Source organism: Nocardia sp. NPDC059177, from assembly GCF_042755165.1.
Taxonomy (GTDB): Bacteria; Actinomycetota; Actinomycetes; order Mycobacteriales; family Mycobacteriaceae; genus Nocardia.
This window is the reverse complement of sequence record NZ_JBHZBX010000003.1, coordinates 57672-115342: the sequence shown is the minus strand read 5'-3', so window position 1 is coordinate 115342 and position 57671 is coordinate 57672. Positions and strand designations below refer to the sequence as shown.

Here is a 57671-nt window from a genome sequence, read left to right as displayed (position 1 = left end):
GTTCAACCGTTCGGTCGCCGAGAACATCCGTATCGGCAACCCCGACGCCACCGAAGACGAGCTGACCCGCGCCGCCCAGGCGGCCCGGGTCGACGAGATCGTCGACCGCCTGCCCGAAGGCTTCGACACGCAGGTCGGTGAGGGTGGCGCGTCGCTGTCCGGCGGTGAACGGCAACGGGTCTCGATCGCCCGCGCCCTGCTCAAGGACGCCCCCATCGTGCTCCTCGACGAGGCGACCAGTGCCCTGGACCCGCACAGTGAAGCGGTGGTCGTGCGCGGCATCCACGAGTTGACCAGGAACAAGACGGTGCTGGTCGTCGCCCACCGCCTCGCCACCATCGCCCACGCCGACCAGATCCTGTTCCTCGACGGCGGCCGCATCGCCGAACGCGGCACCCACGCCGAGCTCCTGGCCGCGAACGGCCGCTACGCCACCTTCTGGAACGAACGCGAACGCGCCACCGGCTGGCGCCTCGAACCAACCCCCGCCTAACCCACCCCCACAGCGGCCCTCCGGATCCCGATCCCCAGGGCCGCTGCCGTTTTCAAGATCACCAGGCCTTCAGGGATTTTCCTTCTCGGCCGATGTCTCCCTGGTGGCCTGGTGATCAATTGTCCAGGCAATTCAGGTGCACCCGGTAGGTTGGTCGGCGCTGGGAACTTCGTTGCGCGGGCGGCGAATTGCGGATCCAGCCGGAGGTGAAGTGTGTATCTGGAGACCGATTTCGCGACGGTGTCCGAGGACGCGACCCGAGACGATGTGATCGACCTGATCGAATCGCTCGGCGACGGAAAGCATTCGATGGCGATTCTCGGCACCGAGGACGAGGTCTACATCCAGACCTCGTACCTGCCAGGGACCGATGAGTTCGGGATCGACTATCGAGACGGCGACGCCGCACACCACTACGCGGTGACGGTCCCGACGAACGAGCTGGTACTGGCCACATTCCTGAGCTATCTGGCGGGCAACGACCGCTGGCGCACCATGGTCGACTGGGAGCACGACACCCACTACGAACAGGCCTGAGGCCGGCACCCTACACGGCGCTATTTCCAGTAGGCGCGGGCCTTGATCGCGGTCTTCGGGAGGGCGTGGGTGGTGCGGAAGGTCTTCACGATCGAGCGGGTGGTCGCGCCGTCGCAGGCCACCCAGGCGTGTGTTCCTGGGGCGCAGGTGATTTCCTGGGCCTTCTCGCGCATGAGCCGGCCGTCGTCGACGCGCGGCAGCCAGGTCACCTCGTGGTTGGCATTGCTGTGGACCGGCAGGGTGGGGTCGGAGTCGAATTGCGATTCGAGCCAGACGCGGGCGGTGGCGTCGGGGATGGCGTCGAGCAGCGCGTTGACCGCGGGGAGCGAGGCGGTGTCGCCGAAGATGACGTACTCGCTCTGGCCGGTGTCGGGATGCGAGGCGTCGGTGCCGAGCAGGCTCGCCTCCAGCTTGTCGCCGACCGCGGCGCGTGCGGCCCATTGACTGGCGGGGCCGCCGTGCAGGGCGAATTCGATGTCGAAGCGGTCGTTCTCGGGATCCTGATTGATCAGGGTGTAGCCGCGATGATGCAGCTTGTCGCTGTCGGGTTCGGGAATCCAGATGCGGATGAACTGGGTGGGATAGGCGGGGTGGTCGGCGAGCAGGCCGTTGCCTTCGAAGCCGATGCGCACGTACTTGTCGGTGACCGATTCGACCGAGGTCACGCGCAGCTGGTAGTCGTTGGCGCGCCAGACCTTCATGATCAGGCCATTGGTTCCTTTACCCATATTGATAAGGCTAACCTAACCACCCCGGTTTGTCGCGACCCGGGCGCCGGAAAATACCGGCGGCCCGGCACCCCGTGAATCTCGGGGTGCCGGGCCGGGTGAGCTGGCCTCAGCAGGACAGCGACGCGTAGTACGCGATGGTGCACTGCGATTCGGTGGTGAGCTTCCAGGTGCCGTCGATGTCGACCCAGTCGATGGCGATCGGCGGGAAGGTGCCGAAGCCGGGCACGGTGACCAGCAGGTTCGCGTAGGTGCTCGCGCCCTCGGTCCAGGCGCCGGAGACGGTCCAGGCGAAGCCGGGGACCGCCGCCATCACGCCGCCGAGCTGATCCATCAGCGCCAGACCGGCTTCGCCGTTCTCCAGCTCGTTGGCGCGCGCGGCGCGGCTGGCGCCGGTGTTGAGCACGAGGTGCAGCTTGGACTGGAGCTGGCCGTCGCTGGGGGCGGCGGTGGTGTGGACGATCGACGGTGCGGCCAGTGCCGGTGCGGCGGTCGCGAGGGTGCCTGCGGTGCCGAGGATCGCGGCGGCGGTGAGGGCGAACGCGGCCGTGGTGGCACGCACCTTGTGCTTGATCATCTGTCGGGTCCAATCGTTGCGGGGCGGATGCTGCTCGTCTGTGATTTCACCACGGTGACTGGCATCAGTGCCCAATATAAGGTAAGCCTATGCAAATATGTAAGAGTGCCCCCGGTATCGGGCGCTCGAACTGTTGAAAGTGGGAGAACTCGGTGGACAGACTTCTGGTGGTCGGTGCGGGCCCCAAGGCCATGGCGGTCGCGGCCAAGGCGCACGTGCTGCGGCAACTGGGTCTGCCCGCGCCCGAGGTCGTCATCATCGAATCCCATGCGGTGGGCGGTAATTGGCTGCCCAGTGGTGGGTGGACCGATGGGCAGCACCGCCTGGGCACCAGCCCGGAGAAGGACGTGGGTTTCCCGTATCACTCGTCCTGGGCGCGCGGCCACAACCGCGCGATCAACGAGGCGATGATGGGCTTCAGCTGGACCTCGTTCCTGGTCGAGCGTGGCGGTTACGCGGAGTGGGTCGACCGCGGCAGGCCGAGCCCGCATCACCACGTATGGGCCAAGTATCTGCAGTGGGTCGCGCGCAAGTCCGGTGTCGAGGTGGTGCATGCCACCGTGCGCACCGTGTCCGCCGCCGCGCAGGGCTGGGAGGTGCTGGCGGTCGAAGCCGACGGCACCGAACGCAGGCTGCAGTCCGACGCGCTGATGATCACCGGCCCCGGCAACAGCGCTCGCGCGCTGGCCGAGCACCCGAAGATGCTCTCGATCGCCGAGTTCTGGGACCTGATCGGGCGCCGCGAACTGCCCTCGACCTCGCGCGCCGCGGTCATCGGCGGTGGCGAGACCGCCGGTTCGGCCATGGACGAACTCGTGCGCCACGACGTGCTCACCGTCTCGGTGATCTCCCCGGCAGCCACCATCTACACCCGCGGCGAGAGCTATTTCGAGAACTCCCTCTACAGCGACCCGGGCAAATGGCGCGCGCTGAGCATCGACGAGCGCCGGGATGTGGTGCGCCGCACCGACCGTGGCGTGTTCTCGGTGCGGGTGCAGGAGAACCTGCTCGGCGACAGCCGGGTGCATCATCTGCAGGGCCGGGTGGTCCGGGTCGGCGGCGACGGTGACGGCATCGAGCTGACCTTGCGCAACGACCGGCGTCCCGACGCCACGCACACGTTCGACCTGGTGGTCGACGCGACCGGCGGGCAGCCGCTGTGGTTCCTGGAGATGTTCGACTCCGATGCCTCGGATCTGGTCGAGCTCGCCATCGGCGGCCCGATCGACAAGCCGCGGCTGGAGGCGGCGATCGGTCACGACCTCGCGGTGACGGGGATGGAGGCCAAGCTCTTCCTGCCGAACATGGCGGGCATGGCGCAGGGTCCCGGTTTCCCGAACCTCAGCTGCCTGGGCGAACTGTCCGACCGGGTGCTCGCCGAGTCCTCGGTGCGATCCGGGATGGCGCGTAGGGCCGCATCCGGCCTCCATAGAGCACTAGGATAGGCTAGCCTTACTAGTCTAGTAGATGAGGTTCGGTTCATGCGTATCGTGTCGTTCGGTTTCCAGACCTGGGGCCGCAAAACCCTTCAGGCTCTGATCGATTCGGAGCACGAGGTTGTGCTCGCGGTGAGCCATCCGGCCAGCGAGGATTCCTACAAGGGGATCTGGTCGGACTCGGTCGAGGAGCTGGCCCGCGAACACGGTATCCCGGTCCATCTGACCGAGTCCGCCGACGCCGAGACCATCGATCTGGTCAAGCGCGCCGAGCCCGATGTGATCGTGGTCAACAGCTGGTACACCTGGATGCCCGCCGAGCTGTACAACATGCCCCGCTACGGCACGCTGAACCTGCACGACTCGCTGCTGCCCAAGTTCACCGGCTTCTCGCCGGTGCTGTGGGCCCTGATCAGCGGTGAGTCGGAATTCGGCCTCACCGTGCACCGGATGGACGAGCAACTCGACACCGGCGACATCCTGGTCCAGCACCGCCTGCCCATCGGTCCCACCGCCACCGGCACCGAGCTGGTGCTCGCGGGCATGGAGCTCATCCCCGGCGCGGTCGCCGAGGGCCTGGCCGCGCTCGAGTCCGGCACCGCGCAGTGGCGCCCGCAGGACAAGGCCGAGCGCACCTACTTCCACAAGCGTTCCGACCGCGACAGCCGCATCGACTGGAGCTGGGACGCGGCCGACCTGGAGCGTTTCGTGCGCGCGCTGTCCGAGCCGTACCCGCGCGCGTTCAGCTACTACCGCGGCGAGCGCGTCGAGGTGCTGGCCGCGAAGATCTCCGAGGCCTGCTACGGCGGCACCAATGGTCGGGTGATCGTGCAGGAGGACGGCGGCGCCGTGGTCAGCGGGCCCGACGCGGTGCGCGGACGCAACCGTGGCCTGGTCATCACCCGCGTGCGCACCGCCGACGGCGTCGAGCACGACGGCGCCGAATTCTTCCGGCGCGGCGGCTACCTCACCGACTCCGCGGAGTAGTTCAGTTCAACCGGGTCGGAAGGAAGTTCATGACGACCGTCGCCAAAGCCGCAGGCCGGGTGCCTACCGTGGAGATCGCGGCCGGGTCCCGGCCGGGACGCGCCCCGCTCTCGCCGGGGCAGCGGCGGGCCTGGTTCCTGCAGACCCGGGATCTCGACGACGCCTCGCTCAATGTCGCGGTGAGCTACCGGCTCACCGGTTCGCTGGATGCGCGACGGTTACGCTCGGCCCTGGCGGCGGTGGTCGACCGGCACCGAATCCTGTGCACCACTTACGGTCTCGGTGTCGACGGTGAGCCGTACCAGGTGGTCGACACCACGCAGACGCCGAGCTGGGCCGAACACGATCTGTCCGAGCTGCCCGCGCGCAGCCGGGAGCGTCGCGTCGCGGTGCTGCTGCGCCGGGCGGTCGGCGCACCATTCGACCTGACCGGGGCAGCGCCACTGCGTGTCACCCTGATCCGCACCGGCACAAGCGAATTCGTGTTCTCGGTGGTGGCGCACACCATCGCCTGGGACGAGGAGTCGGCATCGATCTTCGCCACCGCGCTGTCGGCGGCATACCTCGGTGTACCCGTGCCACCGCGCACCGGCATCACAAGTGCCGGGTTCGGCGACGTGCGGGCGGACGCACCCGCACCGACCACACCGGACGACGCCCACGCCCCGGACCGTTCCGGTGTCACCGGCCGATCGGCACGGCTCGACACGGAGGTCATCGGTGTTCGGGCCGGCAGCGGGTTCGTGGCCTCGGGTCCGGGGGACCGGGCGGCTGTCGGGATACCGCGGGCGGCGGCGCTGGGACGAGACGGCACTGCGATCGAGTCCGCGTTGGATTACTGGCGGCGCGCGCTCGACCCGCTGCCTGACGCGCTCGAACTTCCGGGTCGACCCGTGTTCGATCAGGCCGAGGCGGGGCGTGGGCGACGGGCTACTGCTGAACTGTCCGCCGAATTGCTCACCGGCGTAGCCGAATTCGCCGCCGCGCACGATGCCTCGCCGTTCGCGGTGCTGTTCGCCGCCTGGCAGGCCGTGGTGTGGCGCTACAGTGGCGCGCCGGAATTCCTGGTCGCGGTGCCGGTCACCACCAGGGCCGCCGGTGCGGAGGAACTCATCGGCTACTACGGCAATGTCGTGCTGCTGCGCGGAATCTGTTCGGGCACCGACAGTTTCGCCGACCTGGTCGCTGCGACCGAGGCCACCTGCGCCGACGCGTTCGTGCACGGCGGAGTCGGGATCGACGAGGTGGTGCGGGCCGCCAACCCGAGCCGGACCGGCGGACGCGACGGGCTGGAAGTGCTCACCCAGCTGGGTTTCGCCGTCCGCGCCGAGTCCGCGCCGCTGCGTCTGGACGGCGTCGAGGCGACCCGACTCGACGACGAAGGCGATCGCGCGCGCCTGCCGCTGCGCCTGACCGTCGCCGTCGGCGCCACGGGCGCGCGCCTGGAAGCCGAATACACCACCGGGCGCCCGGAACCCGCCCTGGTCGACCGGCTGCTGCGCCACTACCGCCACCTGCTCACCCAGGCACTGGCCGCCCCGGCCACCTGCCTCGGCGACCTCGAACTCTTCGACGCCGACGAACGCCACCGCCTCATCGACCTCTCCCGTGGCGAACTGGTACCCACTCCGCCCACCACCCTGGTACGGCTGTTCGAGGACCAGGTCCGCACCCGCCCCGACGCGCCCGCGCTGCTGGCCCCCGGCCGCGATCGCCGCACCGACCGGACGCTGACCTACCGCGAACTCGACGTGCGCGCGAATCGCTTGGCGCACTGGCTGATCGGGCACGGGATCGGCACCGAGGACATCGTCGGCCTGCGGTCGAGCACCTCGGTGGAGTTCATCGTCGCGGTGCTGGCGGTGCTGAAAGCCGGCGGCGCGTACCTGCCGATCGACCCGGCCTACCCCGACGAGCGCATCGCCTTCCTCGACGCCGACGCGGGAGCGCGCCTGGTCCTCGGACCGGTGGAATTGGCCGCGGCCGAGGAATCCGCGCGCACGCTGCCCGAACACCCGCCGGTCGATGCCGAGCGGGCGCGTCCGCTGCGGCCGGGCAACCTGGCCTATCTCGTCTACACCTCGGGCTCGACCGGCAAACCCAAGGGTGTGCCGGTGCCGCACGCGGCGATCGCCGAGCACCTGATCGGCTTCTGCGCGCAGTGGGATCTCACCGCCGAGGACCGGGTGCTGCAGTCGTCGTCGGTGAGCTTCGACGCCTCGCTGCTCGACATCTTCGTCACCCTCACCGTCGGCGCCTGCCTGGTGGTGCCCAAGCCCGACGCCTTCCGCGATATCGCGCACGTGGCCGAACTCATCTCGCGCTGCGCGATCACCGTGCTGCACATGGTGCCCTCGACGCTGAGCACCTTCCTGCTGCTGCCGGAAGTGAGCGAATGGGGTGCGCTGCGCCATGTTCCGGTGGGCGGTGAGGCGCTGACCGGCGAGGTCGCCGACCGGTTCGCCGGGGTGTTCGACGCCGAACTGCGCAATCACTACGGGCCGACCGAAGCCGTCGTCTGCGCGACCCACATGCCCGTCGTCGGACCGCAGGGGCCGGGAACGGTGCCGATCGGGGTACCCAACCGCAATGTCTACGCCTATGTGCTCGACGAACGGCTCGGGCTGGTACCCGACGGCGTGGTCGGCGAGATCTACCTGGGCGGTGCGCAATTGGCGCGCGGCTACCACGAGCGGCCGATGCTCACCGCGCAGCGTTTCGTCGCCGACCCGTTCCTGCCCGGGTCGCGCCTCTACCGCACCGGTGATCTGGCGCGCCGAAACGACGCGGGCGCACTGGAATTCGTCGGCCGCGCCGACGATCAGGTGAAGGTGCGCGGCTTCCGGATCGAACCGGCCGAGGTGCAGGCCGCGCTGGCGAGTCATCCGGCGGTCGGGCAGTGCGTGGTGCTCGCTTCGACCGATCCCGCGCTCGGCACGGTGCTGGCGGCATACCTGGTGCCCGTGGCCGGCCGTCCGCTCGACCTCACTGGGTTGCGCGCGCACGTCGCGGCCGCGCTGCCCGAGTACATGGTGCCCGCGGAATTCGTTGTGCTGGACGCGCTCCCGCTCACCGAACACGGCAAACTCGACCGCAACGCGCTGCCCTCGATTCGTGCCGGGGCGGGCGAGTACCGCGCCCCGGCGACCGCCACCGAGATCCGCCTGGCCGCGCTGTTCGCCCAGCTCTTCAGCCGCACCGAGATCGGCGCGCAGGATTCCTTCTTCGAACTCGGCGGCCATTCGCTGCTCGCCGCCGGCCTGGTCGCCCGGATCAGGGCCGAATTCGGGGTCGATATCGATGTGCGCGTGCCGTTCGACACCCCCACTGTCGCCGGGCTGGCCGCCCTGATCGAATCCCGGCCACCGGCCCGGATCCCCTTGCCGCCGTTGACCAGACATCCGCGCGTCGATCCGGCCCCCCTCTCACGGGCCCAGCGGGCGAGCTGGGACCGGCTGCGCGCGGGGAATTTCGGCGCCGGCAGCGCCGACACCGCGGCGCGCGGTGTGGGCAACGTGTCGCTCACGGTGCGGCTGGACGGTCGCCTCGATCTCGAGATGCTGCGGTCGGCCGTGGCCGAAGCCGCAGGTAGACACGAGATCCTGCGAACGGTCTTCGCCGAGGTCGACGGTGAGCCGGTGCCGTCGCGATCGGCCGAGCCGGTCACCGTCACCGTGCAGCCGACGCCCGGACCCACCCAGCTCGCGGCGGCCACAGCGGCCGCCGTCCGGCAACCCTTCGATCCGCGAGTGGCACCGCCCTTGGATGTCCGGATCCTGGTGGAAGGCAAGCGATCCCATGTCATCGTCCTCACCGCGCACGAACTGATCGCCGACCACCGCTCACTGCACGTGCTGCTCGCCGAGACCGCGGTCGCCTACCGCGCCCGCCTCGCCGACGCCGAACCCCTCTGGCCACCACCCGAATTCGACTTCGCCGATATCGCCCGCTGGGAACACGAGGCCGCCGACGCGCTCGCCGCCCAACGCGACTACTGGCGCACGGCTCTGGCCGGCGCGCCGGTAGCGAGCGGACCCGCTGCGGACCTGCCGGGTGCGCCGGTGGCGAGTGGACCTGCTGTGGAGCCGTCGGGTGCGAGGGTGGCGAGTGGACCCGTTGCGGACCTGTCCGGTGCGCCGGTGGCGGTGCGTCAGGAGTCCGGCAGTCCCGGTGTCACCGGCCATATCGCGCGCTTCCCGGTGCCCGCGCAGTTGCGGAACCAGTTGCGGATACTCGCCGAATCCGCGGGCGCTTCGGAATTCATGCTCTACCAGGCCGCCGTTCTGGCTTTGCTGCACAAGCTCGGCGCCGGGACCGACATCGTGGTGGGTGCCGCGGTGGGTGGGCGTGGCGACGCGATGGCGGCCGGGGTCGTCGGTCCGCTGACCGGTGTGGTCGCGTTGCGGACCGATCTGCGGGGGAATCCGTCGCTGCGGACCGTCCTGGATCGCGCGCGGGCGACCGCGCTGGCGGGCTACGGCCATCAGGATGTGGCGCGGGACGCGGTCGACGGCGCCGGCACCTACGCGACGATCCTGCACTTCGACGAGCGCGATCGCTCGGCCGCCCCGCACTTCGGCGCGGGTCTCACGGCCACGGTGCTGCCGCCCGAATTCGACGGCGCGCTGCGCGATGTGGGTTTCGGTTTCACCGCGGTGCGCGACGGTGGTTTCGCCGCGACGGTCACGCTCAACGCCGATCGCTACCACCGCGACACCGCGCACCTGTTCGCCCGGCGCATGCTGCGGGTACTCGGCGCCTTCGCCGAGACCCCCGATCTGGCGCTGGCCGATCTCGACGTGATGCCCGCCGAGGAACGCAGGCGGGTGCTGGGCGAATGGTCTTGCGGCGTCGAGGTTCTCGGTGTTCCCGGGATCGCCGAGCTGCTGGCCCGCTCGCTGACCTACCCGTCGGTCCGGCCCGCGCTGCGCTGCGGCGCCGACGTCGTCGACTACGGCACCGTCTGCGATCGGCTGCTCGCCGCCGCCCGTGACCAGCGCCCGGGCCGGCCCGAGGACTCCCCGCTGGGTGTCCTGCTGGCCGCCCTCGAACAGGTGGTCGTGGCCGAGGCGACCAATACGCGGTTCACGCTGTCCGACGAGCTGTCCTTCGAACCTGCCGCGCTGGCCGCCGCGGTCGCCGACCGGCGCGGGGTGGCGGCCTGCCGCGATGTCGCCCGTCCCGATCCGGCACGCTCCACGGCCCAGTGCCGGGTGATCGGCGCCGACGCGGGGCCGGTCGGGCTGTTGGTCGAAACCTTCGCGGCGCTGGCCGACGGCGCCCTGGTGGAGCTGGCGCCCGAGGGTGTCGCCGCGGTGGTGACCGAGCGGACGACTCATGTCGTGGCCGGCGTCGCCGCCCTGCCCACCGATGCGGCCGAGGCTGGGACCCGGCGCTGGGATGTGGTGATCGGCAAGGGTTTACGGGCCACCGCGCCGCGCGGGGTACTCGGCATGGCCGGCTACGTGGTGCCCGGTTACGCGGGACCGGTGGCGAGGGGGCCGCTCGACGGCACCGGCCGGGTGCGGCCCGTCCCCGGTGCGCGGGTGCTGGTCCTCGACGCGGCGGGCAACCCGGTGCCGCCCGGCGTGTGTGGACAGGTGTGGATCGGCGGCATCGCGCAGGCCGGACCCGAGGGCGGCGAGCTCCTGGCGACAGGTGATCGTGCGCACTGGACCACCGATGGCTGGCTCAAATTCGCTTAGCCTAACCTACTATCGACGAAGGCCTGGTGAACGATCCGCGGCCGAGAATACAAGGAGCTTGTCGATGACACTGCGGCGAAACAACGAGGCGCCGCGCAGGCGTGCCGCCGGTCGTGCGGGCCTGGTGCTGCTGGTACTCGGGCTGGTCTCCGGCCTGGTCGCCTGTGGTTCCGGCGAGGACACCGAGACGGGCGCCGGTGTGACGATCACGCACAACTTCGGTGAGACCACCGTCTCCGGCACGCCCGAACGGATCGTCACCCTGGGCAGCCAGTGGCTCGACGCCACCCAGGCCATGGGCGTGACCCCGGTCGCCTACGCCGACAGCGTCGCCATGGGCGGCAAGTCCCAGCTGCCGTGGACCCCGCCGGAACTGGAGCAGGCCACCGTCCTGAAGATGGGCGGCGACATGGCCGAGCAGATCGCCACGATGGAACCCGATCTGATCCTGGTGCCCAGCTTCCTGGTCGACCAGCCGATGTACGAGAAGCTCTCGCAGCTCGCCCCGACCATCGGCGCGGTGACCGCGAACGCCCAGGTCGACAAGTGGTCCGACCAGCTCACCACCCTCGGCAAGGTGCTGCACCGCGAGGACAAGGCGACCGAGGTGATCGCCGGCGTCAACGCGAAGATCGACGCGGTCGCCCAGAAGTACCCGAACCTGAAGGGCAAGACCTTCCTCACCTGCATGCTGACCGGTCCGGCCCAGCTGATGGTGCTGGCCGACCCCAACGACGGTTCCGCGGAGATGTTCACCCGGCTCGGCATGAGCATCCCGGCCAATATCAGCGCCCAGGCCAACACCGGTGGACGGCTCGCGCTGTCCCCGGAGCGGCTCAACGAGCTGACCTCCGATGCGCTGATCTGCGGTGCGATGCCGCAGTTCGAAGCCAAGTTCAAGGAACTGCCCGGCTACAACGAGCTGCCCGCGGTGCGTTCGGGCGGCATCGCCTTCGTCGACACCAAGACCATCAGCGCGATCAACACCCCCACCCCGCTGTCGATCCCGTTCCTGCTCGAGACCCTGGACCCGACCTTCGCGGCGGTCGGGCGATGAGTACCGCGCGCCCCGTTCCGCTCTCGCCCGCGCAGCAGGCCGCCCTGCTGCCCGAGCGGCTGCGGGACACCCCCGCGAGCAATCTGTTTCTCGCGCTCGAGCTCGTCGGCGAGGTCGACGCCGAGGCGCTCGAGCGCGCGGCGGCCGGGGTGCTCGACGCGCACACCGCGTTGCGCACGGTCTTCCCCGCGGATCGGCGCGTGCCGTATCAGCGGGTCGTCGAGGTGCCCGAGACGGTCGTGGCGACCGTGTCGCTCGGCGAAGCCGACCTGGCCGGTGCCCTGCGCGCCGACGCCGCGCACCGCTTCGACCTGGTCGAGCAGATCCCGGTGCGGATCCGCCGGTTCGTCCTGGCGGATCGTTCGGTCCTCGCGCTGACCGTGCACCCGGTCGCCGCCGACGACCTCGCCCTCGATCTGCTGGTCGCGGCGCTGTGCACGGCCTACGACACCGGTGCCCTCGCCCCGGCACCGGCGCAGTTCGCCGGTTTCGTCGCGCGTCAGCTCAAGAGCCTGACCACCACGCCCGCCGACGACCCGTCGCTGAGCTACTGGCTCGAGCGGCTGGCCGGGCTGCCGGAGCGGGCCGAGCTCGTAGCGGGCGCGCCGATCGATACGCCGGTGCGCCGGTTCCGCGTGGAGCCGGAAGTCCTGGCCGATTTCACCGCCGGACACGACCGTGCGGCGGCCTTCGCCGTCCTGCTCGCCCGGTCGCTGAGCGAGGCGGGCCTGGGCAGCGATCCGGCGATCGGCATTGTCGAACCGGGCCGCGACGCCGACGGTGCCGCGGAGACCATCGGCCCGTTCGCCAATCACCTTGTGCTGCGGCTCGATACGAGTTCCGTGGCGGCGCCGCGCGATCAGGTCGCCGCGGCCGCCGGACTCGTCGCGACCGCGCGCACGCACGCGAGCACCCGGGTCGAACGGCTGACCCATCAGCTCAACGGCGCCTCCGGTGGCCTGTTCCAGGTGCTGGTCGGGGTCAGGGCCGCGGCGCGGACCGCGCACTTGCGTGGCTGCGCTGTGCGGGAACTCGAGCGCACCTTCGCCCAGCCGCACGGCGTCGACCTGGTCGTTGATGTCGCCGGTGACGACGATGGCGTCGTGGTGACAGTGCAGGGCGCGCTGCCCGCGCTCGACGCGTTGACCACGCACCTGGAGCGCCGCTGCCATGCCTGGGCCGCGGGTGCCGACGAGGCGTGCGCGCTGACGCTGTTCGCCGCGCCCGCACCGCAATTCGACTTCGGCCTGCCCGGTCAGGGCGGGCCAGGCCGGACCGATACCGAGCGCGCGGTGATCGAGGCGATCCGGCGCGTCCTGGAATTCGACGAAGACGACGAGATCGGCCGCGAGGACACCTTCTTCTCCCTCGGCGGTGACTCCATCGCGGCCCTGCGCCTGGTCACCGACCTGGCCGAGGACGGCTACACCTTCGATGTGCAGCAGGTCTTCGGCTCGCCCGCCATCCACGAGTTGGCCGCGCTGATCGACGAGACGGCCGCCCAGCCCGCACCCGCGCCCGCCCCGGCGCCCGCCGAGGTCGCGCCGCTGAGTGCCTCGGGGCTCGATCCGGCCATGCTCGCGGCGCTGGGAAAGAAGCTCGGGCAGTGAGTGCGCAGATCCTCGACGTCGTCGCGCTGTCGCCGTTGCAGCGCGGGCTCTACTCGGTCAGCACCACCTCCGGCGAGGTCGATCCGTACCTGGTGACCTTCGCCGTGCGGGTCGAGGGGCTGGCCGATCTGTCGACGCTGCGCAAGGCCTTCGACCAAGTGCTGCAACGGTATCCGCACCTGGGCGGCTCGGTGGTCACCGACGGCCTGCCGCATCCGGTGCTGCTCACCACCACCGCCGGGCGCATCGGCTGGACCGAGGTGGATCTGCGCGGCGCCGCCGTTCCCGAAGCCGCCGCCCGGCAGCGCTACTGGGACGAGGGCCGGATCCGGATCGATCTGGACAACGGACCGCTGTTCCGGGTCACCGCCGCGCGCGTCGGCGAGCAGGACTACGACTTGATCTGCACCGCGCACCACATCGTGGTCGACGGCTGGTCGATCCCGCTGTTGTTCGCCGATCTGCTGGCACTGCATCGCGGCGAAGGCGCGGCCCTGCCACCCGCCCCGCCGCTGCGCGAGCATGCCGCATGGCTGGCGTCACGTGACACGGCCGCCTCCATCGCGGCCTGGACGACCGCGCTCGCGGATCTGGCCCCGATGCCGATGATCGCCGGACCCGCGCCGGCCGATATCCCCGTGCTCGGCGAGGCGCGCTTCTCGCAGGCCGAGACCGAGACGGTCACCCGCTGGGCCAGGGCCAACGGCCTGACCCTCAACACCGTGCTCCAAATGGCTTGGGCGCGTGTGCTGTCCAGCCTCACCGGCCGCGACGACGTGGTGTTCGGTCAGACCACCTCCGGGCGCGACGCCTCGCTGCCGAATGCGGATCGCCTGGTCGGCGCGCTGGTCACCACCATTCCGGTGCGCGTCCGCATGGACGACCGCACCCCCGCGGCGCTCGGCGCCGAACTGCAACGCGACGTCGCCGCCCTGCGCGCCCACGAGTACCTCGGCATTGCCGAGATCACCAAGCAGGCCGGCGTCGGCCAGCTCTTCGACACCCTGCTGGTCTTCGAGAACACCCCGATGGGATCGATCACCGCCCGGATGCCGCTGGCCGACGGCGCCACCCTGGCCCCGCGCCGCATCGACTCGCCCAGCCACTACCCGATCGCGGTCGTCCCCGTGGTCGAGGACAACCAGCTGATCACCCGCGTGGAGATCCGCCCCGACCTGGTCGCCCGCTTCGAGCCCGACCGCCTCGCCCGGCGCCTGCTCGCGGTCGTGCGCAGCATCGTCGACGCCGACCGGGGCTGCACGGTCCCGGTCCTGCTCGATGACGAACCCGCTTCTCTCGCAGTCGCTCCCGCGCACCCGGTGCCGTTCACGAACGTGCCCCAAGCGCTACTCGCCGCCGCCGAGACCGCCGGTCCACGTGTCGCCGTCGTGGACGAGATCGGCGCGCACACCTTCACCGAATTCGGCAGTGCCGTCACCACACTGGCCGCCGGCCTGCGCGCGCACGGTGTCACCACCGGCACCGCTGTCGCCGTGGTCCTGCCCCGCGACCGCCGAGTCCTGCACGCCCCCTTCGCCATTGCCGAAGCCGGTGGCCTGTGCGTACATGTCGACCCGGCCACTCCGGCGGACCGGCTCGCCTACATGTTCGAGACGGCGGGCGTGCGTATCGTCCTCGCCGACGAATCGCTGGCCGGACTGCTGGCCGACGTGCGTTCGGAGGGGCGGGAATTCGCGCACCTGTTGCCGGACAACGCCGGTGCCGTCCGTCGGGTGGACGACGCGGTAGCTCATGCCGCGATGCTGGACAACGAGGTCGAGGTGAGCGAGGCCCGCGCCGCTGGACAGTCGGCCGGCGTGATGGACACGGTCGCCTTCGGTGCGGCCGGAACCCGAGCCGGTGCGGGGGATGCGGCTCCGGTAGACGAGACACCGGACAGTAACGCCGCCGGCGCAGGCCTCGATCCGGCACGCGCGGAAGCATCAGGCGCGCACCGTGTTCCGGATGAGCGCACCCCCTTCTATGTCATCTTCACCTCCGGCACCACCGGCCGCCCGAAGGGTGTCGTCGTCCCGCACGGCGCGCTGCTGAATCACTGGTCCAATCACGAGCACCGGATCTTCGCACCCGCCGCCGCGCGGGCCGGGCGGCAGTTGCGGATCGGGCACGGCTGGTCGACCGGGTTCGACGCCGCCTGGCAGCCGACCGTCGCGCTGCTCAGCGGGCACGCGGTGGTGCTGCTCGGGGACAAGGTGCGCACCGATGCCGACGGGATCGTCGCCGCGATCCGCACCGAAGGCATCGACATCTTCGACACCTCCCCGTCCATGCTCGCCCGGCTCATCGAGGCTGGCCTGTTCGAGACCCGCGACGGACGCGAACACTGCCCGTTGACCGTGCTCGCCCTCGGCGGCGAGGCCATCAGCCAGGACACCTGGCAGCGGTTGCAGGGCCTGCCGACCACCCGGGTGATCAACTTCTACGGCCCCACCGAGACCACGGTCGAGGCGCTGATGGCCGATGTGCACGACCATCTCGCCCCGACCATCGGCCGGACCTTCGACGGCATGACCGCCGAGGTGCTCGACCATCGGCTGCGGCCGGTGCCGCCCGGCGGGCAGGGCGAACTGTATCTGTCCGGCGGGCAGCTGGCCCTCGGCTATCTGGGCCGACCGGCCACCACGGCGGCGGCCTTCGTCGCCGGCGCGGCCGGGCGCCGGTACCGCACCGGCGATCTGGTGCGCCGCGCCACCGACGGCACCGTGATCTACGAGGGCCGCATCGACAGCCAGGTCAAGATCAACGGGTATCGCGTCGAACCGGACGAGGCGACGGTGGTGCTGCGCGAGATCGAGGGCGTGCAGCACGCCGCCGCCCTGGCGTTCACCGACAACGGGCGCACCCGGCTGGGCGCGCTGGTGGTCGCCGACCGCACGTCACCGCAGATCCGGGCGGCCGCCGCGCGCAGCCTGCCGCAGTTCCTGGTGCCGAGCCGGATCGTGCACGTCGAGCAGCTGCCGCTGAACCGCAACGACAAACTCGACATCCACGCCGCCACCGCCCTGCTCACCGCACCGGTGACCCTCGGCCCGGAAGCCGAACCGGCCACCGCCACCGAACGCGCACTGCTGGAACTGATCACGGCCATGCGCGACGGAACCGGTGCGCGCATCGGCATTCTCGACAGCCTCGTCGACCTGGGCATCGACAGCATCGGCGTGATCGACCTGGTCTCGCGACTGCGCGGCGCGGGCTACAGCGTGGCCGCGAAAGATGTTCTCGCGGCGGCTGATCTGCGGGAACTTGCCGAGCGGATCGACAGCGGCGCGACCGGAATCACGGCCACCGAGGTCACCGCGGCGGGCACCGTGCTGCCGCTGACCGAGCTGGCAAACGAGATCATCGCCAATGGCGACTACCGGTATCTGGCGCAGAGCCAGGTGCTCACCTTGCCCGAGGGCGCGGGTGTCGCCGAGGTCGTCGCCCGTCTCGACGCGCTGGCCGTGGCCCATCCGACGCTACGCTCGCGTCTGCGTCATGACGAGTCCGGTGCGGTACTGGTGGTCGAAGAGTCTTCCAGTGCAGCGGAACTCACGGTGCTCGCGGACGAATCACTCACTTCCGCCGCGGCGCTGGAGCAGACCGTGCACCGGCTCGACCCCGATGCCGGTCGGATGATCGCGGCCACCGTACTCGACGGCAGGTTGCTGCTCTCGATCCACCATCTCGCGGTGGACGTGGTCTCCTGGCTGATCCTCGCCGACGACCTGCGCAATCTGGAACAGGATCGCGAGATCGCCGCCGAAGGCACTGTCGCCGAAGCGGATTCGACGACCGCGACGGCGCCGCGGATTCGCGGTGGCCTGCTCGGCGCCCGCTACACCGATCCCGCCCGGGACCGGGCCGCGCAGGCCGCGCAACAGGTGGTCGAGCTGAGCCCGGACGACACCGAGCGCCTGCTCGCCGCCTGCGCCGCGCACGAGGTGAGCCTGGACGAGGCGATGCTGGTGGCGTGCGCGGCGGCGTTCACCGACACCGCCGACGACACCGGCGCCATCGCCCTCACCCGCGAATCGCACGGCCGCCCCGCCGAGGACGACTCGCGCCGGGTCGGCTGGTTCACCGTCGAGGAGACCCTGGCCGTACCCGGTGACCTCGCCGCCCACTGGACCCCGGCGGCCGGCAAGCCGGAGCTGGGGGAGCGCGACCGCACCGTCCGCGCCCAGCTGCGCCTGAACCACCTCGGCCGCTTCGACGTGCTGCACTTCGGCACCGGCCCGTGGTCGCCGGTCCCGCTGGCCGATTTCACCGCGGAGTTCGGCGTCGCGGTCGACCCCGCCCTCCCGCTGCGCTTCACCGTCGACCTCACCACCGCTGTCGTCGCCCGCGACGGCCGCCCGGTCCTGGTCGCCCAGTTCGACGGCAACACAGCGGTTCTCACCCCCGACGAGCTGTCAGCCCACATCCAGCGCTGGCATGCCGTGGTCGTGGCTTACTCGGCCTGACCCGCCACCCGGCCGGCAGCGCGGTGATCCACCGTGCTGTCGGCCGTCGGTGTTCTGGAGTGGATACCGGGGTGGTCACATAGGTTAGGCAAACCACATTGTTCAGATCGATAGACCCGTATGGGTTACGATGCCAGGAAGGTTAGGCAAGGCTTGCCTTGTGTCTCCCCGGGGGCAGATCTGGTTGATGAGGAGTCTGATGTTCGGCAAGGCGGAAGTTCGCGAGCTCGTGGCGGCTGATCTCGGCGTCGCGCCCGAAAGCATCGGCTTCGACGACGATCTGGTCGGCCTCGGCATGCACTCCATGAAGCTCATGCACCTGTCGGCCAAGTGGCGCAAGCAGGGCTATGACCTGCGCAGTTCCAGTCTCGCCCTGCGGCCGACCATCAACGCCTGGGTCGAGTTGCTCACCGCGGCCGGTGGGTCGGCTGAGCCCGCGCCGGTGACCGTCGCCCCGGACGTGGCAGGCGAGGAGTTCGAGCTGGCGACCATGCAGCACGCCTACTGGGTCGGGCGCCGTCAGGGCCAGGCACTCGGTGGCGTCGCCGCGCACCTCTACGTCGAATTCGACGGTGCGGGGCTCGAGCCCGAGCGGCTGCGTCGCGCGGTCGACGCGCTGCTGCGCCGCCACGACATGCTGCGCGCCCAGTTCCTGGACAGCGGCACCCAGCGCATCCTGCCCCAGCCGCTGGTCCCGGTGTTCGCGAGCGCCGACCTGAGCGGCCATGCCGACGCCGACGCCGAACTCGAGCGCATCCGCCAGGACAAGAGCCACCAGCGCATGGACGTCGGCGCCGGACAGGTCGTCGACATCGCGGTGAGCACCCTGGCCGACGGCAGGCACCGGCTGCACCTCGACGTCGACATGGTCGCCGCCGACGCCCAGAGCTACCGCCGCATCCTCGACGACCTCGCCGCCCTCTACGCGGCCGACGGCGGCGACACCCTGCCCGCCCTCGGCATCACCTTCCGCCAGTACCTGGCCACCAAATCCGCGAGCGCGCCGGACAACAGCGCCGACGCGGCCTGGTGGGCCGACCGGATCACCACCCTGCCCGACATCCCGTCGCTGCCGGTCGTGCCCGAGAACGAGCGCGCCGACGCCGCCCGCAGCATCCGCCTGCACCACTGGTTCGACGCCGGCACCAAGGCCGCGCTGCACCGCAACGCGCACGGCAACGGCGTCACCCCGGCCGTCGCGCTGGCCACCGTCTTCGGTGAGGCGCTGGCCCGCTGGTCGGCCCAGCAGCGTTTCCTGCTCAACCTCCCGCTGTTCGCCCGCGAGCAGCTGCACGACGACATCGACCAGGTGGTCGGCGACTTCACCAACTCGGTGCTGGTCGAGGTCGACGCGAGCGCGCGCGAATCCACCGTCGCCCGCGCCAAGCGGCTCCAGCGCGAACTGCACACCTGCGCCGAGCATTCCGGCTACGAGGGCCTCGATGTGCTGCGTGACCTCGGCAAACTGCGCGGCGGCCCGGTGACGCCCTCGGTGGTGTTCACCTCCGGTCTCGACCTCGGCGAACTGTTCTCCGAGCGGGTGACCGAGGTGTTCGGTGAGCCGGTGTGGATCATCTCGCAGGGCCCGCAGGTCGATATCGACGCCCAGGTCGCCGAGCTCAACGGTGGCCTGCTGGTCAACTGGGACATCCGCCGCGACGCGCTGCCCGCCGGCGTGGCCGAGGCGATGTTCGCCGAGTTCCGCCGCATCGTCGACAGCCTGGTCGCACCCGGCGCCGACTGGACCGCCGACCTCACCATCGATCTGCCCGCGGCGCAGCGTGCCGTGCGCGCCGAGGCCAACAACACCGCTGCCGACCTGGGTGCGCGCACTTTGCACGCCGACTTCTTCGATCGCGCCGCCCAGGATCCCGAGCGCATCGCCCTGCGCTGGCGCGACGGCGGTTCCGCCACCTACGGCGAGCTGGCCGCCCAGGCACTCTCGGTCGCCGGCGCCCTCGCCGAAGCCGGAGTGCGTCCCGGCGACACCGTCGCGGTGATCGTCGGCAAGGGCCACCGCCAGATCCCCGCCGTCCTCGGCGTCCTCGCCGCCGGGGCGACCTACCTGCCCATCGCCACCGATCAGCCGCCCGCCCGCCGCGACCGCATCCTCGCTCGCGGAAATGTGCGCGTCGCGCTGGTCGACAACCTGCCCGGACTCGCCCAGCCGACCGGAGCCGCTGGTAACCCTGCTGCCGAATCGGCAGCCGCGGCCGCCGGTGAACAAGGTGTCGCGTCGGTCGGCGCAGCGGCGGGGTCCGTGCCTGCCCGTGTCGATTTCGGCTCCGTGCCGCCGGGCTCCGGGTCCGCACCGGCCCGGTCCGGGTCCGCACCGGTCGGTGCCGAGCCCGCGCGGTGGAACTCGGAAACCGTTGAGACACAGATGGATACGAGCGACATTCCGGCCGATGTCCGCGTCGTCGCACTGGGCGACGCACTAGCCGGACCCGGGCTGGACGCGCCCGTCGTCGGCAATCCCGACGACCTCGCCTACGTGCTGTTCACCTCCGGCTCCACCGGTGAGCCCAAGGGTGTCGAGGTGAGTCATCGGGCCGCCGCCAACACCATCGATGCCATCGACACCCGGTTCGGGGTCGGCGAGCAGGATCGGTTCATCGGCCTGTCGGCGCTGGGCTTCGACCTGTCGGTCTACGACATCTTCGCCCCGCTGGCCCGGGGCGGCGCGCTGGTCTGTGTGGACAGCGAGACCGAGCGGGACGCGCAGGCGTGGGCCGAGCTCATCGCCGAAACCGGGGTGACCGTGGTGAACGCCGCCCCCGGCCTGATCACCATGCTGCTCGAGCTGGGCACCGCCGAGCAGCTGCGCACCGTCCGGCTGGTCCTCACCGGCGGTGACCGGGTGCGTACCGAGCTCGCGCAGCGGCTGCGCGCGCTGGTGCCCGGCCTGCGTTTCGTCGGCCTCGGCGGCACCACCGAGACCGCCATCCACTCCACCGTCTGCGAGGTCACCGACGACTTCCCCGCCGAATGGGACAACGTCCCGTATGGCACTCCACTCGCGAATGTCGCACTGCGCGTGGTGAATCAGCGTGGCGAGGACTGCCCCGACTGGGTACTGGGCGAGCTGTGGATCGGCGGCGCGAGCGTGGCCGACGGCTACCGCGGCGACCCGGAACGCACCGCCGACCGTTTCGTCGAGCACGACGGCACACGCTGGTACCGCACCGGTGACCTGGCCCGTTACCTGCCCGACGGCACCGTCGACTTCCTCGGCCGCGCCGACCACCAGGTCAAGATCCGGGGTTACCGCGTAGAACTCGGCGAGATCGAATCCGCGCTCACCGCCCTCCCCGAAATCGCCGAAGCCGTCGCCCTGATCACCGATTCCGGCCGCCTCGCCGCCGCCGTAACCACCACCACCGCTGCTGAGGCGACCGCCGCCACCACCGCTGCTGAGGCCACCGCCGCCACCGTCACCACCGCCGCTGCTGAGACGACCGCCGCCACCGCCGCTGAGGCCACTGCCACTGCCGCAAGCACGGCTGCTGAGGCCGCCGCCGGGGTGGCGACCGCTCCGGGGCGTACCGCTGGTTCGGCGCCGGTCGCCGGCTCGCTCACTGCGGCGACGGTGCTGGATCGCCTGCACGCGGCACTGCCGCCGTACATGATCCCCGACGCCATCGAAGTGCTGGATCGAATCCCGTTGACCGCCAACGGTAAACTCGACCGCGCCGCGATCCGCAAACGTCTGGCCGCCGACGGCGATCTGGTGAGCGCGTACGTCGCCCCGGCCAACGAACTGGAATCGGCGCTGGCCTACATCGCCGCCCAGGTGCTCGACATCGAGCGGATCGGCGTGGAGACCGACTTCTTCGATGTGGGCGGCAACTCCATCCTGGCCACCACCCTGACCGCCAAGGTCCGCGGCCTGCTCGCCGTCGACAGCTTCGGCGTCGCCGCCGTGCTCGACGGCCGCACCGTCCGCCGCATCAGCGACGAACTGCTGGCCGCCGAAGCCGTGCCCGCCCGCCTGCTCCAGGTGGCGCGCATCCTGTGCGAACTGGCCGAGATCGACCTGCCGGAACCGGTAATCACCCGCTGAGCACCCGACCCGCGCGTTAGAAGATTGGTTAGACCGAGATGCGATCGCTGGAAGACCTGCAAGCCGCCATGCGCGCCCGCCTGGCGCAGGAAGGCCTGGACACCACCCCGCAGGTGACCCGGCGCCGGGATCCGGCGCGCGCGGCGCTGTCGTTCGGCCAGCGGTATGTGTGGGCGCACCAGCAGATCTCGCCCGGCAGCAGCGCCTACAACCTGTGCCTGGCGCTCACCTTCACCGGCCATGTCGACCACGACGCCCTACGCCGCGCGTTCCTCGCGCTGCCGCGTCGCCACGAAGTGCTGCGCACCACCTATCACACCGACGACCAGGGCGATCCCTACCAGCGCATCCACGATGAACTGCCGCCCCGGGTCAGCGATCGGGACTTCTCCGACCGCCCGCGCCCCGAGGCCGACACCGCCCTGGCCGAGCTCGTCGCGGCCGCCGCGCACGATTCCTTCGACCTGTCGGCCGAGTCCTCGCTGCGGTTGAGCTTCGTGCGGCTCGACGCCACCACCGTGGTCGTCGTGCTGGTCATCCAGCACATCGCCTGGGACGGCATGACCCTGCCCGCGCTCTCGCGCGATGTGGAGCGCTGCTACAGCCAGGCACTGATCGGCGAGATCACCGTCGAACCGCTGACCCTGCAGGTCGCCGACTTCGCCGAGTGGGAACAGGACCGCTTCGCCGAAGCCGATCACCGTGCCACCGAAGAGTTCTGGGCCGGCCAGTTCGACGGCGAAGTCCCCGAACTGGCCCTGCCCTACAACCGCAGGCCCGCCGTGGTCTCCGAGGCGGGCGTGCGCCTGGACCGGCTGCTCGGCGCCGCCGCCGACGCCAACCTGCGCGCGCTGTCGACCGAGTTGCGGGTCACTCCGTTCTCGGTGTTCCTGGCCGCCTACTACCTGGCCTTGCGCCAGCTCACCGGCCAGTCCGACATCGTCGTCGGCACCACCGTGGCCAATCGCGAAGAGTCCGGCACGGACCAGCTGATCGGCAACCTCAGCAATATGCTGCCGCTGCGCCTCACCGGCCGGGCCGCCACCTTCGCCGAACTGGTCGACCAGGTACGCGCAGTCACCACAGAAGCATTCCGGCACAAGCACTTCCCGGCCGAGGCCGTAGTACGCACGGTGAACAAGGCCACCGGCAATATCGGTTCCCGGCTCTTCGACACCATGGTCCTGTTCCTGCACCAGAAGATCGACGGACCCCAGCTGCCCGGCGCCCGCACCAGCTGGCAGCTGGCCGACCACGGCGCCTCGCTGCTCCCGATCGCGGTCGAAGCATTCCTGCATGCCGACCGCACCGACGTCCAGATCACCTACCGCACCGACCTTTTCGACGAGCCGACGATCGTGCGCCTGCACGAGTACATCGACCAGGTGCTCACCGGCGCGACCGCCCAGCGGCCACTGACCGAACTGCTCACCCTGTCCGACCGCGACCGCGTGGCGCTGGACACCTGGTCGCGGGGTGGCCGGGTGGCGATCGAACGCGAGACCGTCGACGCCATGATCCGGCACTCGGCGAGCACGTATCCCGAGCGCACCGCCGTGGTCTTCGGTGACATCGAACTGGACTACACCGAATTCGATTCCCGGGTCAACAGATTGGCGCGCCTGCTGATCGCGCGCGGGGTGGGCGCGGGCGACCGGGTCGGAGTGTTCGCCGAACGCAGCGAACACCTGCCGGTGGTCTTCGCCGCAGTGCTGCGCGCGGGTGCGGTCTACGTGCCGGTGGACCCGAGCTACCCCGCCGACCGCATCGAGTTCATGCTCGCCGACGCCGAACCCACCCTGCTGGTGCGCGCGGTGACAGGGGAGCGCGATCGCGATCTGGGCGACCTGCCCGTGCCGGTCGTCGACCTGCACGCCGACGAGACCCGCACCGCACTGGCAACTTTCGACGATTCCGCGATCGAACTCGCCCGCCCGATCCACCCCCTCGACGCCGCCTACCTGCTCTACACTTCCGGCACCACCGGCCGCCCCAAGGGCGTGGTGATCAACCACCGCGCCGTAGCCAACCACGTGCAGTGGATGCGCGACTTCCTCGGCTTCGGCGGCACCGCGCAAGCCACCACCGCGCTCGGACAGGCGGTGCCGGATTCGCCCGAGCGGATTCTGCAGAAGGCGCCCATCGGTTTCGACGTGTCGGTGTTCGAGCTGGTCAACGCGCTGTGCACCGGTTCGGCGACGGTGTTGCCAGCACCGGAGTGGTGGCAGGCTGATGTGGAGGCGCTGGCCGCCATTATCGAACGGCACCGGATCACCCAGATCTCGTTGGTGCCCAGCGTGGTTCGCGCGTTCCTGGACGCGGGGCCCGACCCCGCTCGGTTGCAGTCGATGCGCTTCGTCTACCTCGGTGGCGAGGCGGTGCCGCCGCCGCTGGTCGAGGAGGCGAGCCGGGTCTTCGGCGGTACGGTGCTCGGTCTGTACGGGCCGACCGAGGCCGCCATGGACCTCACCCACGAGGACTTCGCCGGCGCGCTGGCCGACCCGTCGGCCTTCCGCTCGGCGCTGATCGGCCTGCCCGAGTGGAACTCCGATGTGCACGTGCTCGACCAGCAGTTGCGCCGGGTGCCCACCGGGGTCACCGGCGAGCTCTACCTCGGCGGCGTGCAACTGGCCCAGGGCTATCACCGCCGCCCCGGCCTGAGCGCGGGCACCTTCGTGGCCTGCCCGTTCGCCGACGAGCCCGGCGCGCGGATGTACCGCACCGGCGATATCGTGCGCTGGCATCCCAGCGGCAGCCTGGAGTACCTGGGCCGCGTCGACGACCAGGTCAAGATCCGTGGCCACCGCATCGAACTGGGTGAGGTGGGCACCGTGCTGCGGCAGGTGCCCGGCATCGCCGCGGCGGTCGCCATCGCTGTGCCGCGTGCCGCCGACGCCGTCCTGGTCGCCTACTACGTGGCCGAGCCGGACTCGCCCTTCGCCACCGGCAGCGCCGAGGAGCACACCGGCACCATCCGTGCCCAGCTGTCGCAGCTGCTGCCCGACTATATGATCCCGTCCGCCCTGGTCCGGCTGCCGGAACTACCGCTCACCGCCAATGGCAAGCTCGACCGCAAGGCCCTGCCGCACCCCGATCTCGGCGGTGAATCCGGCAACGGCCGTGCCTTGCGCGGCGACGCGGAAACCGCGGTGGCCGAGGTCATCCGGCAGGTGCTCGGCATCGACAACACCCTCGCCGCCGACGACGACTTCCTGGCCCTGGGCGGCGACTCCATCAGCGCCATCCGCATGGCCTCGGCCTTGAAGAAACGCGGCCTGCTGATCACGACCAGCACCCTCTTCGAGTCCCGCACCGTCGCCGCCATCGCCGCCGCGACCACCCCCCTCGACGCGGCAGCGGGCCCAGCCCTGATCGAATCCGGCGATGGCACCGGCTGGATCCCCTTCCAGCCCATCGCCACCCTCCTCACCACCGGCACCGACTACAACGCCTACGCCCAGGCCACCGCCGTCGTCACCCCCACCGACGCCACCCTCGACCGTGTCACCGCCGCAGTCCGCTACCTGATCGACCGCCACCCCTTGCTCCGCGCGCGCCTCGAGCCCGGCCCCGACGGCACACTCGGCTACTTCGTGCCGAAGGCCAACAACCGAGCGCAGCTTGTGCCGTTCGGCCCAGGTGTCGTGGAAGTGGCTGTTCCGCAATCTGACTGGGATGTTGTGGCCGGTGACCTACTCCAGCAGCACCTCCGCGAGATCGCCGAATCCTTCGACCCCGCAGCGGGCCACATGGTCGGTGCGGTCTGGGTGCGTGCCGACGACAACTCCGCCGGACGCCTGCTGCTGGTCGCGCACCACCTGATCGTCGACGGTGTCTCCTGGCGCATCCTGCACGACGACCTGCGCCAGTACTGGGACAGCGCAACAGATCTCGATGCGACAGGCACCTCCGTGCAGGCCTGGAACACCAATCTCACCACCCTCGCCCAGTCTCCGGAGATCACCGCGACCCTGCCCACCTGGCAGGCCGTGGCCGAAGCCGCCGACCCACTGCTCGGCGCCCGCGCCTACGATCCCGCCCTCGACACCGTCGCCACGGTCGCCGAGGTCACCGCCGAACTGGATGCCGAGGACACCCAGTTCCTGATGACCACCGCCGCACAGTCTTTCCGCTGCGACTTCCTCGACATCCAGGTGGCAGCGCTCGCCGTGGCCACCCACCGCTTCCGCCGCGATCGTGGCCGCGACGGGGCGACCCTGTCGGTCACCATGGAGCGCCACGGCCGCGTCGACGACCTGTTCGCCGGCGCCGACCTGGCCAATACGGTCGGCTGGTTCACCACCGCCTACCCGCTGGCACTCGACATCAGCGGCGGCCGTGAGGAATTCGAGCCGGACATGGTGCGCGCGGTGCAGGCGGTCAAGGAGCAGGTCCTCGCCGTCCCGGACGGCGGTATCGCCTGGGGCCTGCTGCGCTGGCTGAACCCGCGGACCCGCGCCGAACTGGAATCCACTGCCGCACCGCAGATCAGCTTCAACTACATGGGCCGCTTCGCCCTGGCGAGCGCAGAGGACGCCACCGCCTGGGACGCCGCCCCGGAGTTCGGCTACCTCGGCGGCCACGCCGACCCGGCCATGCCCGCCCCGGCCGTGCTCGACATCAACACCGTCGCCTTGGTCGAGACCGGCGAACAGCCCGCCCTGCGCGCCTCCTTCCGCTACCCGGCCGGGGTACTCGCCGAGGCCGAGGTGACCGAGTTCGCCGCACTGTGGACCGCCGCCCTGCGTGACCTGGCCAAGACCGTCCGGGAGAACCCCGCCGTGCGCCTGACCCCCAGCGACGTGCTGGCCAGCGAGGTGTCACAGCTCGACCTGGACCGCTGGCGCGGCCTGTACGGCACTTTCGAGGACGTCTACCCGCTGGCCCCGCTCCAGGCCGGCCTGTATTTCACCGCCCTGAGCACCGCGGGCCGCGACGCCTACACCGTGCAGACCACCATCACCGTGCGCGGCGAACTCGACGTCGACCGGCTGACCCGCTCGCTGAACACCGTGTTCAACCGCTACCCGAACCTGCGCATCGCGGTCTCGGTCGCGCACTCCGGCCAGCCCTACGCCATCGTGGCCGAACAGATGGACTTCCAGGTGGACGAGGTCGACCTCGCCGCCGAGAAGCTCGAGAACTTCCTCGACGCCGACCAGGCCCAGCCCTTCGACCTGGCCCGCGGCCCGCTCATGCGCGCCACCGTGGTCCACCTGCCCGAGGACCAGCACATGCTGGTGCTGGCCTCGCACCACATCCTCACCGACGGCTGGTCCGGTCAGCTGCTGCCCCGCGAGATCTTCGCCGACTACGCCGACAACGGCACCGAACCCCTCGGCGACCCAGGCACTTTCGCCGAATTCCTGCGCCACACCCGCGCCACCGAGACCGCCACCGAAGCCGCCTGGACCGAATACCTGGCCGAGGTGCGCCCCTGCCTGGTCGCCCCCGACCGCGCCACCGGCGGCTCGGAAGTGCCGGTGCAGCACCGGTTCCCGATCGAACCCGCACTGGCCGACGCGCTCACCGAACGGGCCGCCGAACTGGGCACCACCTTCAGCGCGCTGTGCCAGCTGGCCTGGGGCAGTGTGCTGCGCTGGGTCACCGGTGAGGAGTCGACGGTGTTCGGCGAGGTGGTCTCCGGCCGCCCCGCCGACCTGGACGACGTGGACACCGCGATCGGCTGTTTCGTCAATACGGTGCCCGTCGCGATCAGCCTCGACGCCGCGCGCAGCTGGCGCGAGACCATCGCCGAGATGCAGCGGCGGCGGATGGAACTGCTGGAATTCCACCAGTTCCGGCTCACCTCGGCCAACAAGGCCACGGGCGCGCGCAAGCTGTTCGACAGCATGTTCGTGTTCCAGTCCTACCCGTCCGGACGCGACGAGCTGGTACGCCTGCTCGGCGTGCGCGAACTGGAACTGGTGGACTTCGCCGGCCGCGGAGCCACCGACAACGCGCTGATGGTCATGGTCTTCCCCGCGGATCTGCTGTTCCCGGGCGAACCGTGGCAGGTGGTCGTGTTCTACGCGGAGGACTCCTTCGACGCGGGCGACGCCGAGATCATCGAAACCGCGTTCACCACCACGTTGCGCGCGATCGCGGGCGATATCGACCACCGGATCGGTGCGACCGAGGTCCTCGACGACGAGGACGCGGCCGTGCTGGCGATGCGACGAATGTGGCAGTGACCGCCGCACTAGCTAGGAGAAAAAGGTAATGGCAGGCTCACCCGGCTGGCTCCGCAAATTCCATCGACCGCGCACCGCGGGCGCCCCACCACTGGTGATCTGCCCGCACGCGGGCGGCGGCGCGTCCAGCTACCGGCCCTTCTCGAAGACGCTGTCCGAGGACTTCGACGTGGTGCTGTTGCAGTACCCCGGCCGGCAGGACCGGGCCGCCGAACCGGCCAAGGGCAGTATCGCCGAACTCGCGCGCGGCGCCTTCGACGAATACGCGCGCACCCCGTTCGCCGCGAGCGGCGCCCCGCTGACCGTCTTCGGGCACAGCATGGGCACCATGGTGGCCTTCGAGTTCACCCGGCTGGCCGAGGCCGCCGGACTGCCGGTGCGGCTGCTCGGCGTCTCCGGCGCGGTCGCGCCCTGGCAGGTCGCCGACATGCCCGACCACCCCACCGACGACGAACTACTCGAGCACATGGCTGGCCTGGAGGGCACCGGTGCCGACGTGCTCGGCAACCGCGACCTGATGCGCATGGCCCTGCCCGCGCTCAAGGCCGACTACGCCGCCTTCGACGCCTACACCTGCGCCAAGGATGTCGGGGTCGGCGCGCCGATCCTGGCGCTGGGTGGCAGCGACGACGAGTTCGTCTCGATCGGTGACCTGTACTCCTGGCAGCAGCACACCGAGCATCCACTAGAGGTGAGCATGTTCGACGGCGGCCACTTCTACCTCAACGATCATGTCGCCGACATCGCCGAACTGCTGAGCGACGGTCTGGCGGTGGGTACCCGATGAGCGAGCACGATCCGATCGTCATCAGCGGGATGGCGGTGGAGGCACCCGGCGGTGTCGACACCCTCGGCGGATACTGGACCGCCCTCGCCGAATCCCGTGACCTGCTCGGCCCGTTCCCGCGCGACCGTGGCTGGCCGCTGGAGCGGATGTTCGCCGCGGGCCGCCAGGACGGCTGGAGCCCGGTTCGCGACTCCGGCGGATTCCTGACGCGCGCAGCGGACTTCGATCCAGCCTTCTTCGGCATCAGCCCGCGCGAGGCTGTGGCGATGGACCCGCAGCAGCGGGTCGCGATGCGGGTGGCCTGGCGCGCGCTGGAGAACGCGGGCATCCATCCCGGCAGTCTCGACGGCGCCGAGGTCGGCTGCTTCATGGGCGCCTCGCACACCGACTACGGCCCGCACGGCGCGGAAGTCAACGAGCACAACGGGTATCGGGCCACCGGCAGTGCCTACGGCGCCATCTCCGGGCGGATCTCGCACGGGCTCGGCCTGGTCGGCCCGACGATGACGATCGACGCCGCGTGCGCGTCCTCGATCGCCGCCCTGCACCTGGGCGCCTCGGCCATCCGCGCGGGCGACTGCGAGTGGGCGCTGGCCGGCGGGGTGTGCGTACTCGGTTCGCCGGCAGGGTTCTTCGAGTTCTCCAAGGCGAACGCGCTGTCCAACGACGGCCAGTGCAAGCCCTACTCCGCCGATGCCACCGGCACGCTCTGGGGCGAGGGCGCGGGGGTGGTCGTCCTCGAACGACATTCGCGCGCACTAGAACTCGGCCACCGGATCTACGGTGAGCTGCTGGCTACCCGGGTCAATCACAACGGCAAGGGCGCCCCGATCGCGGTGCCCAGCGCATACGCGCAAGAACAGCTCATGCGCAAGACCGTCGCGGCGGCAGACATTCCGGCCGAACTGATCGGCATGATCGAAGGGCACGGAACCGGAACCGCGGTCGGCGATCCGCTGGAACTCTCGGCGCTGCAAGCTGTTTACGGTGACGGCAGCGCGCTGCTGGGTTCGGTGAAATCCAATCTCGGTCACGCCCAAGCCGCCGCGGGCCTGCTCGGCCTGATCAAGGTGCTGCTCAGCGGCTTGCACGGACAGATCGCGCCCACCCGACACACCGCCAATCCCACCACGAAGGTGGACTGGGACGCCTCGGCGCTGCGCCTGGCGCACGAACTCCAGGACTGGTCGCCCGTCGACGGCGTCCGCTACGGCGCGGTGTCCTCCTTCGGCGTCGCCGGAACCAATGCGCACGCCATCGTGGCGATGCCCGCCCAAGAGGTGACCCATGCCTGATCATCGTCTGCCTGACGGCACCATCCCGGTGCTGCTGTCCTCCGACACCGAGGACTCACTGCGTCGCGAGGCCGCCGCCATCCTGGCCTACTGTGAACGCCATCCCGACCTCGGTCCGGCCCCGGTCGCCGACATGCTGCTGCGCACCAGAACCGCGCGCAAGCAGCGGGCCCTGATCATGGTCACCGAGCGCGCCGACCTGCTCGCCGCGCTGGGTGCCGTCGCCGAGGGCACCTCGCATCCGAAAGTGCTGCGCGGCACCGCGATCCCGCGCAAGATCGGCTACGTCTACCCGGGTCAGGGCAGTCAGCGCCCCGGCATGGGCCTGATGCTCTACCGCCATTCGGCCGCCTTCCGCGCCGCCGTCGACGAGTGCGAGGCGGTCTTCCAGGACCTCTACGACATCTCGCCGCTGGCCTACCTGCTGCACGAGGGCCCCGACGACCTCGACGACGACGTCCGCATCGTGCAGCCCGCGCTGTTCATGCAGATGATCGGCCTGTCGGCCATGTGGCGCTCGGTCGGGGTCACCCCGGCCGCCACCATCGGGCACTCCCAGGGCGAGATCGCCGCCGCCGTCGTCTCCGGGGTGATGCCGCTGGCCGACGGTGTGCGCGTGGTGACCATCCGCGCCCAGTTGGTCGACACCATCACCCGCGATGTCGGCATCGCCGGCGTCTACTCGATGGCCGTCCTCGGCGTCGACCGCGACCAGTGCGAGGCGCTGCTGGCCCGCAACTCCGGCTGGGCCGAGCTGTCGGTGGTGAACTCCGCGCACATCCTCGCCATCTCCGGTGACCTGGCGATGATCGCCGAGACCGTCGAAACCCTCACCGGCATGGGCGTTTTCGCCAAGGAGATCAAGGTCGCCTATCCGGCGCACACCTCCATCGTCAGCAAGTTCCGCAAGGAACTGTGCGAGAGCCTGGTCGGTCAGCTCGACAGCCCGGTCTTCGCCGAGACCGAGATCCCCAGCTTCGGCGGCGCCCTCGGCCAGCCGATCACCCCGGACCTGCCCACCGGCGACTACTGGTACTGGAACCTGCGCAACCGGGTGCGTTTCGACCTGGCCATCGCCGCCGCCGCCGAATCCGGCGTCGACACCCTGCTCGAGATCGCCGACCATCCCACACTCGTGCTGGCCGTCCAGGAGAACCTGGCCACGCTCGCGCCCCCACGCGACTACCTGGTCACCGGCACCTCCCGGCGCTCGGCGACCGACCTGACCGAATTCACCCGCAGCATCGCCCAGATCGCGGTGAGCAATACCGATTTCGACTGGGACGGGCTACTGGTCGACGGACCGCGCGGCACCCGGCTACCGCTGTTCGACTTCCCGAACACCCAGACCAACGACAAGCACCTGTGGGCGCCGCACGACTACACCGGCAAGGCGGCCGTGGTCGTCGACGACGAGCCGGAACCCGTCCCGCGCGTCACCGAGCAGTGGGTGCGGCTGCCGCGCCGCAGCCTGGTGCCGCCGCGCTCGCTGGCCCTGGTCGACGCCTCGGGCACCCAGGCCGACCTGGTCGCCGCGCTGCGCGCAGGCGCACCGCGTCATGGCGCCACCATTGTCGACCACGAGCACGGAACCAGCAGCGCCGGAACGGTATACGACACCATCGCGGTGCTGCTGCCCGCGGTCGCCGACGGGGTCGAGACGGCGGTCGCCGAGCTGGCCGGGTTCCTCGGCGAGCGGTCCTGGCTGCCGGAGACGGCCGGTGTCAAGGACATCTGGCTGGTCACCGCCGGTGGTGAACAGGTCGTCGACGGTGATCTGCCCGGACTGTTCCCCGCCGCCGCGCAGGCCGGATTCCGTTGCCTGGCAGCCGAATACCCCGGCATCGCCTTCCGTCACCTCGACCTGCCCGCCGACGCGGGCGAGCCCGCCGCCACAGCCAAGCTCGTGCTGGGCGCGGTGCACACCGCCGGTGAGCCGGAACTCGCTGTCCGCGAATCGAACTGGTACGGCAAACGCCTGGTCGCTGAGGAATCCGTGGTGACTTCGCTCTCGGGCGACGAGCTCGGCGAGGTCGTGATCGTCGGCGGCACCGGAAAACTCGGCCTCGACTTCTGCGCGGAGTTCGCGCGGGCGGGCGCAGGCCGGATCACGCTGATCAGCCGCTCGGGCGGTTCCGCCGACGCGCAGGCCAGGATCGCCGAGATCGCGGCCTCGGCCGGCACCGAGGTGCGGGTCCTGCACTGCGATGTCACCGACGTGGACGCGGTGCGCGCACTGGGCGAGGAATTCGCCGAACGGCCGGTCGACCTGCTGGTACACGCCGCCGTCGACTACGCGGCCTCCGCCGTTCCCACCCCCGACTCCATCCGCGCCGCCGCCGCGCCCAAGATCGTGGCCCTCGATCACCTGGTCACGCTGCTGCCGCGCAGCGCGCACGGCCGGGTGGTGCTGTGCTCCTCGCTGTCGGCCACCGTCGGCGGCCGTGGTCACGCGGTCTACTCGGCGGTGAACCGGATGCTCGACGCCGCCGCCGCGCGGTACCGCGCCGACGGCATCGCGGCCACCTCGGTGCAGTGGGGCCTGTGGCGAGAGGTCGGCGCGGACCAGGCCGACGCGCTCGCCGCGATCAGCGGCACCGGGCTGCTGCCGATGGACCCCGCCGGGGCCGTCGCGGCGGGCATCACCACCGCGGCGGAGAACGTCCTGGTGGTGGCGGCGGACTGGCCGCGGATCACCGAGGTGTTCACCGTCTTCGGACTCGGCGCGCTGTTCGCCGACCTGAAGGTGCCCGAGCCGGTCGCCGTCGTCGCCACCGTGGCTCCCGAACCTGCTGCTGAAATCATCGCTCCCGCAGCCGAAGTCGATACCGGCGACCGCATTCTCGCCGCACTGCGCGAAGTGATGGGACTGGACGCGACCGAGCCGATCGACGGCGCAGTGCCACTGGTCGCCCTCGGGCTCGACTCACTACAGGCGCTCGACCTGCGCAAACGGGTCGAGAACGAACTGCGGCTCGAACTGCCCGTCACCGCGATCATGGGCGGCGCGTCGCTGGACGATGTCGTCGGTCTGCTGCGGGCGTGACGTGGGCCTCGCGCGGGTATGTTCATTAGGTTAGCGTTACCAAAGTCACGAGGGGGCACGGTGTCTCGGTGACGATCAGGAGTCTCGCCACCCATCACGATCGGAGAACAGCGTTGACATCGAGTGCGGCGATCGCCGTCGAAGGCGTCGAGAAATCGTTCGGTGAAGTGAAAGCCCTGCGGGGCATCAGCTTCGAAGCACCCGCGGGGAGCGTGCTCGGCGTGCTCGGACCCAACGGCGCAGGCAAGACCACCACCGTGTCGGTGCTGTCCACACTCGTCCGGCCCGACGCGGGCCGCGCGACCGTGGCCGGCTACGACGTGGTCACCCAGGCCGACGAGGTGCGCGCCTCGATCATGCTCACCGGCCAGTACGCCGCCCTCGACGAGATGCTCACCGCCCGGGAGAATCTCGTGCTCTTCGGGCGGTTGCTCGGGTTGGGCCGCAAGCCGGCCAAGGCCAAGGCCGACGAACTGCTCGAACGCTTCGACCTGGTCGCGGCCGCGGACCGGCGGGTGGGGCAGTACTCCGGCGGTATGCGCAGGCGCATCGACATCGCGTGCGGTCTGGTGCGGCAGCCGCAGGTGGTGTTCCTCGACGAGCCGACCACCGGCCTCGACCCGGTCAGCAGGCAGAGCCTGTGGACGCTCGTGCGCGAGCTCAAGGACCAGGGCGTCACCATCCTGCTCACCACCCAGTACCTCGAGGAAGCCGACGTCCTCAGCGACAACATCATCGTCGTCGACAAGGGCACAGTGATCGCCGAGGGCACCGCCGACCAGCTCAAGGCCCGCGCGGGCGCCAGCTACTGCGAGGTCGTCCCGGTAGCCGCCGGCGACGTCCCCGCCCTGGTCACCGCCCTGAACGGTCTCGGCGAATGCGTCGTAGCCGAATCAGCCGACCGGGTCTCACTACCCGCACCCGACGGCGCCGCCACCCTCACCGCGGCCCTGGACCGGGTCACCGCCGCCGGCATCGAACTGATCGACATCGCGCTGCGCAGGCCGTCACTGGACGAGGTCTTCATCCAGCTCACCGCGCCCTCGGGTGACAAGGCGCCGGTCGCATGAGCGGCCAGGCTCGCGCGCCGCGCACCACCCGGCCCGACGCGGGGGCGTGGCACCGCCGTGTGCGGAGACCGGTGGCGGTGCGCGCTGTGGTCGGGTCGAGCTACTGCGGCGGGAAGGTTGTGGCGTGACGACAGTGAATTCGGTAGGGCCGGTGCGGGTTCCGCCTGGTGAGCAGTGGAGTGCGCTGAGCGAGCGGGGGATTCGTGCTGCTGTGCGCGAGGGTGACCTGGTGCTCGGGTTCGCCTCGCCGCTGGTGTTCTTCGTCTGTTTCTATGTGCCGCTGCGTAAGTCGATGGAGGCGGCGGGGATCGACTACGCGCAGTATCTGCTGCCGCTGATCCTGGTGCAGTCCATGTTCTTCACCTCCATGTTCGCCGCCGACCGGGCCGCGCGCGAGGTCTCCGGCGGTATGGGCACCCGGCTGCGGGCCCTGCCGGTGCGGTCGTGGGTGCCGCCGCTGGCGCGGATGTCGGCCAATCTGGTGCGGGCGTTGTCGGCGCTGATCGGCGCGCTGGTGATCGGCACGCTGTTCGGGTTCCGCTTCCACGGACTGGTGCCCGCGCTCGTCTTCATCGCGCTGACGCTGGCCTTCGGTGCCGCGCTGGTGATCGCCTCCGACGCGCTCGGCACCCTCACCGGCAATCCGGAACTGGGCGCGACCGTGCTGTTCGTACCGCAGTTGCTGCTGGTGATGGTCTCCACCGGGTTCGTGCCCGCCGAGGGTTTCCCCGGCTGGATCCAGCCGTTCGTGCGCAATCAGCCGGTCTCCCAGGTGGCGGCCGCGCTGCGTGGCCTCGCCGACGGGCAGTACCCGCCGGCCCTGACGGTGGCGGCGATCTGGATCGCCGTGCTGCTGATCGGCGGCGCGGTGCTGGCCGTCGGAGTGGAAAGGAAGCGCCGGTGACCGCGCTGATCGAGCAGAGCCTGGCCGAGACCGGCCGGTTGGTGCGCCGCTGGAGCCGTCAGCACGAGGTGCTCACCAGCACGCTGGTGCTGCCGGTCCTGCTGCTGCTGATGTTCCAGCTCGTGCTCTCCCGCACGCTCGAAATGGGCGGTGGCGACGAGCCGATCTACGGATTCGTCCCGATGATCGCGGTGGCGGGCACCATGTACGGCGCGATGGGCACCGGCCAATCGCTGTTCGGCGAACGCGAGAGCGGACTGCTGCGCCGGTTCTGGGTGCTGCCGATCCATCGCAGCGCAGGCCTGGTCGGCAGACTGCTGGCCGAATGCCTGCGCGCGCTGGCCGCCACGATCGTCGTCGTGCTGGTCGGCGTACTGCTCGGCCTGCGCTTCGAGGCAGGTCTGCTCGGGGTACTCGGCGTGCTCGCCGTGCCGGTGATCGTCATCATCGGCTTCACCCCGCTGGTGGTGATGGTCGGGGTCAGCAAGATCGGCGGCCAGGTCGTGCAGATCTTCGCCATCGTCGTCCTGGTCGGCATGTTCTTCAACTCCGGTTTCGTCGCGGTCGACAACTACCCCGGCTGGCTCCAGCCGATCGTCCGCTACCAACCCATGAGCTGCGCCATCGACACCATGCGAGCCTTCCTCCTCGGCGGCCCCATCACCACCCCCCTCCTGCACACCATCGCCTGGTCGATAGCCGGCCTCGCGATCTTCGGCGGCCTCGCCGTCCGCGGCTACCGCAAAGCGGCCCAGAGCTGACCCACCGGCCGGTGCGTGGCAGGCTCGGGTAGCCGACCACGCACCGGAGGTAGCCATGGAACCGAAGCACCCGACCCCGAGCGGGTCTGTCACCGAGCAGTTCGACACGATCGCCGAATGGTTGCGCGGCAACCTCACCACGGTGCACTTGCATGGTGCGACGACCGAGCAGATCGAGCAGGCCGCCACCGCGACCGGTCGGCCCTGGCCCGACGAACTCATCGAGTTCTTCACCCACGTGAACGGTTTCCCCGCCGAGCAGTGGGTGCAGCTGCTGCCCGCCGACGAACTGTTCGACCTGGACCGGGTGGTCCACGAGCGACAGCTCGAACTCGACGTCTGGGGCCCCCTCTCGGAAGACGTGGGCCTCGAACTCGACCCCGACGCACAAGCCGGCGACCCCGCCGGAACCTTCCTGCCCGAATTCATCCCCTTCGCCGGCCAGGACGGCTACCTACTCTTCGTCGACACCCGCCCCGGCGACCTCCACGGCTGCGTAACCAGATTCCACAAGGTCGACGCCGACGACGCAGGCCCCACCTGGCGATCCATCAGCGCCCTGCTCACCGACCTGGCAACCAGCCTGCACACCAGTTCGAAATTCGACGACTCCCGGACCCCCACCGTCATCGACGGCCGACTGACCTGGCAATGACACCCGCGTAGCTCGGTCCAGCAGATCTGCGGTGGGTTCCTGCGATGAGGGCGGTGATCAGGGTGACGAGGCCGAGTGCGCCTTCCAGGTCGTCGGCGAAACGGTGGACCTGGGCGATCGGGCCGACCTCGTCGAGGACTATGCCGGCGCGGGCCAGGACGAAGGTGAGTGCCAGCAGGGCGGCGCGGGCGTTGCCGTCGGTGAAGGGATGGAAGAAGCCGACGTCCAGGTAGAGGCGGGCTGCTCGGGCGGCGACGGGGAGATCCGGAGTTCGGCTGTCCGCCAGGCATTTCGCGAAGTGGGCGGGTGTCTGGGCGTCCAGGCCATAGTGTTCCCGGCCCTGTTTCGCGAAGGCCGGGCCGTCGCGAAAGGGCGCTCGGTCGACTCCGAGCACGATGCACTGCCATGTCGCCAGCAGCTCGAAATCCAGTGCCCGGCTTCCCGCGGCATCGGCACGCAGCAGTTCGTAGGCCTCGCCCAGCCGGGCCGCACGCCACGGATTGCGAGCGCGCTCGACGGTGTCGATCCGGTGCCGCAGACCGTCTCGGCGGCCTGTCACCGGACCGGAATCAGCGCCGGTATCCGCCCACGGAACCTGATCGCGGATTCCGCGCCACACCGCCAGGTGGTCAATGATGTTCGTACCCTGACTGTTTCGCCGCGACCGACCGCGCGAGCGTTTCCGCGATCTTGGCGACCGCAGTGGGCGCGGGTTCGCACCAGCTGTCGAATCGACCGCCGATCGCTTTGTGGACGAGCAGGTCGGCTCGGCTCTCGGCGACACCCCACCTGGTCAGGAACCAGGTGAGCACCTGCGCGCAGTGCCGGTACCAGGCATCACCGGCGCCGGTGCGGGCCACGACATGGTTGATCAGATGGACCGAGCCGCGCTCCCACATCGCGATCCGATCGTCCGTCGACAGTCCTTCCAGCGGATAACGATCGAACCGATCCGCGAGGTCTTCCAGCCAGTCACGCCATTCCAGCACCGCGTCGCTGACCCGCCGCAATGTCGTCTCCGGCTCGGCGAGCGAATCGTTCACACAACACCAGCTCGTCACCGGTCCGCCACCGAAATCACCCTCGTCGACGGCCCATCGCCACCCGACCGCCCACCGCCCGAAACGCTCGATCACCGCCTGCGACATGGCATCCGCCCATTGCTCACCGGCCTCGTCATCCCACTCGACGGTGCCGGATGCCCGCGCCGGAACCGCCGTGGCGGGTGCCAGCGAGCGGACGGTTCCGGCGACAGCCGACGTGTCGAACGGGTGACGAGCAGGATCGACCTCATCCCAGGTCAGTGTCCAGGGCAACACACTCAAATCCATCTCGCGCCTCTCACTCAGACCTCATCCACCAAGCTGACTACGATCCCGTGGCGCGCGCAACCACAGTTCCCTTGCGCGCCTGCTGGACCCACCGGCGAGCCCCGGGAACCGTCGCCGCGACGAGCACGGCGGCCACCGCGATGAACACGGCGGCCACCGCGATGAACACGACTTGTGGCTGGTCGAAGGTGTTGTCTCCGGCCAGGAGATAACAGGCGATATTGATCAGCCAATGGCCGATCGCCGCGATCAGTACCCGTTGACGAAAGCTCCCGACGCTCAGATCGCCGAGCACGATCGCGAACGACATCGTCGACACGATGAAACAGATCGCCACCACCGGCCCGAGCGTGAATGCCTGGACATGCCAGAGCGTCCAGGTCGCCCCCGTGATCGCCACCGCGACGAACCGAGTCGTCCGGGACTCCAGAACCGGCTGCATCACTCCCCGCCACCCGATCTCCTCCCCGCCCGCGCCGAGCAACTGCAGCAGCACGAACACCCCGAAGGACACGCCTTCCACCGCCACCGGACCGACAGGCGCGACCCCCGCGACGACAGCCGCCCCGATGATCAGCGCCCCGAACGCCACACACACCACGATAATCGCCACGGCGACCCACCCGACCCGCCGCACCGACACCGCCGCGGGCAGCGCCGCCGTGACAGTTCGCCGAACAACCAGCCACGTCACCGCCGCGCCGAGCGCCGGACCGAATTGGACCAACGACAACACCGCCGGGTCGATCCCGGAATACGGTTGCACCGCGAGCAAGAACATCGAGCCGACCAGAGTGGACACCACAAAGACGCCGATCGCCACCCAGACCCGTCCCGCGCGATGACGATCCGTCACCGAGCTCGCGTCGAGTGACGACCCGTCCATATCGGAATAACGCACAGACCCGACGTTGTCAGGCGTGTTGTCTCCCGTGCATCACCCTGCGGTACTACTCGGCGCTATTTCGCGGCGGCGGCGAAGTACGGGTCGAGTTTGTCGAGGATGTAAGGCACGGAGAGGGCGGACGGCTGGTTGACGGCGCTGATCTCCTGGGTGGTCAGGAAGACGGCGGCGCCCTTGCGGACCGACGGGAGGTCGCTGAAGCCGGGGAGCTGGCGGTACTTCTCGTCCATGCCGGTGGAGTAGCCGGCCAGCAGGAGGTCGGCGGTGAGTTCGTCGACGCGCTCGGGGGACAGGGCAAGGCGGCCCTGGCTGGACGGCAGGGCGGTGAGGTTGGCGGGGATGGTCATGCCGAGCTGGGTGAACAGCTGCGCGGAACCGTCCTCGGGATCGGTGAGCACCATCAGCTGCGACGGGCTGGCCAGCCAGGTGCTGGCGAAGGTCTTGCCTTTCAGGCCGGGGTTGGCGGCGCCGATGGCGGCGATCTTGTCGTCGACGGATTTGATCACCGCGGTCGCGTCGGATTCCTTGTGCAGCACCTTGCCCAGCGCGGTGACCTGGTCCTGCCACGGCCCGACCGCTTCGTCGGTCAGTCCGGGCAGGGTGGGGGCGATCTTGGACAGGTCGTCGTAGGTCTTCTGGTCGGCGATGAACGGGTCGACCAGGATCAGGTCCGGCTCCAGTGCGGCGACCTGCTCGGCGATATTGCCGGTGGTGTTCAGCGCTTTCGCCGACTGCAGGCTGGCCGGCTCCCACGGCGGGGTGGTCTTGGAGACCGCGGCGACATTGTCGATGTAGCCGACCGGGACGACGCCCAGCGCCAGCGTGGAATCGAGCCACTGGTTGCCCAGCGCGACGACCTTCTCCGGCGTCCCGGTGACGGTGGTCTCGCCGCGGGCGTGGGTGATGGTCACCGGTTCGCCCGAACCGGCGGTGTCGTCACCGGAGCCGCAGGCGGCGAGGGCGAACACGAGCGCGCAGGCGAGTGCCGCGATCGCCGCCCGACGCGGGCCGCGCGAAATCCGAACAGTGGTCATCGAGCACCCTCCATAGACCTGGTTACCGTCAAAGTCAGCCAAGGCTAACCTAGGACCAGGCCCGGAGAGGTCGTCTTTCTACAGTGTGACGCGCTGGTCCTGCGGCATGAACAGCTCGTCGCCTTCCTTCACCTCGAAGGTCGTGTAGAACTCCTCGATATTGCGGACCACCTGATTGCAGCGGAACTCGTTGGGGGAGTGGGTGTCCTGCAGACCTCGCAGTGTCGCCTCCTCGGTCTGCTTGTCGCGCCACTGCCGCGCCCAGGAGAAGAACATGCTCTGGTAGTCGGGCTCGACGCCGGTCCGCTCGGCGACCTTGCGGTAGGCGGCCAGCGCGATCTGCAGTCCGCGCAGATCGGCCAGGTTCTCGCCGACGGTGAGCGCGCCGTTCACGTGCTGACCCTCGGGCGCGCCCTCGGGCACGAGCACGTCGTACTGCTCGATGATCTGCTGGGTCTTGGCGTCGAAGGCCGCGCGGTCCTCGGGCGTCCACCAGTCGCGGCGATTACCGTCACCGTCGTATTTGGAACCCTGGTCGTCGAAACCGTGCCCGATCTCGTGGCCGATGGTCGAGCCGACCGCGCCGTAGTTGACCGCGTCCTGGGCGTCCTTGTCGAAGAACGGCGGCTGCAGGTAGGCCGCGGGGAACACGATCTGGTTGGTGGTGGGGCTGTAGTAGGCGTTCACCGTCTGCGGCGACATGCCCCACTCCGATTTGTCCACCTCGGTGCCCAGCCGGGCGAACGCGCGCTTGGAGTCGAAGGCGTTGATGGCCAGCAGGGATTCGATCAACCTGCCCCGGGTGATCTGCACCGAGGAGTAGTCGACCCACTTGTCGGGGTAGCCGATCTGGGCGACGATCTTGTCCAGCTTGGCGATCGAGGCCTCGCGGGTCGGCTGTGACATCCAGGTCGAATTGGTGAAGTTGTCGCGGTAGGCGGCGCGCAGGTCGTCGACCATGACGAGCGCGCGTTCCTTGGCTTCGGGCGGGAAGTGCTTGTCCACGTACAGCTTTCCCAGCGGTTCGCCGAGATTGCTGTCGACAACGCCGACCGCCGAGCGCCACATCTCCGGCTTCTCCTCCAGCCCGCTGAGCACCCGGCCGACGAAGTCGAAACGCGCGTCGGCGATGGCCGCGGGCAGGAAACGCCCGTAGGTCTCGGCCACCTGCAACTTGAGGTAGTCACGCCACTGCGCGATATCGACCTCGGCCCACAGCTGCGCGGCCGCGGTGACGAAGGACGGCTGACCGACCACCATCTTGTCGAACAGCGACTTGGGCCGGTCGGTCATGCCGGCCAGCCACGGGTCCCAGTCGAACTGCGGGCCGAGCTCGGTCAGTTCCTGCCAGCTCATCAGGTTGTAGGTGGCGTCGGTGTTGCGCAGGCGCACGCTGTCCCAGTGCCCGGCGGCGATCCGCTTCTCCAGGTCGAGAGTGCGCTGGGCGACCCCGACCGGGTCGGGCAGGCCGAGACCGGCGGCCAGCTTCTCGAGATAGGTCTGGTAGCCGGCGAGCTGGGTCGCGAACTCGGGTTTGCGGTAGTACTGCTCACCCAGGGTGATCCCGGCCTGGCTGACGCTGGCGATATAGGCCTTCGAGTTCTTGCGATCGATGCCGATGCCCATCCCCATCAGCCCCTCGATCGGCGCCGCGGCCATCACCTTGGCCAGTTCGGGCTTGTCCGGCGCCTGGTCGATGGCGGCGAACTGGCCGGCCAGCGGCGTGATCCCGAGCCGTTCGATCTCGTCGAGATCCAGCCGCGCGTCGTAGAGATCCTTGATCTGCTGGGCCTCGGACCCCGGCTCGGGGTTCTCGATACCCTCGATGATCGCGCGCAGCTGATCCATGGTGCGGTCGTTGGCGTCGGTGATCGCGCCGACCGAAGCCTTGTCCGGCGGCAGCTGATAGTCACGCAGCCAGGCCCCGTTGACGTGGCGGTACAGATCGTCCTGCGGCCGGATCGTCGGATCCCCGCCACCCAGGTCCACCCCGGTCAGCTGCACTTCGGTGGTGTCCGAACACGAGGTGGCCAGCGCCGCCGCCACCGGCACCAGGCCCATGGCGATCAGAAATGCGCGTCGATCCAAGACCGACGGACGACCTGACGATGTCACAGGATTCCTTCCCCGATGCGGCACCCGCACCCGTGCTCGTTAGCGATCCAGCCCGCCCAGGCTACCGGCGCGCGGACCGCTCGGTGCGGTCGTCGCCGAGCCGGACGCCCGCGCTGCTCGCGGCGGACCCCCGATTTGGGTCGACCTGGGGATTCACCTACACTAGACCGGTTGCCTGCGGGAGCTCTGCGCCCGCAATCCGGCAGTGAACCCCCAGTGGTCGGTATTTCCGCTGGCAGGCGCGCGTCCGGTGGGTGACTGACCATGTGCGTCGGGTCGGCAATCCGGCGTACGTATACATCCAGGTCCAGGAGGTGCTGAAGTGATTCAGCAGGAGTCGCGACTGCGCGTCGCCGACAACACCGGGGCGAAGGAAATCCTTTGCATCCGCGTGCTCGGTGGCTCGTCGCGTCGCTATGCCGGTATCGGTGACATCATCGTCGCCACCGTCAAGGACGCCATCCCCGGCGCGAACGTCAAGAAGGGCGACGTCGTCAAGGCTGTCGTCGTGCGCACCGTCAAGGAGCGCCGCCGTCCGGACGGTTCCTACATCAAGTTCGACGAGAACGCTGCCGTGCTGATCAAGCCGGACAACGATCCTCGCGGCACCCGCATCTTCGGCCCGGTCGGCCGTGAGCTGCGCGACAAGCGCTTCATGAAGATCGTTTCGCTGGCCCCGGAGGTGCTCTGACCATGAAGGTGCACAAGGGTGACACCGTCCTCGTCATCTCGGGCAAGGACAAGGGCGCCAAGGGCAAGGTCATCCAGGCCTACCCGGCGACCGGCAAGGTTCTCGTCGAAGGCGTGAACCGCATCAAGAAGCACGTCGCGGATTCCGCGAACCAGCGTGGCGCCTCCTCGGGTGGCATCGTGACCCAGGAAGCCCCCATCCAGGTTTCCAACGTGATGGTCGTCGACTCCGACGGTAACCCGACTCGCGTCGGCTACCGCACCGACGAAGAGACCGGCAAGCGGGTTCGGATCTCCCGTAAGAACGGGAAGGACATCTGACATGACCACCTCTGAGCAGACTCAGCCCCGGCTGAAGGCGCGCTACCGCGCCGAGATCAAGGACGCGCTGAACAGCGAGTTCTCCTACGCCAACGTGATGCAGATCCCGGGCGTCGTCAAGGTCGTCGTGAACATGGGTGTCGGTGACGCCGCCCGTGACGCGAAGCTGATCAACGGTGCCATCAAGGACCTCGAGCTGATCACCGGTCAGAAGCCGGAGGTCCGCAAGGCCACCAAGTCGATCGCGCAGTTCAAGCTCCGTGAGGGCATGCCGATCGGTGCCAAGGTCACCCTCCGTGGCGACCGCATGTGGGAGTTCCTGGACCGCCTGGTCTCCATCGCGCTGCCCCGTATCCGCGACTTCCGCGGCCTGTCGCCGAAGCAGTTCGACGGCAACGGCAACTACACGTTCGGCCTCAGCGAGCAGTCGATGTTCCACGAGATCGACGTGGATTCCATCGACCGCCCGCGCGGTATGGACATCACCGTGGTGACCACTGCGACCAACAACGAAGAAGGCCGTGCGCTGCTCAAGCACCTCGGCTTCCCGTTCAAGGAGAACTGAGCACATGGCCAAGAAAGCACTGGTCAACAAGGCCAACGCCAAGCCGAAGTTCGCGGTCCGCGCCTACACCCGCTGCCAGCGTTGCGGCCGCCCCCACGCGGTGTACCGCAAGTTCGGCCTGTGCCGCGTGTGCCTGCGCGAAATGGCCCACCGCGGCGAACTCCCTGGCGTGCACAAGAGCTCCTGGTGAGCCCGCGCTCCTCGTGAGCGCACCCGCCTAGGCGAATAACGAACGAAGACACGGACTTCCGACCGAAGTCCGTGTCTTCGTGCGTTAGTAGCCCCGTTTCCGACGACTAAACGTGTCGCGGTGTAGCTGTGGCTACGGGCAACCTGATCGGGTGATGCGACCTAACGAAACCACGCCTGGTTACGGCGTTCGTTGAGTTCTATGAGCTCTTCCTCGCTGAGCTCATCTTCAGGAACATGCTGCTGCGCAGTCATTCTTGCCGGATTTGGTGCCGGCTGTTCAGAAGCGATTTCAATCGACTCGACTGCTGCGGATATGCGTGGGTCCGCTGTCAGTTCGTCGAGACGCTCACGCACGTTCCTACGAGCCTTGTCCAAGGCGTCGTGTGTGAGAGTCGTGATGAGCTTGCCGAGTTCGGCCCCGTGCGGCGTGACGCTCTCATCGATCCGGACCGCTTCAAGCGTTCCATCCGCTCGGACATCGACCGCTACGCCGTACCGTGACTCGGTGAATCGATCCGTGAGCAGCGCACGACGCACGGCGTTCATCTGATCGGTGATCGGGTCTATTTCACTGTTGTTCGGATACAACGGTAAGGCACACTCCCCATGTGGTCGGATGACCGTGTTAGCGTAGCAAGATCGCCGATGGGGAGAGGGATCGCGATGGCCGACAAGCTGTATGTAGAGCAAGCCGCACTCGAAGGAATGATCGGTGCGTTCAACGGTTCCCAAAGGGTGCTCAACGCCTTGCCGACCGAAGGCTTCATCGCTGCGATCGAGCCTGCGCTTCCGGGCTCCGGACTGGGGGCGGCATTCATGAGGGCCGGTGTTCGCGCGAGGCTGAGCGTACGAGGAGTTGCCGTGCAGCTCAAAGAGATCAACGATGCTGCGACCGCCAGCATCGCCGCTTACAACGCGCAACAAGCGGCGCAATCGACGTCGCAGGCCGAGTTGGCCGAGGCTGGCCCGATGGATGGGCCTCCCCGATGAGTTCGCTGCCGCCGACCAAGTCGGAGATCCGGCAGTGGAACTTCGATTCGCTGACTGAGCAAGGTAACGAGTGGGCTCGCGGCGCGGAGGCGGTAACGACCGAGTACAGCGCCATCAATCAGCAGCTCGCAGACTCCCCTGGTTTTTGGCGTGGCGACGCCGGGGATGCGATGCGCGTCAAGGGCGAGGAGGCCAAGACCTCGCTATCAAAGGTTGTAACGGCCTTCGACAATGCTCAGCCAGCCGTCGCTCAGATTGTTCATATCCTTGGTTTCGCGAAGTCGTCGGCTGTGAATGCCATCAAGGCCGCCGAGGATGAGCGGTACACCGTCGCCGAGGATGGGACAGTCAGCTACTCCAACGATGTGGTCTTGTGGCTGGCCGGGGAGAAGGGGAACTCGCTGGAGGTGGCGAAGGCGGCCCTCGACCAGGGGCAACGTCAGCACGAAGACGCAATCAAGAAGTCGCTGAGGGAGGCCGGCGATGCTGCAGCTTCGGCCGGCGAGGCGATAATCAAAGTCTTTGCCGACGTTCCTATTCCTCTCGGGGCGGATCTCGAGATGATTCTCTACACGTACCAGGTCAACCCTGATCAGCAGAAGATGACGAAATGGCCCAGCGAAGAACTGATTAGCTGGGCAAACCGGTTCAAGCCTGGCTCGGACATCGCACAGAAGGATGTGACCGTAAGCGAGGCGGAGATGTTGAACAATCTTAGCCTCATGGACCAGTACAAGTTCTACCAAATCAGCGAGGACGCCAGCGATACCGCAGAACAACTTTTTCCGGACAAGAGCGTGGAGAACCAGTACGACGGGAACTTTCAGGATAACCACGCCGATGCTTTCCGTCACGCATACTGGAACGCCATGTTAACCGAAGAGTTCGGCGCGGAATGGACCCAGGAATATACGTCCAAGCATGAAGGTCGAGAAGACAACCGCATGAGTCGTGAGGCTATGGACCTGTACAACAACGAACTCGGCCGAAGGATTGCCACTGAGAACCCGGGGCTCAGTCCCGCTGGATTGCAGAACAAGATCATTGAATCGTGGAACAACGGTGATGGGGTCGTGATCGATCAGAACGGCAACCTCGCCAGGCCAAGGGGAACCACTCTCGGTTACGAACCACCTACCGAGTTGATCGATCAGCAGCAATCACTGCCCGGCTCCCTGATTTCGGACAACAAGCCGTCTCCCAAATGACCTGGGACTGATGTGTGTTGAAATTTCATAGGAGCATTAGTGCGTATTAGGAAACGGATCGGCGGCCAGCTGCTGGCGTTCGTAGCGGCGGTAGCCTTAACTCCGGTCGCCGGGTGTGGTTCCGCATCGGACGGTGAGCGAATCACCGTACAAGATGGGAACCCCGCATTGACGGTGGCTTTCGCTCGACTTTTGGAAGAAAGGCGAACGGCCCGGCTAGGCGATATCGTCGCATCATCCGGTGCTCAGATCGGTCCGTGGGACCGCCTGTACAGCTTCAGCTCCCCCAATACGAGTGACAAACTCAATCGGGCCCTGGGGACAGATGGGGCAGTATGGGCCGGGTTGCATACTCACTCAGAATCTACGACACAGGTGTTTATGCGCGATGGGAAAGTCGTCCTTGCCTACGACGACAGGGAACGGGGCCCGATTGTCAAGCGGCTGACTTACGCCACACCGGACTCAATCGTGAGTCCGAAGTCGGCTGTGACTAAAGGGATCGGCGGCGACCAAACTATCTGGTACCTGGAAGTACAAGGATTCTCGTGAGGGTGTGCTCTCCGAACTCGCCGACGACCCGTGGCCGGTGGACGAGTGAGCCGCTACGGCACCGCGAGCCGCTCGCGTATTCAGGGTGCGCTGCGCTCAGGTTTATGTGTTCGGACCTGATGGTCGCGGCTACTTCCCTCCGGTTCGGGCGGCGAGAGTCGGATCACCGCTGGTGAATCGGCGTAAGGGCAGCGTATCGATCTCGCCTGCGGCTACCAGCGCACGCATCCGGGCGATCGCCTCGGTGCGACGGCCACGATCGATCACCTCGGACAACGCGGCCTCGACTGTGTCGTTCTCGGCAGTTGTTCCCAGGTATCGAGCCGCTTCGGCCAATGCGGCGCCATCGATATCGACCACTTTCCGTACCATTCGAAACCTCCCTCGGGCGCCGTAGTCGCCGCGTCGAATGAAGGGACGGTTCTCATCGGAGGATTCCGCCCCTTCCTTCGGAACAAGGCCTACCAGCAGAAACGGTAGTCTCCGCTGCCCCGGCACTCCATCTCGTACTCCCACTGGTCGGGGACATCGGAGTTCGGGATGGCAGCACCCGCCGCACCGCCGACGGCCATACCGCCGAGCACGCCGACGATCAGGGCGACCGGCAGCGTGATCGGGAGCAGGAAGCCGCCGGTGGCAATGCCGAGGACCAGGCCGACGATGACGCCACCGATGCCGCCGATCGCCGTACCGATCGCCATGCCGGCTTCGATGCTGCGCGGTGAGGTCTTGCGCCAGTAGCCGATCTCCTGCGCGGCGACGTCGGCGATCAGCCGGGTGCCGTTGGCTTCGACGCGCGGCGCCAGGTTGACCACGTTCTGCTCGAAGGCGATGGCGCGCGGCGTGCTGCTGATGAGCGTGCCGTCGGACGCGACCGTTTCGATAGCCGTCGTCGGTGATGCGGAACGTGCCGCAGGTCAGCGTGGCCGTGAAGGTGTTCCCGCTACGCGCCGCCTCGTTGGGCCGCCCACTATGACCGGCTCGGGTTCGGTGTCGTCGCCGACGAGGTATTCCGGGATCTGGTGATCGCTCGGCTGGTCGAGCCGACATCGTTGGCCGACACCGCGCGAGTGCTCACCGAGATGGGCCGGTCACCGGCGTCGTATTCGACGATGCGGCGCACCCTGGCCCGGGCGACGACCGGCAAGTTCCGGGACAGGATCGCGCAGGCATGCTTCGCTCATGTCACCGCGCACGGAGACGTGTCGTTGTGTCTCTACGACGTGACCACACTGTATTTCGAGGCGGAAAAGGAAGACGGCCTGCGGAAAGTCGGATTCAGCAAGGAACGCCAGGTCGATCCGCAGGTGGTGGTCGGCCTGCTGGTCGACCGGAACGGGTTCCCGTTGGAGATCGGGTGTTACGCCGGGAACAAGGCCGAGAAGCACACGATCGTGCCGATCATCGAGCAGTTCCAGGCCCGGCACGGGGTGGAGAGTTTCGTGGTCGTCGCCGACGCGGGCATGTTGTCGTCGGACTGGGCCGCCCCCGGTGAATGAGACCACTCGGTATTAGAGTCCTGTTTGGCCTGGTAGGGCCGAGAAGGGACACTGATCGATATGGCTGGACGCAAACGGCACTCCGCAGAGGACATCGTGCGGAAACTGCGGCGAGCCGACGAGCTGACCGCGGCCGGCAAGACCGGCGAGGAGATCGCGGCGGAACTGGGGATTTCTGCGGCGACGCTGTACAACTGGCGCCGCCAGTACGGCGGGGTCGACACCGACGCCGCGAAAGAACTCAAGGAGCTGCGGGAGCAGAACGCTCGGCTGAAGCGGCTGCTGGCCGACGCCGAGCTGGAGAAAGACGCGCTGCGGGAGATCGCCAAGGACGCTCCTATAGATGTCAAGCCGCCGTTGGTGTTCCGCTCGGGAAATCGGCACGTAGTGCCCGGAACACTTCTCGGGCGAGGTATCGCTTGAGGCAGCGGATGATCTCGGGTTTGGTTTTGCCGTCGATGGTGCGCCGCGCCACGTAGTCGCGGGTTCGCTGGTCGTAGCGCAGGCGCACGATCACTGCGACGTGTAGAGCCTGGTTGGCTTGCCGGTCGCCGCCGCGGTGGAGCCGATGGCGAGTCGTCTTTCCCGACGATGCAGGGATCGGCGCGACGCCGCAGAGTCGCGCGAACGCGGCCTCGGTAGTCAGCCGGTCGGGGTTGTCACCGATCGCGGTCACCAGCGCCGCGGCGGTATCGGGCCCGAGTGCGAAGACCCCGACGGTGTGTGGCGCGATCTGTGCCATAAGCGCGGCGAGCTGCTTCTTCAGCTCGTCGGCGTGGGTCTGTGAGTCGATGACCCGGTGCGCGAGCGAGCGCAGCGCGACCTTCGTTGCCTCGCCCGGATCGGTGAGCTGGTCCGGTGCCGGGTCGAATGCGAGGCACGCGGCCAGCAGACGTGCACGTGGGAGCATGCGCAGCTGCCCACGCAGATCCTCGGGGCTGGTGGTGATCAGAGCCCGGAGCGTGTTTAGGGCGGTGGTCGAGGCTTTGACCGCGTTGTTGCGAGCCACCCGCAGGGCACGGACGGCTTCCACCGCGCCGTCACGGTTCTTGGGTGCGGTGACGTCGGATCCATCGAGCAGCCGACGTGCGGCGGCGTAGGCGTCAACGACGTCGGTCTTGCCCTGGGCGCGCCGGAGCCGACGGTCGGGGCGAGGTACCTCGGCGACGTCGTAGCCGTGGCGGTGCAGGCGGCGGGCCAGTTCCACGCCGTAGGAACCGGTGCCCTCGATCCCGACCCGAAGCACCTTCCCCCCCGACCTGATCCATGCTTCGATATCTGCGTAACCGGTTGCGTTGGTCGGGAATTCACGATCGGCGAGCTTCTTGCCGTGTTCGTTGACGATGGCGACGTGGTGTGTGTCAGCGTGAGTGTCGACCCCGACGAAGATCCCCGGGGTTGCGGTTGATGTCACAGTGCTCGCCGTCCTTCGGTTGTCCTGATCGGCTGCGCCGTGGGCGGCGGGCGGGGGCGGACAGGCCAGTCACGGGGCGGCGCGGGCGGCGCGGCATGCTCCTATCAGGTCACGGTCCCCGCGCGCAGCGTCGGCGCGCTGGGTGGGAGTGAGGGATGCCGCCACCGACACGGCCCGGCTCGACGGGTCCTTCGAAAGACGCGGCCCGAGAGGGCCGGTCAGGAAAATTCTGGGTCAGAGCCGGCGTGCCGATGGTGGCATCCCTCGTCAGCAATCATGACTGGAAAATTCTGAGCCCGGCGGCGAAACGCCGAGCCGTGGACATGCTCATGCAGGTCAAGAGCATGTCCGAGCGGTTCGCGTGCAAGGCCGTCGGGCTCGCACGGTCGACGTATCGGCGGTTGCCGACCGCGCAGACCCCGGCCGATCCGGACGCGGGTTTGCGAGCGTGGCTTCGTGCCTACGCGGTGAAACACCCCGGACATGGGTTCCGGCGGGCGTGGGCGGCGTTGCGGTTCGACGAGGGCGCAGGCGTCAATATCAAGAAGGTGCACCGACTCTGGCGCGAGGAGGGCCTGCAGGTCCGCGAACACCACCCCCGCAAACGGGCTGGTATCTCGTCGGTGCCGCCGATCGAGGCTGATGCGCCGAAGGTGGTGTGGGCGTTGGACTTCCAGTTCGACTCCACCGTCGATGGTCGGGCGGTGAAGATCGCGTCGATGATCGACGAACACACCCGCGAATCGCTGTTGCACGTGGTCGAACGGTCGATCACCGCCGAGCGACTGGTCGCCGAGCTGGAGAAGGTGTTCGCCAAGGCGGATGGCCCGCCGCGGGTGCTGCGGATGGACAACGGTCCGGAAATGATTTCGCATGCACTGCAACGGTTCTGCACTGATCGGGTAGGGATCTCCTACATTCCGCCGGGCACACCCTGGAACAACGGGTTCGTCGAATCGTTCAACCGGCGGTTGCGGACCGAGTGCCTCAACCGCAACCACTGGACCAGCCTGCTCGAAGCACGGTTGGTGATCGGCGACTTCAAGACCGACCACAACCTGCGGCACCGGCACTCGGCGCTGGGCTACCTGACGCCGGTCGAGTACGCTGCGGCCTGCACCCACACCCATCATCCGGTGGTTTGCGGGACCAACTGAACACGGAACGACATCACCTGGCTCTATTCCCGGGTGGTCTCGTCATCGGGGACCGCTCAGTCGGACAACCTGAACAAACTCGACGAGGCACGGATGCGATTCATCGTCGGGTCGCGGGTGACGAAGGCACCGATCGATCTGGAGTCGCATTTCCGTTGGCACGGTGAGACATTCGCTGACGGGCAGGTCATCGACACCGTCACCCCGAAACGGGGCGCCAACAGCGACAACTACACCGGGGTGCGGGCGGAACCGGTCTGGGACCCGGGCCGGCATCCGGGGTCGTGGCGGGCGATCTGGCCGTACTCGACGAAACGGTATGTCCGTGACAACCGGACCCACAACCTGCAGGAAGCGCGGGCGCGGGAGGTCGTCGATGGCGTGAAGGCCGCTCGCGCACCGCGTTTCGTGAAGTCGGGAAGAACGGGAAATCTCTCGACGCGGCGGCGTTGGCGCGGGCGCGGCGGTTGGCCGGGTTGAAAGGGTACGTGACGAACATGCCCGCGGAGATGATGGCCGCAGGTGAGGTGACCGCGAGTTACCACGATTTGTGGCAGGTCGAAGCGTCGTTCCGGATGTCGAAGACCGATCTGGCCGCGCGGCCGATGTTCGTGCGGACCGAGGACGCGATCGAGGCGCATCTGACGGTCGTGTTCACCGCGCTGGCGGTCGCGCGGGCCGCGCAGCAGCGGACCGGGGCCAGTATCCGGGCGATCGTGCGTGGCCTGCGGGTGTTGCGTTCGGCGACGGTCACGATCAACGGTGCGGCGCAGACGTTCGCGCCGGAGATCCCGGCCGAGCAGCAGGAGATTCTGGACGCTCTGCGGAGCTGATGTCACGCACTAAACCCTGTGACCAAACTCGGGCTACGGTAATGCCCACTTTCCGAGCTCGTCGCCGGAAACCTCGCCGCTCAGAACGACCGCACCCGGAACCGATGGCTGGGCGACGAATGGAAAGGATGCGGTCCCTGCCGCGACGGTTCCGTCGTAGAGGTACCCGACGTTCGGTTCTGTTGTGGCCGCGATGGTCGTGCCGTCGGCGTAGGAAAGGCTGTAGCTGATAGTTGCTGGGTCGGTTGACTGCGTCCCCCGGTGCGCGAAGCTCACCGACACGGAGCAACTTCCCCGATCGGAGTCGCAGTTCCAGTCCGCGACGGTGATCTCGGTGACCGTTGTCGCGGCACCGTTGTAGTTCAGGACGGGGATGGAGGCGGTTTCGCCCATCCGATAGCTTTCGCCGGGTGCGGCGGACGCGGTCGAACCGAATGCGGCGAACGCACCGAAGGAAACTCCGAGAGTCAATGCGGCGAGTCTTCTCACGATCCCTCCAAACATCGATGATTCCGAACTGGTAGGCCAGCTTGGTACTGCTGAGCACCGGATCCGGTCACGGCGCGATGTCAGAAGTCGCCCAATTGACGACGTTTGGTTCCTGCTGAGTCACAGGTGTGTCGCGCGCCGCGCCGGGTGTCTGTGCGTTCGCGCGGTACGCCGCGTCTCGCGGCTTGCGGTAATCAGAGGTCCGCCGGTAGAAGGCGGAAGGATTGATGGGTGGTCGGTCGCTCGGGCCTTCGCGCGTGCGGGCGAGTCATAGGGCCAATTCGGGCCACGGGATGGTTATCGGGAAGGGGTGGTCGATGGTGATCTCGGTGGAGTCGGCGGGTGACCAGGTGCCGACCAGGAGGTAGTTCGCCTTGTGTAGTGGTGAGACGCCCGCAGGCAGGGCTCCCGTTCCAGAAGCCAGACCGTAGGCCTGCACGTAGGCGATCTCGCTGCGCACCGGATGGAGGGTGACTTCCCAATACCAGGGGATACCCGCGGCGGCGTAGCGGGCTTTCTTGGCTTCCATCTCGGCGGCGGTGTTCGACGGGGAGAGCACCTCGCCGACCAGGAGTGTGTCGTCGGCGCGGACGTGGGCGTAGGCCTTGTCCAGGCATCGATGGATCAGGAAGTCCGGCGTCACGAAATCGGATTTGCCGTGCCGGCCGAAGAAGACATTGGTTTCGGTGCGTGCGCGCCAGCACTTGTCGGGTTCGTTGTCCATCGCGCGTTTCGCGTCCCGGCGCAGCGCGCTCCACAACAGATTGCTGGCTTCCTGATGTTCGCCCGGTCCGCGTCGCGCCCAGACCACTCGCCCTTCCCACAGCTCGATGCACGAGGCGACTTCCTCGGGCAGCTGTTCGAGCTCCTCCCATGTCAGGTATTCCGGCAGGTCGGGGCGCCTGGGATCGGCGTTCGTCATGGCGCCAATGATAGGCGCGGGGTCAGAGCTGTCGTTGCCACTCGGTCCATGCTTCGTCCAGCAAGGTTGCGACGGCCTCGTAGGTTTCCCAGGTGTCGGGGGCGTGGTAGGTGGTCTCGTAGCGGGCGATCTCGGGGATGTACTCGTAGGCCCTGAGGTATTGGCGGTAGGCGGCGTCGGCGAAGGCTTGGCCGCGTGCGTTCAGGTCGCCGGTGTTCAGTTCGCCGCAGCAGTGGTCGAGGAGGTAGCGGCCGGGGGTTTTGGTGCGGTCGCGCAGGGCGGCCAGTTCCGGGCGGGGTCGTGGTTCCGGTTCGCCCCAGACGAGAGCGGTGGGGGAATGCAGGTCGTGGGCGACGGCCCAGGCGTAGAACATGCCGATGTGGGTCGCGCCTGCCTCGCTGTCCAGGCCGAGGTCCGAGGTGGTGTCCGAGTGCCAGCCGCAATCGTCATAGGTCATGTACGCAGAATCGCACTGCGTACCGACAAACTTGCCGGTCGACGTACTGACCTGCCGGAATGTGGGTGAAATATTCGGATTTCACTCTTGTGGCACGCTGTTGTCGTGTTCTCTTGGCGCATGAAGAAGATCGCTTCCGTCGCAGTACTGTCCTGCGCGCTCCTCTCCGCTCCGGCCGTCGCTTCGGCCGCTCCCGTCGCGCCCGCACCGGTCGCCGATTCCGGTTCCGCGCAGGCCCTCACCGGTTCGTCCGAGGGCGGATCGGGCTCCTCGGAGACGGCACTGATCTGCTCACCGATCGCCCAGCTGCTCTTCAGCACCGGCAGCGTCGAGAAGCCCCCGCTCTACGACCTGCTCTGCCTGTTCAGCTGAATCAGCTCTCGACCCGCAGGTGTGTGAGGACCGCGAGGACCCGGCGGTGATCGTCGGGTTCGGGCTGTAGGCCGAGTTTGGCGAAGATGCCGCGCACGTGGGTTTCGATCGTGCGTTCGCCGAGGAACAGCGTGGCGCCGATCGCGCGATTGGATCGTCCTTCGGCCATGAGCCGCAACACTTCTCGCTCGCGGGGCGTGAGCGTGTCCAGCGGTAGGGCGCCGTGGTGTGGTCGCGAGACCAGCCGGCCGACCAGATCGGGATCGATCGCCGAGCCGCCCGCGGCGACCCGTTCCAGCGCGGCCACGAACTCATCGATGTCGGAGACCCGGTCCTTGAGCAGGTAGCCGAGGCTGCGCGCGCCGCCGGCCAGCAGGTCGAGGACATTCTCGGTCTCGATGTACTGCGAGAGCAGCAGGACCGCCGTCGCGGGAAACTCACGGCGGATGGTGACCGCGGCGTCGATGCCCTCGGTGGTGCAGGTCGGCGGCATCCGGATGTCGACCACCGCGACATCGGGGCGGTGCGCGCGGACCAGGCGCAGCAATGCCACCGCGTCACCGGCCTGGCCGGCCACCTCCATGCCCTCGTCCTCGAGCAGGCGCGCGATGCCCTGGCGCAGTAGCGCGGAATCGTCGGCGAGGACCACGCGCAGGCGGGGCTCGGCCTGCCGCGCGACCGGGGCGGTGACGTCCTCGGCCGCGGTGAGCACCGCCCTGGCCTCGGCGGCGAACTCGCCGCAGCTGGGGAAGCGCTCGTCCGGACGCTTGGCCATCGCCGTGGCCAGCACCGCGTCGAAGGCTTTCGGCAGGGTGGGCAGCACGGCACTCGGGGCCGGAATCGGCGCGTTGAGATGGCCGTTCATGATGGCGGCCTGGCTCGGTCCGGGGTAGGGCGGGGCGCCGGTGAGCAGATGGAACAGGGTGCAGCCCAGCGAGTACTCATCGGATCGGTGATCGATGGTCCGGCCTTCGAGCTGCTCGGGCGCCGCGTAGCGCAGGGTGGCGACGAGCATTCCCGCCGCTGTCAGGTTCACGGTGTCGTCGAGCGCCTTGGCGATCCCGAAATCGGTGAGCAGCACCCGCTCGGCGGCGCCCGGCTCGGTGGGCGCGGCCAGCAGGATATTGGCCGGATTGACATCGCGGTGGAATACGCCGGCCCGGTGCGCGTAATCGAGTCCAGCGGCGACGGATTCGATGATGTGGACAGCCCGCTCCGGCGGCACCGGTCCCTCACGCACCAGCCGGGCCGCGTCGATGCCAGGCACCAGTTGCATCGCGATCCAGAGCCGATCGCCCTCGCGGCCGCGATCGTAGACCGCGACGATGGCGGGGTGGTCCAGGCGGGCGGCGTGATCGGCCTCGTACTCGAAGCGGCTGCGGACATAGTCGTCACCGGTGAGCGCGGGATGCAGCACCTTGAGCGCGACCGTGCGCGGCAGGGTCGGATGCCGGGCGGCGTAGACCGCGCCCATTCCACCCGAGCCGAGCGGCCGCTCGATCGTGTAACCGGCGAAGACCGTGCCGGGCTGGAGGTCGAAGCCGCTCACGCGCCACCACCTCCAACACGAATCGGCGCCGCGGTCATGTCGGGTCCTGCGGAGACAACGGCAGCGTGGCGGTGAGGGTGGTGCCCGCACCGGGCGGACTGTCGACCTCGAGCTCGCCACCGAGCGCGGCGGCGCGATCGAGGAGTCCGCTGAGGCCGCCGCCGGGGCCGAGCCGGGCACCGCCGCGGCCGTCGTCGGCGACCACCAGCCGCACCGCGCCGTCGTCGATGCCCACTTCGATATCGATGTGCGTACCGCCGGAATGCTTGGCGGCGTTGGTGACTGCCTCGGCGGCGATGAAATACGCGGCCAGCTCCACGCCCGGCGGTGGGCGGGGGATCAGCGTGCCGTGGATCCGCACCGGGATCGGGGCGCGTTCGGCCAGCGCGGTCAGCGCGGCGGTGAGGCCACGTTCGGCCAGGATCGGCGGGAACACGCCCCTGGCCAGTTCGCGCAGTTCGGTCAGCGCGGTGTCGAGTTCGGCGGCGCCGCGGGTCACCAGGTCACCGCGGGTTTCGGTGTCGGGTGTGCGCTGCGCCCGGCGCAGCAGCAGCGCGGCGGCGACCAGCCGTTGCTGCGCGCCGTCGTGCAGATCGCGCTCGACCCGGCGGCGTTCGGCGTCACCCGCGGCCACGATGCGCTCGCGGGAGCGGCGCACCTCGGCGAGCTGGGTGTGCAGATCGGTGCGCAGCTGTTCGTGATCGAGGGCGAGCTCGGTCGCGCCGCGCACGGCGGCCAGCAGTTCCGGTTCCGACTGGAGCTGCTTGTCGTAGACCAGGGCGGCCGTCGCGGCGCCGTCGCGTTCGAGGATCGTCGCCACCCGGTGGCCGGTGCCGCGGGGCAGTTCGCGCAGCCGCCCCTCGTCGTCGACATAGCCGCCGCGTTCGGGATCGAAGGTCCACAGCGCCAGGGAGGGATCGTGCAGGGCGCGGCGCAGGGCCTCGACGAAACCCGAACTGATCGGGGCCGCGCCGATCTCGACCATGGCGTCGCTGACCGCGGCCCGCGTCATCCGGTAGCGCACCTGCCCGACCGCGATCGCCAGCGGGAGCAGGACCAGCGGGATATAGCGCAGGTTCAGCGACCAGGCGTGCAGCGAGCCCGGCGACCAGACCGCGGTGGCAAGGAGTCCCAGGATGATCACGCCCGCGATGGTGGCCAGCAGCACGATCGGGGCGAAACCGGCCCGGTAGGCCGCGGTGCCGGAACGCCAGCGCCGGATCACCACCACGATCGCGGTGACGGCGAGCAGAAAGGCCATCGCGCCGACGGCGAGCTGGATCCGATCGGCCAGCACCGGGTCGTGCTGGATCAGCAACAGGTTCACCGAGGTCGACGGGTGCGGGGCGGGCACCAGCCGGGGATCGAAGAACAGCCACTCCGCGGACACACCGAACACGGCCAGCGCCCAGCAGGCCCGGACATACCAGCGCTCCCAGGCTTGGTGCAGCCGGCCGGAGGGGAAACCGAGCAGCACCGGAATCATCACCGGCAGATAGATATTGGTGAGCACAGCGCCCGCGGTGAACAGCGCCGGTTCGCTGGACCGGCGCACGCCGCAGGCCAGCCACACCAGACCGGCCAGCACGAACAGCGGCCCGGCCAGATCGCGGGGACGATTCGTCCAGGTGAACAGCCCCGAGGCCACGAACGAGATGCCGGTCAACAGGAACAGCGCGAGCTCGACTTGGCCGAACCGTGGCGAATGCTGCGCGGCCGAGAATGCCTCGCGGGGGCCGAGCAGCAGGATTCTGGCCGGGTCGTAGAGCGCGGTCTCCGACCAATCGACCGACAGCACCACCGCGGCGCTCAACGCGGCGGCACAGGCTGTCACACCACCGATGAGCGCGAACGTACGAGCTGTCATCGAAGAGCCTCCGACTACCCGGTTCTTTTCAGGATCCTCCGCGGCGAACCGTCACACAACAGGGCGGCGCGTCCGTGCTGGCACGGAGTCGAATCCGTGCCTTCCCGGAAGAGATCACCGCAGGTCAGGCCGTAATTTTGGGTTGTGCCGCCAACCGGGTGGCCACCACCACCGCCACCACCGGCGGACACACCGAAGGAGATTCCGATGAGAAAGTACACCGGCCGGATGGCCATCGCACTGGGCACGCTGACCGCGGCCATCGCTCTCGGGGCGGGCGCCGCTTCAGCGGGTCCGGTGATCACCTCCGATCCCGCGCCCGGCGTTCAGGCGAAGATCACCGGGACGTTCCTCGACGCCAACAGCTACGACTGCACGGTCCTTTCCATCCTCGGCGGCGGCGTTGGCACCGGCGGCTGGTGGACGCCGGGGTACGCGAACGGCATCTTCCTGGTGCCTAGTCCGGCTGTTGGGTTCTGCAGCAACGGCGGTGTCGTTCTGGGCTCAGTCGGCTGACCGGCTCGCCCGCAGTCGAACAGCACGGACTTCCTCGCGGAGTCCGTGCTGTCGGCATGTCCGCCATCCGCGGCGAAGTAGCTACCGCACAACGACTTCCGCGAAATCCTCGCTGTGTGCCCCAGCAAGTCGGGGCGTGCGCGGGGCGGGGGTGACAGGGCACGGTGAAAGTCATGAAGAAGCTCGCTGTGTCCTCCGCCCTCGCCCTGTTCCTACTCGCTCCCGCGGTCACCGCGACGACCGCGCAGGCGCAGGAACCCGTCGCCGACTCCGGCTCGTCCAGCCTGGACGTGCTGTGCAGCCCGATCGGCAGCATCCTCGTT

General features: G+C 68.8%; 45 protein-coding genes and 2 pseudogenes (2 of these 47 cut by a window edge). 31 read left to right on the top strand and 16 right to left on the bottom strand.

What is annotated here, in order from left to right; translation table 11 throughout:
* Both ACFXK0_RS05480 and ACFXK0_RS05475 read left to right on the top strand, forming a co-directional pair.
* Window positions 1-493, top strand: the 3' end of a protein-coding gene (locus ACFXK0_RS05480) for an ABC transporter ATP-binding protein (protein ID WP_379408594.1). 1244 nt of this gene lie to the left of the window's left edge; the window shows 493 of its 1737 coding nt (coding positions 1245-1737); its start codon lies beyond the left edge, outside the window; it ends in the stop codon at window positions 491-493.
* A 213-nt stretch (window positions 494-706) separates the two neighbouring features.
* Complete coding sequence (locus ACFXK0_RS05475) at window positions 707-1030, top strand: hypothetical protein (RefSeq protein WP_379408592.1); 324 nt, start codon at window positions 707-709, stop codon at window positions 1028-1030.
* Window positions 1031-1050: 20 nt separating this feature from the next.
* Here the strand turns inward: ACFXK0_RS05475 and ACFXK0_RS05470 are convergent, their stop codons facing one another.
* Together ACFXK0_RS05470 and ACFXK0_RS05465 are read right to left on the bottom strand one after the other, a co-directional pair.
* Complete coding sequence (locus tag ACFXK0_RS05470; protein WP_379408591.1) at window positions 1051-1758, bottom strand: siderophore-interacting protein; 708 nt, start codon at window positions 1756-1758, stop codon at window positions 1051-1053.
* A gap of 109 nt (window positions 1759-1867) precedes the next feature.
* Window positions 1868-2335 carry a hypothetical protein gene (locus tag ACFXK0_RS05465; protein WP_379408590.1) on the bottom strand — a complete coding sequence of 156 codons (468 nt, stop codon included), beginning with the start codon at window positions 2333-2335 and terminating at the stop codon, window positions 1868-1870.
* 152 nt (window positions 2336-2487) lie between these two features.
* Here ACFXK0_RS05465 and ACFXK0_RS05460 point away from each other — a divergent pair, with 152 nt between their 5' ends.
* The 15 genes from ACFXK0_RS05460 (at window position 2488) to ACFXK0_RS05390 (ending at window position 36371) form a co-directional block, all read left to right on the top strand.
* Window positions 2488-3780, top strand: coding sequence for a SidA/IucD/PvdA family monooxygenase (locus ACFXK0_RS05460; protein WP_379408589.1), 1293 nt, complete (start codon window positions 2488-2490; stop codon window positions 3778-3780).
* Window positions 3781-3816: 36 nt separating this feature from the next.
* Window positions 3817-4758, top strand: a complete 942-nt coding sequence (locus ACFXK0_RS05455) for a methionyl-tRNA formyltransferase (RefSeq protein WP_379408587.1) — start codon at window positions 3817-3819, stop codon at window positions 4756-4758.
* A 29-nt stretch (window positions 4759-4787) separates the two neighbouring features.
* The gene (locus tag ACFXK0_RS05450; protein ID WP_379408586.1) at window positions 4788-10463 is read left to right on the top strand and encodes an amino acid adenylation domain-containing protein; all 5676 of its coding nucleotides are present in this window, start codon (window positions 4788-4790) and stop codon (window positions 10461-10463) included.
* 64 nt (window positions 10464-10527) lie between these two features.
* Entirely contained in the window at window positions 10528-11520 is a 993-nt protein-coding gene (locus tag ACFXK0_RS05445; protein ID WP_379408585.1) for an ABC transporter substrate-binding protein, read from the top strand.
* Window positions 11517-13130 (top strand): condensation domain-containing protein, encoded by a 1614-nt coding sequence (locus tag ACFXK0_RS05440; protein ID WP_379408584.1) that lies wholly within the window; start codon window positions 11517-11519, stop codon window positions 13128-13130. Before ACFXK0_RS05445 ends, ACFXK0_RS05440 begins: the two co-directional genes overlap by 4 nt.
* Window positions 13127-17596 (top strand): AMP-binding protein, encoded by a 4470-nt coding sequence (locus ACFXK0_RS05435; RefSeq protein WP_379408582.1) that lies wholly within the window; start codon window positions 13127-13129, stop codon window positions 17594-17596. Before ACFXK0_RS05440 ends, ACFXK0_RS05435 begins: the two co-directional genes overlap by 4 nt.
* Window positions 17597-17795: 199 nt before the next feature.
* Window positions 17796-21659, top strand: coding sequence for an amino acid adenylation domain-containing protein (locus tag ACFXK0_RS05430; RefSeq protein ID WP_379408581.1), 3864 nt, complete (start codon window positions 17796-17798; stop codon window positions 21657-21659).
* 38 nt (window positions 21660-21697) lie between these two features.
* Window positions 21698-27853: an amino acid adenylation domain-containing protein gene (locus ACFXK0_RS05425; RefSeq protein ID WP_379408580.1), complete on the top strand. Its 6156-nt coding sequence runs from the start codon at window positions 21698-21700 to the stop codon at window positions 27851-27853.
* Between the two features lie 28 nt (window positions 27854-27881).
* A complete protein-coding gene (locus ACFXK0_RS05420; protein WP_379408579.1) occupies window positions 27882-28640 on the top strand; it encodes a thioesterase II family protein in 759 nt (252 codons plus the stop codon).
* Window positions 28637-29935, top strand: coding sequence for a polyketide synthase (locus tag ACFXK0_RS05415; RefSeq protein ID WP_379408577.1), 1299 nt, complete (start codon window positions 28637-28639; stop codon window positions 29933-29935). The genes ACFXK0_RS05420 and ACFXK0_RS05415 overlap by 4 nt, the downstream gene beginning before the upstream one ends.
* Complete coding sequence (gene nbtC, locus ACFXK0_RS05410) at window positions 29928-32981, top strand: nocobactin polyketide synthase NbtC (RefSeq protein WP_379408576.1); 3054 nt, start codon at window positions 29928-29930, stop codon at window positions 32979-32981. Before ACFXK0_RS05415 ends, nbtC begins: the two co-directional genes overlap by 8 nt.
* A 68-nt stretch (window positions 32982-33049) precedes the next feature.
* Window positions 33050-34051 (top strand): ATP-binding cassette domain-containing protein, encoded by a 1002-nt coding sequence (locus tag ACFXK0_RS05405; RefSeq protein ID WP_379408575.1) that lies wholly within the window; start codon window positions 33050-33052, stop codon window positions 34049-34051.
* Between the two features lie 124 nt (window positions 34052-34175).
* Window positions 34176-34955, top strand: coding sequence for an ABC transporter permease (locus tag ACFXK0_RS05400; RefSeq protein WP_379408574.1), 780 nt, complete (start codon window positions 34176-34178; stop codon window positions 34953-34955).
* Window positions 34952-35716 carry an ABC transporter permease gene (locus ACFXK0_RS05395; protein ID WP_379408573.1) on the top strand — a complete coding sequence of 255 codons (765 nt, stop codon included), beginning with the start codon at window positions 34952-34954 and terminating at the stop codon, window positions 35714-35716. Before ACFXK0_RS05400 ends, ACFXK0_RS05395 begins: the two co-directional genes overlap by 4 nt.
* Before the next feature lie 55 nt (window positions 35717-35771).
* Window positions 35772-36371, top strand: coding sequence for an SMI1/KNR4 family protein (locus tag ACFXK0_RS05390; RefSeq protein ID WP_379408572.1), 600 nt, complete (start codon window positions 35772-35774; stop codon window positions 36369-36371).
* Here ACFXK0_RS05390 and ACFXK0_RS05385 read toward each other — a convergent pair.
* The 5 genes from ACFXK0_RS05385 to ACFXK0_RS05365 all read right to left on the bottom strand — a co-directional run bounded on the left by ACFXK0_RS05385 (window position 36343) and on the right by ACFXK0_RS05365 (window position 41755).
* On the bottom strand, window positions 36343-36930 hold the full coding sequence (locus tag ACFXK0_RS05385) for a Fic family protein (RefSeq protein WP_379408571.1): 588 nt from the start codon (window positions 36928-36930) through the stop codon (window positions 36343-36345). The genes ACFXK0_RS05390 and ACFXK0_RS05385 overlap by 29 nt on opposite strands.
* Window positions 36931-37000: 70 nt before the next feature.
* The gene (locus ACFXK0_RS05380) at window positions 37001-37690 is read right to left on the bottom strand and encodes a hypothetical protein (RefSeq protein WP_379408570.1); all 690 of its coding nucleotides are present in this window, start codon (window positions 37688-37690) and stop codon (window positions 37001-37003) included.
* A 49-nt stretch (window positions 37691-37739) separates the two neighbouring features.
* A complete protein-coding gene (locus tag ACFXK0_RS05375) occupies window positions 37740-38525 on the bottom strand; it encodes a CPBP family intramembrane glutamic endopeptidase (protein ID WP_379408569.1) in 786 nt (261 codons plus the stop codon).
* Window positions 38526-38662: 137 nt separating this feature from the next.
* Window positions 38663-39640: an ABC transporter substrate-binding protein gene (locus ACFXK0_RS05370; protein ID WP_379408568.1), complete on the bottom strand. Its 978-nt coding sequence runs from the start codon at window positions 39638-39640 to the stop codon at window positions 38663-38665.
* Window positions 39641-39718: 78 nt separating this feature from the next.
* Window positions 39719-41755: a M13 family metallopeptidase gene (locus ACFXK0_RS05365; RefSeq protein ID WP_379408567.1), complete on the bottom strand. Its 2037-nt coding sequence runs from the start codon at window positions 41753-41755 to the stop codon at window positions 39719-39721.
* 322 nt (window positions 41756-42077) lie between these two features.
* Between ACFXK0_RS05365 and rplN the strand changes: the two genes are divergently transcribed.
* Genes rplN through ACFXK0_RS05345 form a run of 4 tightly spaced genes read left to right on the top strand, consistent with a single transcriptional unit; the run spans window position 42078 to window position 43521 of the window.
* Entirely contained in the window at window positions 42078-42446 is a 369-nt protein-coding gene (rplN, locus tag ACFXK0_RS05360) for a 50S ribosomal protein L14 (RefSeq protein WP_043647623.1), read from the top strand.
* A 2-nt stretch (window positions 42447-42448) separates the two neighbouring features.
* Window positions 42449-42766, top strand: coding sequence for a 50S ribosomal protein L24 (gene rplX / locus ACFXK0_RS05355; RefSeq protein WP_019045061.1), 318 nt, complete (start codon window positions 42449-42451; stop codon window positions 42764-42766).
* A 1-nt stretch (window position 42767) separates the two neighbouring features.
* On the top strand, window positions 42768-43331 hold the full coding sequence (gene rplE / locus ACFXK0_RS05350) for a 50S ribosomal protein L5 (protein WP_379408566.1): 564 nt from the start codon (window positions 42768-42770) through the stop codon (window positions 43329-43331).
* Between the two features lie 4 nt (window positions 43332-43335).
* Entirely contained in the window at window positions 43336-43521 is a 186-nt protein-coding gene (locus ACFXK0_RS05345) for a type Z 30S ribosomal protein S14 (RefSeq protein WP_014981705.1), read from the top strand.
* A gap of 161 nt (window positions 43522-43682) precedes the next feature.
* Here the strand turns inward: ACFXK0_RS05345 and ACFXK0_RS05340 are convergent, their stop codons facing one another.
* Complete coding sequence (locus ACFXK0_RS05340) at window positions 43683-44111, bottom strand: YbaB/EbfC family nucleoid-associated protein (protein ID WP_379408564.1); 429 nt, start codon at window positions 44109-44111, stop codon at window positions 43683-43685.
* Between the two features lie 75 nt (window positions 44112-44186).
* Here ACFXK0_RS05340 and ACFXK0_RS05335 point away from each other — a divergent pair, with 75 nt between their 5' ends.
* Entirely contained in the window at window positions 44187-44513 is a 327-nt protein-coding gene (locus ACFXK0_RS05335) for a hypothetical protein (protein ID WP_379408563.1), read from the top strand.
* Window positions 44510-45721 carry a WXG100 family type VII secretion target gene (locus ACFXK0_RS05330; RefSeq protein ID WP_379408562.1) on the top strand — a complete coding sequence of 404 codons (1212 nt, stop codon included), beginning with the start codon at window positions 44510-44512 and terminating at the stop codon, window positions 45719-45721. Before ACFXK0_RS05335 ends, ACFXK0_RS05330 begins: the two co-directional genes overlap by 4 nt.
* A 681-nt stretch (window positions 45722-46402) precedes the next feature.
* On the opposite strand, the gene ACFXK0_RS05325 is transcribed toward ACFXK0_RS05330, so the two are convergent.
* Window positions 46403-46645 (bottom strand): hypothetical protein, encoded by a 243-nt coding sequence (locus tag ACFXK0_RS05325; protein WP_379408561.1) that lies wholly within the window; start codon window positions 46643-46645, stop codon window positions 46403-46405.
* An 89-nt stretch (window positions 46646-46734) separates the two neighbouring features.
* On the bottom strand, window positions 46735-47088 hold the full coding sequence (locus ACFXK0_RS05320; protein WP_379408560.1) for a hypothetical protein: 354 nt from the start codon (window positions 47086-47088) through the stop codon (window positions 46735-46737).
* A gap of 156 nt (window positions 47089-47244) precedes the next feature.
* Here ACFXK0_RS05320 and ACFXK0_RS05315 point away from each other — a divergent pair.
* A pseudogene (locus tag ACFXK0_RS05315) lies at window positions 47245-47745 on the top strand (IS1634 family transposase); the annotation flags it as partial.
* Window positions 47746-47832: 87 nt separating this feature from the next.
* Window positions 47833-48102: pseudogene (locus ACFXK0_RS05310) on the top strand (transposase); the annotation flags it as partial.
* Window positions 48103-48118: 16 nt separating this feature from the next.
* On the opposite strand, the gene ACFXK0_RS05305 reads toward ACFXK0_RS05310, so the two are convergent.
* A complete protein-coding gene (locus tag ACFXK0_RS05305; protein ID WP_379408559.1) occupies window positions 48119-49186 on the bottom strand; it encodes an IS110 family transposase in 1068 nt (355 codons plus the stop codon).
* A 155-nt stretch (window positions 49187-49341) separates the two neighbouring features.
* Between ACFXK0_RS05305 and ACFXK0_RS05300 the strand changes: the two genes are divergently transcribed.
* The 3 genes from ACFXK0_RS05300 (at window position 49342) to ACFXK0_RS05290 (ending at window position 51176) form a co-directional block, all read left to right on the top strand.
* A complete protein-coding gene (locus ACFXK0_RS05300; protein WP_379408558.1) occupies window positions 49342-50343 on the top strand; it encodes an IS3 family transposase in 1002 nt (333 codons plus the stop codon).
* A gap of 93 nt (window positions 50344-50436) precedes the next feature.
* On the top strand, window positions 50437-50823 hold the full coding sequence (locus tag ACFXK0_RS05295) for a hypothetical protein (RefSeq protein ID WP_379408557.1): 387 nt from the start codon (window positions 50437-50439) through the stop codon (window positions 50821-50823).
* Between the two features lie 8 nt (window positions 50824-50831).
* A complete protein-coding gene (locus tag ACFXK0_RS05290; RefSeq protein ID WP_379408555.1) occupies window positions 50832-51176 on the top strand; it encodes a hypothetical protein in 345 nt (114 codons plus the stop codon).
* Between the two features lie 33 nt (window positions 51177-51209).
* Here ACFXK0_RS05290 and ACFXK0_RS05285 read toward each other — a convergent pair whose 3' ends face one another.
* The 3 genes from ACFXK0_RS05285 to ACFXK0_RS05275 all read right to left on the bottom strand — a co-directional run bounded on the left by ACFXK0_RS05285 (window position 51210) and on the right by ACFXK0_RS05275 (window position 53044).
* On the bottom strand, window positions 51210-51569 hold the full coding sequence (locus ACFXK0_RS05285) for a hypothetical protein (RefSeq protein ID WP_379408554.1): 360 nt from the start codon (window positions 51567-51569) through the stop codon (window positions 51210-51212).
* 364 nt (window positions 51570-51933) lie between these two features.
* Window positions 51934-52587, bottom strand: a complete 654-nt coding sequence (locus ACFXK0_RS05280; RefSeq protein WP_379408553.1) for a Uma2 family endonuclease — start codon at window positions 52585-52587, stop codon at window positions 51934-51936.
* 22 nt (window positions 52588-52609) lie between these two features.
* Complete coding sequence (locus ACFXK0_RS05275) at window positions 52610-53044, bottom strand: hypothetical protein (protein WP_379408552.1); 435 nt, start codon at window positions 53042-53044, stop codon at window positions 52610-52612.
* 120 nt (window positions 53045-53164) lie between these two features.
* Between ACFXK0_RS05275 and ACFXK0_RS05270 the strand changes: the two genes are divergently transcribed.
* On the top strand, window positions 53165-53416 hold the full coding sequence (locus tag ACFXK0_RS05270) for a hypothetical protein (protein WP_379408551.1): 252 nt from the start codon (window positions 53165-53167) through the stop codon (window positions 53414-53416).
* 1 nt (window position 53417) lies between these two features.
* Here the strand turns inward: ACFXK0_RS05270 and ACFXK0_RS05265 are convergent, their stop codons facing one another.
* Window positions 53418-54965 (bottom strand): protein kinase, encoded by a 1548-nt coding sequence (locus ACFXK0_RS05265; RefSeq protein WP_379408550.1) that lies wholly within the window; start codon window positions 54963-54965, stop codon window positions 53418-53420.
* Between the two features lie 34 nt (window positions 54966-54999).
* Complete coding sequence (locus ACFXK0_RS05260; protein WP_379408549.1) at window positions 55000-56832, bottom strand: ATP-binding protein; 1833 nt, start codon at window positions 56830-56832, stop codon at window positions 55000-55002.
* A gap of 207 nt (window positions 56833-57039) precedes the next feature.
* Here ACFXK0_RS05260 and ACFXK0_RS05255 point away from each other — a divergent pair, with 207 nt between their 5' ends.
* Together ACFXK0_RS05255 and ACFXK0_RS05250 are read left to right on the top strand one after the other, a co-directional pair.
* Entirely contained in the window at window positions 57040-57348 is a 309-nt protein-coding gene (locus tag ACFXK0_RS05255; protein WP_379408548.1) for a hypothetical protein, read from the top strand.
* A 173-nt stretch (window positions 57349-57521) separates the two neighbouring features.
* Window positions 57522-57671, top strand: partial view of a hypothetical protein gene (locus tag ACFXK0_RS05250; protein ID WP_379408547.1) — the 5' portion only. 63 nt of this gene lie beyond the right edge of the window; the window shows 150 of its 213 coding nt (coding positions 1-150); its start codon is at window positions 57522-57524; its stop codon lies off the right edge, out of view.

Coding starts and splice junctions, on each gene's coding strand:
- ACFXK0_RS05470 (WP_379408591.1), bottom strand. CDS start 1,758: ATGGGTAAAGGAACCAATGGCCTGATCATGAAGGTCTGGCGCGCCAAC.
- ACFXK0_RS05465 (WP_379408590.1), bottom strand. CDS start 2,335: ATGATCAAGCACAAGGTGCGTGCCACCACGGCCGCGTTCGCCCTCACC.
- ACFXK0_RS05455 (WP_379408587.1), top strand. CDS start 3,817: ATGCGTATCGTGTCGTTCGGTTTCCAGACCTGGGGCCGCAAAACCCTT.
- ACFXK0_RS05450 (WP_379408586.1), top strand. CDS start 4,788: ATGACGACCGTCGCCAAAGCCGCAGGCCGGGTGCCTACCGTGGAGATC.
- ACFXK0_RS05445 (WP_379408585.1), top strand. CDS start 10,528: ATGACACTGCGGCGAAACAACGAGGCGCCGCGCAGGCGTGCCGCCGGT.
- ACFXK0_RS05440 (WP_379408584.1), top strand. CDS start 11,517: ATGAGTACCGCGCGCCCCGTTCCGCTCTCGCCCGCGCAGCAGGCCGCC.
- ACFXK0_RS05430 (WP_379408581.1), top strand. CDS start 17,796: ATGTTCGGCAAGGCGGAAGTTCGCGAGCTCGTGGCGGCTGATCTCGGC.
- ACFXK0_RS05425 (WP_379408580.1), top strand. CDS start 21,698: ATGCGATCGCTGGAAGACCTGCAAGCCGCCATGCGCGCCCGCCTGGCG.
- ACFXK0_RS05420 (WP_379408579.1), top strand. CDS start 27,882: ATGGCAGGCTCACCCGGCTGGCTCCGCAAATTCCATCGACCGCGCACC.
- ACFXK0_RS05415 (WP_379408577.1), top strand. CDS start 28,637: ATGAGCGAGCACGATCCGATCGTCATCAGCGGGATGGCGGTGGAGGCA.
- nbtC (WP_379408576.1), top strand. CDS start 29,928: ATGCCTGATCATCGTCTGCCTGACGGCACCATCCCGGTGCTGCTGTCC.
- ACFXK0_RS05390 (WP_379408572.1), top strand. CDS start 35,772: ATGGAACCGAAGCACCCGACCCCGAGCGGGTCTGTCACCGAGCAGTTC.
- ACFXK0_RS05370 (WP_379408568.1), bottom strand. CDS start 39,640: ATGACCACTGTTCGGATTTCGCGCGGCCCGCGTCGGGCGGCGATCGCG.
- rplX (WP_019045061.1), top strand. CDS start 42,449: ATGAAGGTGCACAAGGGTGACACCGTCCTCGTCATCTCGGGCAAGGAC.
- rplE (WP_379408566.1), top strand. CDS start 42,768: ATGACCACCTCTGAGCAGACTCAGCCCCGGCTGAAGGCGCGCTACCGC.
- ACFXK0_RS05345 (WP_014981705.1), top strand. CDS start 43,336: ATGGCCAAGAAAGCACTGGTCAACAAGGCCAACGCCAAGCCGAAGTTC.
- ACFXK0_RS05335 (WP_379408563.1), top strand. CDS start 44,187: ATGGCCGACAAGCTGTATGTAGAGCAAGCCGCACTCGAAGGAATGATC.
- ACFXK0_RS05330 (WP_379408562.1), top strand. CDS start 44,510: ATGAGTTCGCTGCCGCCGACCAAGTCGGAGATCCGGCAGTGGAACTTC.
- ACFXK0_RS05325 (WP_379408561.1), bottom strand. CDS start 46,645: ATGGTACGGAAAGTGGTCGATATCGATGGCGCCGCATTGGCCGAAGCG.
- ACFXK0_RS05300 (WP_379408558.1), top strand. CDS start 49,342: ATGCCGCCACCGACACGGCCCGGCTCGACGGGTCCTTCGAAAGACGCG.
- ACFXK0_RS05295 (WP_379408557.1), top strand. CDS start 50,437: ATGCGATTCATCGTCGGGTCGCGGGTGACGAAGGCACCGATCGATCTG.
- ACFXK0_RS05285 (WP_379408554.1), bottom strand. CDS start 51,569: ATGGGCGAAACCGCCTCCATCCCCGTCCTGAACTACAACGGTGCCGCG.
- ACFXK0_RS05280 (WP_379408553.1), bottom strand. CDS start 52,587: ATGACGAACGCCGATCCCAGGCGCCCCGACCTGCCGGAATACCTGACA.
- ACFXK0_RS05275 (WP_379408552.1), bottom strand. CDS start 53,044: ATGACCTATGACGATTGCGGCTGGCACTCGGACACCACCTCGGACCTC.
- ACFXK0_RS05270 (WP_379408551.1), top strand. CDS start 53,165: ATGAAGAAGATCGCTTCCGTCGCAGTACTGTCCTGCGCGCTCCTCTCC.
- ACFXK0_RS05260 (WP_379408549.1), bottom strand. CDS start 56,832: ATGACAGCTCGTACGTTCGCGCTCATCGGTGGTGTGACAGCCTGTGCC.
- ACFXK0_RS05255 (WP_379408548.1), top strand. CDS start 57,040: ATGAGAAAGTACACCGGCCGGATGGCCATCGCACTGGGCACGCTGACC.